42 protein-coding genes are annotated in these 43,613 nt (G+C 69.3%); 23 read left to right on the forward strand and 19 right to left on the reverse strand.

Annotated elements, in window-relative coordinates:
* The first annotated feature begins 123 nt into the window (after positions 1-123).
* The 12 genes from VFX14_23995 to VFX14_24050 all read left to right on the forward strand — a co-directional run bounded on the left by VFX14_23995 (position 124) and on the right by VFX14_24050 (position 9,939).
* On the forward strand, positions 124-720 hold the full coding sequence (locus VFX14_23995) for a methyltransferase domain-containing protein (protein HEU5192755.1): 597 nt from the start codon (positions 124-126) through the stop codon (positions 718-720).
* Positions 721-753: 33 nt separating this feature from the next.
* Entirely contained in the window at positions 754-888 is a 135-nt protein-coding gene (locus tag VFX14_24000; protein ID HEU5192756.1) for a hypothetical protein, read from the forward strand.
* Between the two features lie 96 nt (positions 889-984).
* Positions 985-1,947: an ABC transporter substrate-binding protein gene (locus tag VFX14_24005; GenBank protein ID HEU5192757.1), complete on the forward strand. Its 963-nt coding sequence runs from the start codon at positions 985-987 to the stop codon at positions 1,945-1,947.
* Between the two features lie 4 nt (positions 1,948-1,951).
* Complete coding sequence (locus VFX14_24010; GenBank protein ID HEU5192758.1) at positions 1,952-2,707, forward strand: ABC transporter permease subunit; 756 nt, start codon at positions 1,952-1,954, stop codon at positions 2,705-2,707.
* Positions 2,704-3,477, forward strand: a complete 774-nt coding sequence (locus tag VFX14_24015) for an ABC transporter ATP-binding protein (protein ID HEU5192759.1) — start codon at positions 2,704-2,706, stop codon at positions 3,475-3,477. The genes VFX14_24010 and VFX14_24015 overlap by 4 nt, the downstream gene beginning before the upstream one ends.
* On the forward strand, positions 3,474-4,235 hold the full coding sequence (locus VFX14_24020; protein HEU5192760.1) for an ABC transporter permease: 762 nt from the start codon (positions 3,474-3,476) through the stop codon (positions 4,233-4,235). Before VFX14_24015 ends, VFX14_24020 begins: the two co-directional genes overlap by 4 nt.
* 14 nt (positions 4,236-4,249) lie before the next feature.
* Positions 4,250-4,708, forward strand: a complete 459-nt coding sequence (locus VFX14_24025) for a DUF1772 domain-containing protein (GenBank protein ID HEU5192761.1) — start codon at positions 4,250-4,252, stop codon at positions 4,706-4,708.
* Positions 4,709-4,747: 39 nt separating this feature from the next.
* Positions 4,748-6,115 carry a glutamine synthetase family protein gene (locus VFX14_24030; GenBank protein ID HEU5192762.1) on the forward strand — a complete coding sequence of 456 codons (1,368 nt, stop codon included), beginning with the start codon at positions 4,748-4,750 and terminating at the stop codon, positions 6,113-6,115.
* Position 6,116: 1 nt separating this feature from the next.
* Positions 6,117-7,253 carry an amidohydrolase family protein gene (locus tag VFX14_24035; protein HEU5192763.1) on the forward strand — a complete coding sequence of 379 codons (1,137 nt, stop codon included), beginning with the start codon at positions 6,117-6,119 and terminating at the stop codon, positions 7,251-7,253.
* A 57-nt stretch (positions 7,254-7,310) separates the two neighbouring features.
* Entirely contained in the window at positions 7,311-8,378 is a 1,068-nt protein-coding gene (locus tag VFX14_24040; protein ID HEU5192764.1) for an AI-2E family transporter, read from the forward strand.
* Between the two features lie 8 nt (positions 8,379-8,386).
* On the forward strand, positions 8,387-9,562 hold the full coding sequence (locus tag VFX14_24045; protein ID HEU5192765.1) for an MFS transporter: 1,176 nt from the start codon (positions 8,387-8,389) through the stop codon (positions 9,560-9,562).
* Between the two features lie 155 nt (positions 9,563-9,717).
* The gene (locus VFX14_24050; GenBank protein ID HEU5192766.1) at positions 9,718-9,939 is read left to right on the forward strand and encodes an SDR family oxidoreductase; all 222 of its coding nucleotides are present in this window, start codon (positions 9,718-9,720) and stop codon (positions 9,937-9,939) included.
* A 28-nt stretch (positions 9,940-9,967) separates the two neighbouring features.
* On the opposite strand, the gene sthA is transcribed toward VFX14_24050, so the two are convergent.
* The 12 genes from sthA to VFX14_24110 form a co-directional block, all read right to left on the reverse strand.
* The gene (gene sthA, locus VFX14_24055; protein ID HEU5192767.1) at positions 9,968-11,446 is read right to left on the reverse strand and encodes a Si-specific NAD(P)(+) transhydrogenase; all 1,479 of its coding nucleotides are present in this window, start codon (positions 11,444-11,446) and stop codon (positions 9,968-9,970) included.
* Positions 11,443-12,450, reverse strand: coding sequence for an NAD(P)-dependent alcohol dehydrogenase (locus VFX14_24060; protein HEU5192768.1), 1,008 nt, complete (start codon positions 12,448-12,450; stop codon positions 11,443-11,445). Before VFX14_24060 ends, sthA begins: the two co-directional genes overlap by 4 nt.
* 71 nt (positions 12,451-12,521) lie before the next feature.
* On the reverse strand, positions 12,522-15,263 hold the full coding sequence (locus VFX14_24065) for an MMPL family transporter (GenBank protein ID HEU5192769.1): 2,742 nt from the start codon (positions 15,261-15,263) through the stop codon (positions 12,522-12,524).
* Between the two features lie 2 nt (positions 15,264-15,265).
* Positions 15,266-16,117, reverse strand: a complete 852-nt coding sequence (locus VFX14_24070) for a ferritin-like domain-containing protein (protein ID HEU5192770.1) — start codon at positions 16,115-16,117, stop codon at positions 15,266-15,268.
* Positions 16,114-17,358 carry a sulfotransferase gene (locus VFX14_24075; GenBank protein HEU5192771.1) on the reverse strand — a complete coding sequence of 415 codons (1,245 nt, stop codon included), beginning with the start codon at positions 17,356-17,358 and terminating at the stop codon, positions 16,114-16,116. The genes VFX14_24070 and VFX14_24075 overlap by 4 nt, the downstream gene beginning before the upstream one ends.
* 4 nt (positions 17,359-17,362) lie before the next feature.
* On the reverse strand, positions 17,363-18,826 hold the full coding sequence (hpnJ, locus tag VFX14_24080; protein ID HEU5192772.1) for a hopanoid biosynthesis associated radical SAM protein HpnJ: 1,464 nt from the start codon (positions 18,824-18,826) through the stop codon (positions 17,363-17,365).
* Positions 18,823-19,680 carry a hopanoid biosynthesis-associated protein HpnK gene (hpnK, locus tag VFX14_24085; protein HEU5192773.1) on the reverse strand — a complete coding sequence of 286 codons (858 nt, stop codon included), beginning with the start codon at positions 19,678-19,680 and terminating at the stop codon, positions 18,823-18,825. The genes hpnJ and hpnK overlap by 4 nt, the downstream gene beginning before the upstream one ends.
* Positions 19,677-20,810 (reverse strand): bacteriohopanetetrol glucosamine biosynthesis glycosyltransferase HpnI, encoded by a 1,134-nt coding sequence (hpnI, locus tag VFX14_24090; protein ID HEU5192774.1) that lies wholly within the window; start codon positions 20,808-20,810, stop codon positions 19,677-19,679. The genes hpnK and hpnI overlap by 4 nt, the downstream gene beginning before the upstream one ends.
* Positions 20,807-21,733, reverse strand: a complete 927-nt coding sequence (locus VFX14_24095) for an NAD-dependent epimerase/dehydratase family protein (protein ID HEU5192775.1) — start codon at positions 21,731-21,733, stop codon at positions 20,807-20,809. Before VFX14_24095 ends, hpnI begins: the two co-directional genes overlap by 4 nt.
* Entirely contained in the window at positions 21,718-22,860 is a 1,143-nt protein-coding gene (locus VFX14_24100; protein ID HEU5192776.1) for a DegT/DnrJ/EryC1/StrS family aminotransferase, read from the reverse strand. The genes VFX14_24095 and VFX14_24100 overlap by 16 nt, the downstream gene beginning before the upstream one ends.
* A 478-nt stretch (positions 22,861-23,338) precedes the next feature.
* Entirely contained in the window at positions 23,339-24,370 is a 1,032-nt protein-coding gene (locus VFX14_24105; protein HEU5192777.1) for a trypsin-like peptidase domain-containing protein, read from the reverse strand.
* A gap of 2 nt (positions 24,371-24,372) precedes the next feature.
* Complete coding sequence (locus VFX14_24110) at positions 24,373-26,061, reverse strand: amidohydrolase family protein (protein ID HEU5192778.1); 1,689 nt, start codon at positions 26,059-26,061, stop codon at positions 24,373-24,375.
* A gap of 122 nt (positions 26,062-26,183) precedes the next feature.
* On the opposite strand from VFX14_24110, the gene VFX14_24115 reads away from it, so the two are divergent.
* The 3 genes from VFX14_24115 (at position 26,184) to VFX14_24125 (ending at position 30,013) form a co-directional block, all read left to right on the forward strand.
* Positions 26,184-27,452, forward strand: coding sequence for an MFS transporter (locus VFX14_24115; protein ID HEU5192779.1), 1,269 nt, complete (start codon positions 26,184-26,186; stop codon positions 27,450-27,452).
* A 202-nt stretch (positions 27,453-27,654) separates the two neighbouring features.
* On the forward strand, positions 27,655-28,647 hold the full coding sequence (locus tag VFX14_24120) for a hypothetical protein (protein HEU5192780.1): 993 nt from the start codon (positions 27,655-27,657) through the stop codon (positions 28,645-28,647).
* Between the two features lie 64 nt (positions 28,648-28,711).
* Entirely contained in the window at positions 28,712-30,013 is a 1,302-nt protein-coding gene (locus VFX14_24125) for a prolyl oligopeptidase family serine peptidase (protein ID HEU5192781.1), read from the forward strand.
* A gap of 28 nt (positions 30,014-30,041) precedes the next feature.
* Here VFX14_24125 and VFX14_24130 read toward each other — a convergent pair whose 3' ends face one another.
* From VFX14_24130 to VFX14_24145, 4 genes are read right to left on the reverse strand one after another with little or no spacing between them, the layout of a single operon-like run.
* Entirely contained in the window at positions 30,042-30,452 is a 411-nt protein-coding gene (locus VFX14_24130) for an EVE domain-containing protein (protein HEU5192782.1), read from the reverse strand.
* Between the two features lie 22 nt (positions 30,453-30,474).
* On the reverse strand, positions 30,475-31,074 hold the full coding sequence (locus tag VFX14_24135) for a BamA/TamA family outer membrane protein (protein HEU5192783.1): 600 nt from the start codon (positions 31,072-31,074) through the stop codon (positions 30,475-30,477).
* The gene (locus tag VFX14_24140) at positions 30,974-31,648 is read right to left on the reverse strand and encodes a hypothetical protein (protein ID HEU5192784.1); all 675 of its coding nucleotides are present in this window, start codon (positions 31,646-31,648) and stop codon (positions 30,974-30,976) included. Before VFX14_24140 ends, VFX14_24135 begins: the two co-directional genes overlap by 101 nt.
* A gap of 58 nt (positions 31,649-31,706) precedes the next feature.
* A complete protein-coding gene (locus VFX14_24145) occupies positions 31,707-34,379 on the reverse strand; it encodes a PEP/pyruvate-binding domain-containing protein (GenBank protein HEU5192785.1) in 2,673 nt (890 codons plus the stop codon).
* A gap of 106 nt (positions 34,380-34,485) precedes the next feature.
* On the opposite strand from VFX14_24145, the gene VFX14_24150 reads away from it, so the two are divergent.
* From VFX14_24150 to VFX14_24160, 3 genes are read left to right on the forward strand one after another with little or no spacing between them, the layout of a single operon-like run.
* A complete protein-coding gene (locus VFX14_24150) occupies positions 34,486-35,112 on the forward strand; it encodes an isoprenylcysteine carboxylmethyltransferase family protein (GenBank protein HEU5192786.1) in 627 nt (208 codons plus the stop codon).
* Positions 35,113-35,150: 38 nt separating this feature from the next.
* Complete coding sequence (locus tag VFX14_24155; protein ID HEU5192787.1) at positions 35,151-35,405, forward strand: hypothetical protein; 255 nt, start codon at positions 35,151-35,153, stop codon at positions 35,403-35,405.
* Positions 35,406-35,407: 2 nt separating this feature from the next.
* Positions 35,408-35,743, forward strand: a complete 336-nt coding sequence (locus VFX14_24160) for a hypothetical protein (GenBank protein HEU5192788.1) — start codon at positions 35,408-35,410, stop codon at positions 35,741-35,743.
* 7 nt (positions 35,744-35,750) lie between these two features.
* On the opposite strand, the gene VFX14_24165 is transcribed toward VFX14_24160, so the two are convergent.
* Positions 35,751-36,275: a cyclic nucleotide-binding domain-containing protein gene (locus tag VFX14_24165; protein ID HEU5192789.1), complete on the reverse strand. Its 525-nt coding sequence runs from the start codon at positions 36,273-36,275 to the stop codon at positions 35,751-35,753.
* 92 nt (positions 36,276-36,367) lie between these two features.
* Here VFX14_24165 and VFX14_24170 point away from each other — a divergent pair, with 92 nt between their 5' ends.
* Both VFX14_24170 and VFX14_24175 read left to right on the forward strand, forming a co-directional pair.
* Entirely contained in the window at positions 36,368-36,751 is a 384-nt protein-coding gene (locus VFX14_24170) for a hypothetical protein (protein HEU5192790.1), read from the forward strand.
* Positions 36,752-36,776: 25 nt separating this feature from the next.
* Positions 36,777-37,127, forward strand: coding sequence for a hypothetical protein (locus tag VFX14_24175; GenBank protein HEU5192791.1), 351 nt, complete (start codon positions 36,777-36,779; stop codon positions 37,125-37,127).
* A 12-nt stretch (positions 37,128-37,139) separates the two neighbouring features.
* Here the strand turns inward: VFX14_24175 and VFX14_24180 are convergent, their stop codons facing one another.
* Positions 37,140-38,225 (reverse strand): LLM class flavin-dependent oxidoreductase, encoded by a 1,086-nt coding sequence (locus VFX14_24180; protein HEU5192792.1) that lies wholly within the window; start codon positions 38,223-38,225, stop codon positions 37,140-37,142.
* A 196-nt stretch (positions 38,226-38,421) separates the two neighbouring features.
* Here VFX14_24180 and VFX14_24185 point away from each other — a divergent pair, with 196 nt between their 5' ends.
* From VFX14_24185 to pgi, 3 genes are read left to right on the forward strand one after another with little or no spacing between them, the layout of a single operon-like run.
* Complete coding sequence (locus tag VFX14_24185; GenBank protein HEU5192793.1) at positions 38,422-40,824, forward strand: phosphoketolase family protein; 2,403 nt, start codon at positions 38,422-38,424, stop codon at positions 40,822-40,824.
* A gap of 3 nt (positions 40,825-40,827) precedes the next feature.
* Positions 40,828-41,418: a histidine phosphatase family protein gene (locus VFX14_24190; GenBank protein HEU5192794.1), complete on the forward strand. Its 591-nt coding sequence runs from the start codon at positions 40,828-40,830 to the stop codon at positions 41,416-41,418.
* 13 nt (positions 41,419-41,431) lie between these two features.
* Positions 41,432-43,060: a glucose-6-phosphate isomerase gene (pgi, locus tag VFX14_24195; protein ID HEU5192795.1), complete on the forward strand. Its 1,629-nt coding sequence runs from the start codon at positions 41,432-41,434 to the stop codon at positions 43,058-43,060.
* 13 nt (positions 43,061-43,073) lie between these two features.
* Here the strand turns inward: pgi and VFX14_24200 are convergent.
* Positions 43,074-43,613: amidohydrolase family protein (locus VFX14_24200; protein ID HEU5192796.1), on the reverse strand; the 540-nt coding region annotated here is incomplete at its 5' end.

Here is a 43,613-nt window from a genome sequence, read left to right on the forward strand (position 1 = left end):
GGCGAGCCGCCGCTCCCTATGTTCTCCCTGGGTTTCCCCTGAGCAGGCCACCGCCCGCCGCGCGATCATTCCACCAGCGGTCAGATCCACTCCCGACCCATGCGGGACCCACAAGGAGGCTCCATGCCGCTGGATGCACAGGCTCTACGTCTGGAGATTCGAAAGGTCTATAGCCAGGTCGCCACCGAACCGAAGAAGGGTTATCACTTCCACACCGGGCGCGACTACGCCGTCGAGCGCCTCGGTTACCGTTGGGAGGATCTGGCCGAGCTACCGGCCACGATCACCGCATCCTTTGCCGGCGTGGGAAATCCGCTCGCCATGGGGCTTCCCCTCCCGGGTGACACGGTGGTGGACATCGGCGCGGGCAGCGGCACGGACACCTTCCTCGCCGCCCGCCACGTGGGGCCCACGGGCCTCGTGCTCGCCGTGGACATGACGCCGGCCATGCTCGCGCTCGGCCACCTGCATGTCGCGCTCACGGGGGTTCGCCAGGTCGAGTACGTCGAGGGCCTCGCGGAGAGCCTTCCGCTGCCCGACGGCGTCGCCGACCTCGTGATCTCCAACGGCGTGATCAACCTCGTCCCCGACAAGGACAAGGCGCTTGCCGAAGCATTCCGGGTGCTGAAGCCCGGGGGCCGGCTGCAGATCTCCGACGTCGTGGTGCACCGTGACATCCCGCCTGCAGCGCGCGAGGACGTCGCGATCTGGACGGCCTGAATCGGAGGCGCTCTCCTGGAAGGAGAGTACCTCGTGAAGATCGCCCGGGCGGGATTCGAGGACGTCGACGTGACGTGGCGCGGCCTGCCGTTTGCGGGGGCCAGCGGCCAGCGAAGGGCCGACAAGTACGAGACGGAGGGTGTAAACATCCGGGCGCGGAAGCCCTGACCCGTCTCGCCGCCGTCTCGCGCTGACCACCTCCGGGGGGAGGGGGTGCCGCCCGTGCTACCATGGCCGCCGGCACACGAACCCCAGGAGGATTCCATGGCAACGAGGCTCATGGCTCGGCTGGCGGTGGTGCTGGCCTTCGGCGCGCTGATGTCGCTTCCGGGACGCGCCGACGCTCAAGAAACCATCCGCATCGGCTGTCCCACCAAGACCTACTTCCCCACCATCCTCGCCATCGTCGCGAAGGAGAAGGGCCTGTTCGAGAAGGAGGGTCTGCGGCCCGAGATCACGATCTATCGCGGCGGCGGGGAGACCTTCGAGGCGATCGCCGCGAACTCGGCGGACCTCGGCACGGTCGCGGTGCCCCTCGTGGCGACGTCCCGGAAGCGGGGCGTGCTCGTGAAGATCATCGGGGGAAGCGGTGATGAGTGGTCGGGCTGGATCCTCGGCGTGAAGACTGCGTCCCCGATCAAGTCGCCCAGGGAGCTGGACGGCAAGAAGGTCGGTATCACCTCCGCCGGCTCCGGTACCGACACGCTGGCCTTGTGGGCCCAGGCTGAGCACAAGGCGACGTTCCAGCGCGTGCCCGTGGGGGGCGGCGGGCTGGTGCCGAATCTGCTCAACGACAACCTGGCCGCCGCGGTGATCTACTCGCCCCTCAGCTATCAGGTCGTGTCGGAGGGCAAGGTGCGCGTCCTCGTCGACTTCGCGACCGCGATGCCGCCGAATCTCATCGGGGGCTGGGCCGCGACCGAGAAGAATCTGAACGAGCGGCGCCCCTTCATCCAGAAGGGGCTCAACGCCCTCTACGGCGCGCTCGAGTACATGCGGAACAACCCCGACTACGCCATCAAGACCATCGCGAGCAACAACGAGCTCCCGATGGAGATCGCCAAGATGGAGTACGAGAAGACCTTTCTCCGGCTCTCGCGCGACGGCAAGATCAGCCAGGCGTCCGTGGAGAAGGCCATGGAGCTGGCGGCGGCGAGTGGCGTGAAGGACATGGCGCCGGCTGCCGAGGTCTTCCTGAACATGCCGATCGCGCCGACCAAGCCGTAGGGTCATGCGGCGGCACGAGCGCCTGGTCGTTGCCGCCGTCGTCCTCGCTCTCGTCGGTCTCTGGGAGGCCATGGTGCGGCTGGGACGGCTCGATGCCGGGGTGGCTCCGGCGCCGAGCACCGTCCTGGCCGCGCTGACCCGGCTGCTCAGTCGCCCCGAGGTGCTGCAGAGCCTCGGGGTGACCGCCTGGGAAGTGCTGGCCGCGTTTCTCCTGGCCGTCCCCCTCGGCCTCCTCCTGGGATTTCTCCTCGCCGAGGTGCCCCTCCTGGGCGCGCTGTTTCGGCCGCTCGTCAACTTCCTCTTCGGTGTTCCCAAGTCCATCTTCCTGCCCGTCTTCATCCTGGTCTTCGGCGTGAGCACCCTGCAGAAGATTGCCTTCGGCGTGTTCACCACGATCTTTGTGCTGATCGTCGGTGGGATTGCGGCGGTGCAGTCGGTGCCCCGCGAGCTGATTCTGGTCAGCCGCGTCTACGGCGCCAGCCGAGGGCAGATCATCCGGGAGATCTACGTGCCCGCGATGGCTCCGATCCTGCTCGAGTCGATCCGGCTCGGCATGGTGTTCAACATCACCGCGATCCTCCTGTGCGAGATCTACGGCGCCCGCGATGGCATCGGGTACCGGATCGCCGCGTGGGGCGAGAACGTGCAGATGCCCCAGCTCTACGCCGCCCTCGTCATCGTCGCCCTGGCCGCGGTGGCCGTGAACGAGGTGCTGCGCGCGGTCGAGGGGCGTCTGGCCGCGTGGCGAGATCGCTCGTGACGCGGCCCCTCGTCGCCATCCGGGGCGTGTCACAGCACTTCGGGGCCGACGGCGCCCGGGTCCCCGCGCTCGAATCGATCGATCTCGACATCCCCGATGGACAGTTCACCGCGGTGGTGGGCCCCAGCGGCTGCGGCAAGTCCACGCTGCTCTCGCTCATCGCCGGGCTCCGGCTGCCCTCGAGCGGCACCGTGCTCTGCGACGGCGAGCGGATCACCGGCCCGATGCCGCGGAAGGTGGGCATGATCTTCCAGGAAGCCAATCTGCTCCCCTGGCTCTCCGCGATCGACAACGTGGCGTTCCCGCTCAAGCTCAGACACGTGGCGAAGGCCGAGCGCCTCGACGCGGCCCGCCGCATGCTGGATCTCACCGGCCTCCGCGGCTTCGAGGACCGCCTCCCGCACCAGCTCTCGGGCGGCATGAAGCAGCGGGTGGCGATCGCCCGCGGCCTCGTCCAGAACCCCGCGGTGCTGCTCATGGACGAGCCATTCGCCTCGCTGGACGAGCAGACGCGTATGGTGCTGGGCGACGAGCTGTTGCGCATCTGGTCCGAGACGCGCAAGACCGTGCTGTTCGTGACCCACAGTCTGAACGAAGCGGTGTACCTCGCCGACCGGGTCGTCGTGCTGAGCGCGCGGCCCGGGCGCCTTGTCGACGACATCGTCGTGGACTTGCCGCGCCCCCGCAGCTTTGCGCTGACCGCGGAGGAGCGCTTCGGGGCGCTGAAGGACCGCATCTGGCAGCACATCAAGAACGCGGAGCGACGATGACCTGGGCCGAGCGGCACGTGCGACTCTGCCAGGTCGTGCTCTACCTCGGGATCCTCGCCGCCTGGGAGATCCTGCCGCGCGCCGGGCTCGTCCCCCGCCTCTTCGTTCCGCCGCTCAGTGAGGCGCTCGGGAGGCTCGTCAGCAGCCATCGGGAATATTTGGGCAGCCTGCCCACCACGTTCGGCGAGATCCTGGCCGCCTACGCGATCGCGTGTGGCGGCGGCATCCTGCTCGGCCAGCTCGTCGGGTCTTCGGCGAGAGGTCGACGTATGGTGCTGCCCGTTCTCCGCAGCGTCTACGCGGTGCCCCTGGTGGTGCTCTACCCGGCGATGATGGTGTGGTTCGGTCTGGGCTCCGAGTCGAAGATCGCCTTCGCCGCGATCTACGCGGTGATCCCGACCATGCTGACGGCGGTCGCGGGCGTGGCGGCGCTGACGCCGGCGCTCGGCGAGACGGCGCGCGCGTTCGGGGCGACCCGCGTCCAGCAAATCCTCTACATCGCGCTGCCCGCAAGCCTGCCCTCCATCGTGGCCGCCCTCCGTCTCGGCGGCGCGCTGGTGATCGTCGGCGTGATCGTCGCGCAGATGCTGGGGGCCGCCGACGGCCTCGGCTATCTCATCACGCGGCATCGCACCCTGCTCGACAGCCCGGGCGTCTATGCGGGCATCGTGCTCGTCCTCGCGATCACCGGGCTGCACGAGCTGGTGCTTCGGCGCCTGGAGCGGAAAGTGGCGGCGTATCGTGGGGAAGGCGACTAGGCGGGAGGGATCCGGTGACGGTCGCATCCGCGCTCATCATGCTCGCGTGCCTCGTGTTCGGGTTGCTCGCGGGCGGCATGCTCGTGATCGGCGTCGCCTTCGTGAGCTTCTGGAAAAGCCTCTCGCCCGCCGAGTTCCAGGCCTGGTTCGCCGCCTATGCCCACCTCATCGGCCGGCTGATGATCCCGCTGGGGAGCGCGAGCGTCGCCGGCACGCTGGCCGCGCTCGTCGCCGCCCGGGCGGGCCCGGTGACGCGTGGTCGCTGGCTCCTCATCGCGACGCTCTCGGCGATCGGGGTGATGGTGACCTATCCGATCTTCTTCGCGACCACCAACGCCTTGTTCGAGCGCGGCGGCCTGTCGGATCCCGATGTGCGGTCGCTGCTCGCCCGGTGGGCGACGTGGCACTGGGTCCGGACCGCCCTCGGGATCGTGGGCTTCGGCGCGGCGCTGCGCGCCCTTCATCTGTCATGACGCGCTCGGCGTTCCGGACGCGTTATCCTACGCGTGGCCATGGTGACCCGTTCCCGGCGCGCCCCTGATCCGACCGAGCAGGCCCGGCGGACCGGCGTCCGCCTCGTACGCTTCCTCTACACCGACAACGGCGGCATCACCCGCGGGAAGGCCACGCATGTGGACGGACTCGCGAGCCGGCTGACCGATGGCATCGGGCTCACCGTGGCCATGCAGGCGATGAACATGCTGGACCAGCTCCAGGCCGTCGAGGGCCTCGGCCCGGTCGGCGAGATCCGACTGGTTCCCGATCCGCAGACCTTCACCGTGCTGCCGTACGCGCCGCACGCCGCGGCCATGACGAGCGACATGCGCACGCTGGAGGGTGCGCCGTGGGAGGCGTGCCCGCGGGCCTTCCTCAAGCGCCAGATCTCGGCGTGCGGCGCGGCGGGGTTCAGCGTGCGCGCGGCCTTCGAGTGCGAGTTCACGCTGGCCGCCAAGCAGGCGGACGGCGCCTTCGCCCCGCTCGACGAGAGCCTCTGCTTCTCCACCGTCGGCATGACGACGGCGGCGCCCGTCATGGACGACATCGTGGCGGCGCTCGAAGCCCAGCGCATTCCCGTCGAGCAGTACTATCCCGAGCTGGGCCATGGCCAGCAGGAGCTCTCCATCGGCCACGCCCCGGCGCTCGCGGCGGCCGACCGCCAGGTCTTCTATCGCGAGACCGTACGCGCCGTGGCGCACCGTCACGGGCTCTGGGCGTCGCTCGCGCCCAAGCCTTTCGTCGATCAGGCTGGCAATGGCGCCCACATCCACTGGAGCCTGTGGGATGCGGCAGGACGGCGGTCGCGGATGTACGACCCGCGGGGCCGCTACGGGGTGAGCGCGCTGGGCTATCACTTCATCGCGGGCGTGCTCGATCATCTGCCGGCGCTGCTTGCGCTGACCTGTCCCAGCGTCAACTCGTATCGCCGGCTCCAGCCGCATTTCTGGAGCTCGGCCTACACGGCGTGGGGACCCGACAACCGGGAGGCGGCGGTGCGAGTGCCCTCGACGTATCCCTCCGACCGCGCCGGCTCGACCAATGCCGAGCTCAAGGCGTCGGATTCATCGTCGAATCCGTACCTCGCGCTGGGCGGATTGCTCGCGGCCGGGCTCGATGGTGTCACCCGCGGGCTCGAGGCGGGGGAGCCCGTGCTCCTCGATCCCGGTACCCTCTCCGAGCGCGAGCGGCAGAAGCGCGGGATCCAGCGCTACCCGACCACGCTCGATGCGGCGCTCGGTTGCCTGGAGCGAGATGCCGTGCTCATGTCGGCCCTCGGTCCGACCCTGGCGCGCGCGTATCTCGCCGTGAAGCGCTCGGAGGCGGCGGCGTTCGGCCGTGAGGACGCCGCGTTCGAGACGAAGCACCACTTCTGGAAGTTCTGAGGTGGACCTCGGGACCGTCCCGATCCTGGATCAGCACTGCCATGCGCTGCTGCGCGATGGGAAGATCGACGGCGCCGCCGCGTACGCGCGATTCTTCACGGAGAGCGGCGACCCGACGGTGCACGCGCGCCACGCGCACGAGACGGTCTTCTACCGCTGGGCCATCCGGGAGCTTGCCGCGCTCTTCGGCTGTGCGCCGAGCACCGAGGCGGTGCTCGCCGCGCGGGGCGGCATGTCCCCCGACGCGCTGGCGCGTCGGCTGCTCGGCGAGGCCAACATCGCGCTGCTGCTCGTCGATCACGGCTACCAGACCGCGGCGACGTGGCCGCCCGCGGAGATGGCGGCGCGGGTCCCCCCTCGTGTCCTGCCCATTCTGCGGCTCGAGACGCTCGCGCAGGCCCTGATCGTCCGGCACGAGACGTTCGACGCCGTGATCGAGGCCTATTCGGCGATCGTCGAGCGAGCGCGCGCAGACGGCTTCATCGGACTCAAGAGCATCATCGCCTACCGGACGGGGCTCGCGGTGAGCGAGACGTCACGGGACGACGCCATTGCGGCGTTCGGCCCCGTCAAGGCGCGCGCCCGCCGTGACGGCCGGGTGCGCCTTGCCGTCAAGCCGCTCAACGACTACCTCCTGCTGCGCGCCCTCGAAATCGCCGCGCGCCAGGCCCTGCCCCTGCAGATCCACACCGGCTTCGGCGATGCCGATCTCGACCTCCGCGAGGCGAATCCGCTGCACCTGCGCCCGCTGCTCGAGAGCGGGCGGTACGCGAGCGTGCCGTTCGTGCTCCTGCACGCGAGCTATCCCTATGTCCGCGAGCTCGGCTACCTGGCGGCCATGTACCCCAACGTCCACGCCGACGTGGGGCTGGCCATTCCCCATCTCGCCGCCGAGGTGCCCGCCATGCTGCGTCAGCTCCTGGGCCTCGCCCCGACCACCAAGGTGGTGTACTCGAGCGACGCGTCGCAGATCCCCGAGCTCTACTGGCTGGCCGCGCGCTGGGGGCGTCGTGGGCTTGCGACGGTGCTCGATGAGCTGGTGGCGCTCGGCGCTCTCGATAGCCGCGAGGCTCTCATGGTGGCGCAGCGTGTGCTCGGGGCCAACGCGGCGAGAATCTACGGGCTGCCCTGGCCCTAGCCCCCTCGCGGCGAGCGGAGAGCCTGATCACGGCTGACCCTCCTGTAGCCTGTAGGTATGGCCTCCACCGGCGCCGGCGGTCCGCCCGTCCTGAGGGACCGCGCGTTCCTGCTCCTCCTGATCCTCGTGTCGGTGGCCTTCGCGTGGATACTCTGGCCGCTCTACGGCGCGATTCTCTGGGGGACGATCCTGGCGGTCGTATCCGCCCCGCTGAACCGGTGGCTGACGGGGCGATTCGGCGGCCGCCGGACCGCCGCCGCTCTGGTGACGCTCGTGCTGGTCGTGGTCATCGTCATCCTGCCCGTGACCGTCATCGGCGGGCTCCTCGTTGAGCAGGCGGCCGACGTCTACACGCGGGTGAAATCGGGTGAGCTGAATCCGGCGCAGCACTTCGAGCGCATCGTCCACACGCTGCCCGGATGGGCGGTACGACTGCTGGAGCGCTTCGACCTCGCCGAGCTGACCGCCGTGCAGCATCGGATCTCCGAAGGGTTGCTGGGCGGCAGCCAGTTCGTTGCCACGCAGGCCCTGAGTGTCGGGCAGCGCACATTCGACGTCGTGGTCAGCTTCTTCGTCATGCTCTATCTCCTGTTCTTCCTGCTGCGCGACGGGGACGACCTGGTGCGGCGCATCCGCGCGGCGGTGCCGCTGAGCGCCGAGCATCAGGGCGCGCTCGGCGAGAACTTCACCCTGGTGATTCGCGCCACCGTCAAGGGCACCGTCGTGGTGGCGCTCGCGCAGGGCGTGCTCGGCGGGCTCATGTTCTGGCTGCTCGGCATCCGGGGCGCGCTGCTGTGGGCCGTGGTCATGGCGTTGCTCTCGCTGCTCCCCGGCGTCGGGACCGCCCTCGTGTGGGTGCCGGTGGCGGTCTACTTCCTGGTGACCGGCGCCGTGTGGTCAGGCCTCCTGCTGATCGGCTACGGCGTCCTCGTGATCGGCCTGGTGGACAATGTGTTGCGCCCGGTGCTGGTGGGCAAGGACACCCGCATACCGGACTACGTGGTGCTGATTTCCACGCTGGGCGGCCTCGCCGTCTTCGGCGCGAACGGGATCGTCGTGGGACCCATCATCGCCGCCCTGTTTCTGGCCGCTTGGGACATCGCCTCGACCTCCCGGCCTCGGTGACCCGCCGGGTGAGGCGTCTTCTGCCCTTCGTGGCGCTCTACGCGCTCATGTACGGCGCCTTCGGGGTCTCCTCGCCGTTCATGCCCGCGTTCTTCGAGGCGCGTGGCCTGACCGCGGGAGAGCTCGGCTTCCTGTTCGGCGCCGGGACGGCGATTCGCCTCGTCTCCGGCCCGCTATGCGGCCGCCTTGCCGATCTCACGGGGGCCCTCCGCGAGGTGCTCGCGGTCTGTGCGCTCCTCGCGGCCGCAGTGGCGCTGGCACTCCTCGTGGGCGCCGGCTTTCCCGCCCTGCTCGCCATCAGCCTGCTCCACGCGGCGGCGCTGGCGCCGATCACCACCTTGGGTGACGCGTTGACCCTGCGCGCGGCGTTCGAGACTCGGGGCGGCGCCGCCTTCGAGTACGGCTGGGTGCGCGGGACGGGCTCCGGCGTCTTCATCCTGGGCACGCTGCTGAGCGGCCAGGTCGTCGGCGCCTGGGGGCTCGGTTCCATCCTCTGGTTGCACGCGCTACAGCTGGCGCTGGCCGCCGGTGTGGTCCTGCTCGTCCCGGCGCCGGCACCGCCTGCGCACCGGGAAGGCCAGCGCGCGCCCCCGCGAACGGACGACGTGCGCTTCCTGCTGCGGATCCCCGAGTTCCAGCGGGTCCTCATCGTGTCCACGCTCGTGCTGGGCAGCCATGCGATGCACGACACGTTCGCGGTCATCCGATGGTCCGGCGCGGGCGTCAGCCCGGCATTGGTCAGCGTACTCTGGTCGGAAGCGGTGGCGGCCGAGGTACTCGTGTTCTTCCTCGTCGGCCCCGCGCTGGTGACGCGGCTGGGCGCCCGGGGCGTCATGGCGCTCGCGGCAACCGCCGGCCTTGTCCGCTGGCTGGTCGTGGGATCCACCACGGCGGTGGCCGTGCTGGCCGTGGTGCAGCCGCTCCACGGCCTCACGTTCGCCGCCCTCCACCTGGCGTGCATGCGCGTGATCGGGGCCGCCGTCCCGCCCGGCCTGGCCGCCACCGCCCAGGCGACGTATGCTCTAGGCGCCGCGGGCGCGAGCGCCGCGTTGATGCTCGTCTCCGGCGCGCTCTATGCGCGCCTGGGCGCCCAGGCCTTTCTCGTCATGGCGCTGCTCTGCGCCCTCGCGATTCCGCCGGCGGCCTCACGCTGGCGGAGGGGAGGTGGACCATGTCTCGGCTGATCGCGTTGATGTGCTGGATGGTCCTCGGCGCCGGGCTCGCGCCGGTGCTTGCGCAGCCGGCCCGCGATGACAAGACACTGCAAGGGACCTGGACGGCGACATGAGCGGAGCGTGACGGCAAGGCCGCCGATGATGTGATCGGCAATCGGCTGTCCTTGACTGCCAATCGATTCCAGATCCACTCCAAGGACGGGACGCACCTCTACGCGGCCGCCGGCTTCGTAGGCAGCGACTTTCAGAAGATGGTCGAGACGCAGGCGCCGCTCGGGCAGATGGGGCAGCCGGACGACATCGTGCCGACTGCCGTGTACCTGGCGTCGTCCGACTCCAAGTACATGACGGGGGAGACGCTGCTGGTGGCCGATGGCTTGAGATAGTCGGGACGGGCACCTGCCGCAGATGCCGTCACTGGTGGCGCCGAGGGAGCCGTCGCGCCGCCGAGGGCAGGTCGCGCGCGATCTGCGCCCGGTAGGCGGCGTCCTTGTAGAGCGTCGCGAGGGTCGGCACGTTGAAGCACGCTCGGTGAAGCTCCTCGGCCCCGCCCCCGAGGAGCAGGGTCATCAGGCCGATGTGGACGAGCTCTGTCGCCTGCTCCCCGAGCATGTGGACGCCCAGCAGCTTCATGTCCTCGCGCCGAAACAGCAGCTTCAGGAGCCCGGCGCGGTCGCCGATGATGGCGCCGCGCGCGTTGTCCGCGTAGCGGGCACGTCCCACCACGTAGTCGACGCCCTGCGTGCGCAGCTCTTCTTCGGTGGCGCCGACCGTGCTTACTTCTGGGATCGTGTAGATCCCGTTGGGGAAAAGAGGGTCCACCGCCTCCTTCAGGCGGTGGCCGAAGGCGGTGGACACCGCGAGGCGCGCCTGCTCGGCGCTCACGGAGGCCAGCGCGGGGAAGCCGACCACGTCGCCGGCGGCGAGGATGTTCGGAACCCGCGTCCGGAAGTGCGCATCGACGTGGAGATGGCCCCGCTCGTCGGTGGAGAGGCCCGCGGCCTCCAGCCGGAGATCCTCGACGACCGCGCGACGTCCAGCCGCCACCAGCACGGCGTCGACGCGGAGCGACGCGCCCGAGGACAGCGTGAGCCGGATGGGTCCGCGCACGGGCGCCTGACACGCCGTCACGCGCTCGCGCCAGCGAAACCGAATGCCGAGCGCGGTCATGGCCCGCGTGAGCTCGCGCGCGATCTCGCGGTCGAGAAACGAGAGCAGGGCCGCACGCCCGTCGACGAGATCCACCTTCGCGCCGAGCGCGGCGAACATCGACGCATACTCGCTGCCGATGACGCCGGCGCCGATGACGGCAAGCCGTCGAGGCAGCCGCTCGAGCTCGAGGATCTCGTCCGAATCCCAGACTTGCGGGTGCTCGAACGGAAACTCGCGCGGCCGTGCGGGCCGGCTGCCGGTCGCGATCAGGACGAAGCGCGCGCGTAGCTGGCGCGGCCGGCCCTTCGAGGGCGATGTCGGCACGACCTCGACGCGGTCGGTCGCGAGGAAGCGCGCCAATCCCCTGATTCGCGTGATGCCCAGGCGGGCGAGCCGCTCCGCGACGTTCGCGCGCGCCGTCGCCTTGACGTGGCGCTCGTGGTAGAGGAAGTCGGCGACGCGCGCCCCCCGGCGCAGGGAGAGGTCGACCCCGTACAGATTGCGGCTGCGGTGACCCGACAGCGCCAGCGCCGTCTCCCGCAGGGTCTTGCTGGGAATGGTGCCGGTATTGATGAGGGCGCCCCCCAGGGCCGATGACCGCTCGACGAGCGCGACCTTGGCCCCGAGAACGCCGCCCGCGATGGCGCCGGCGAGCCCCGCGGGCCCGGCCCCGATGACCACGAGGTCGAATGCGTCTCGCGCCGACCCCGCGTCTCCCTCGAGCCCGCTCGGGTGGCTCAGAAGTCCATGTCCAGCACGATCCGGTATCGGGCTTTGCCCGATTCGAGCCGGGCAAAGGCCTCGTTGATCCGGCTCATGGGGAAGTGCTCGGTTTGCGGCGCGATCCGGTGGCGGGCCGCGAAGTCCAGCATGGTCGCGATGCCCACCGGCGAGCCGGTGGGCGAGCCGGACACCGCCCGCTGCTGGAGAACGAGCGAGAAGGCCGACACCGGAATGGGCTCCACCATCAACCCGACCACGTGGAGCCGACCGTTCGGCGCGACCGTCCCGATCATCGCGTTCCAGTCGATCGGCGCGCTGACGGTGCTGATCAAGAGATCGAGGCTGCCGCCGAGCTTCTTGATCGCCGCCGAGTCCTTGCTCGAGACGACGTGACGCGCGCCGAAGCTCTTCGCCTCGTCGAACTTGCTCTCGCTCGACGTGAACGCCGTCACGTCGCAGCCATACGCGGCGGCGAACTTCAGGGCCATGTGCCCGAGGCCGCCGATGCCGATGACGCCGACGCGATCCACGGGCTTGGCGTGCGCGACGAGCGGCGAGAACACGGTGATGCCGCCGCAGAGCAGCGGCCCGGCGTCGGCGAGGTCGAGGCCGTCGGGCAGCGGAATGGCCCAGGCCCAGTGGCAGCGGATGTGGGAGGCGAAGCCGCCCCGGTGGCCCACGATGGTGAGCTGCGCCTGCGGGCAGAGGTGCTGGCGACCGGAGAGGCACTGGCGGCAATGCATGCAGCTGCCCGAGAACCAGCCGACGCCGACCTGCTGGCCGACGGCGACGCCCTTGGCGCTCGAGCCGACGGTGGTGACGCGGCCCACGACCTCGTGGCCGAGCGTGGCCGGGAATTGCGAGATGCCGAATTCATCGTTGAAGATCGACAGATCGGAGTGACACAGCCCACAGTGCTCGACCGCGACCTCCACCTCCTCGGTCCCGAGAGGACCCGGCTCGACGGTGGTGAACGCCATCGGCTGCTTCGCCGCCTTCGCGACCCACGCCTTGCAGATCATCGCGAACCCTCCTGCGCGTGCCATGTGAGTGTAAGCCCCGCCAGACGGGGGCGCAACGAACGCGACGCGCGTCAACGAGTGCCGGCTCCCGGCGGCGACGCGACCGCGTCTTCTCGACGGAGTGACCCTTCAGCGAAGAGCTCGATCAGGACCGGCAACACGAGAACGGCCGCGAGAAGGCTCGCGGTGGAGCCGACGCTGAGCAGAAGCCCGAGTGTAAACATGCCGTGGTGGTGGGCCACCAGCAAGCTCCCAAAGCCGGCGATGGTCGTGAGCCAGCTCAGCACGACCCCCAGGACCACGCTTCGGGGGAACCGCGGGCCACCGCGGTCGACGGCCTCGAGGTATCGCACATAGATGTTGAGGCCGTATTCGGCGGCGGTGCCCACGATGAGCGGGAGCGCCCACACGTTGGCGAGGTTGAACTCGAGCTTGAGCAACCGCATGACGCCGAGGGTCCACAGGGCGCCCAGGCCCACCGGAGCGAGGGCGAGGGTGGTGCCCCGCACGGATCTCAGAATGGCGAACGTGATCGCGGCGACGAGCAGGAGCGCATAGGGCGTGCCCTCGAAGTATCCGCGCTCGATGAGGTGAGTCGCCTCGAAGTTCGTGACCGGGGGCCCGGTGACGTCGGGATCGACCGCGCGCAGGTCCTCGATGAAGCGGCGCGCCCCGACCTCCTGCCAGATGTCGACGCCGGGGTGGATGCGAAGCAAGAATCGGCCGCTGTGGCCGACATACCGCCCCCGAAGCTCGGGCGGCGCCTCGCCGTCATGCACCGGCTTGGGATCGAGATTCTGCTGGAAGCGCTCGATCTTGCCCTTGAAATCCGTGTAAAGCTCGCCTTGCAAGCGCCGCAGACCGTCGAGGGCATCCGGTCCCATCCCCTCCATCCGGGCAAGGGTACGATCCACCCCTTCGTACAGCCGTTGCACGGAGGTGCGCGCGGCGGGATCGGTGATGCTCTCAAGGGTCAAACCGAGGCGGCGTCGCAGCACCAGGAGCGCGGCCCGGAGCGCGTCCCCATCGAGGACGGCCGGCGGCGCCGCCACCCGGATCGCGGCCACGAGCGGAGCGAATTGGTGGATGAGGCGCACCTTCTCGGATTGCGCGTCGGGCACCAGCCGCAGCACACTCTCCACCTCGGAGACCGACGGCAGACGAGCGAAGGCCTCCTGCTTGCGGCGCAGCTCGTCCAAGCTCTGCGCGGTGGCCAGCGCGGTGAAACCCGAGTGCCCAGCGCTCGCGAGGATGCGCTGCTCCCAGATGACCGACTCCACGTCCGCCGCCTGGAGCCTCAACGTGTTGAAGTCGAAGGTCACGCCGCGAATGCCCCACGCCCCGATCGCGCTCAGCGCGCCCGCCGCGATCAGGGTCGTCCAGCGGTACGTGCGGAGACGGGCCAGCCATTCCGCCATCGAGCGACCACCTCGGAGCGGAGGCGAGAAAGACGACGCCGCGCGCGCCCTTGGCCGCTGGCGCTCGAGCGCGAGCAGGGCGGGGAAGAAGGTCAGCATCGAGACGAAGGCCATGAGAATGGCGATGGCCGAGACGATCCCGAACTCTCGAATACCCTGGAAATCGGTGAACACGAGCACGAGGAAGGTCCCCGCCGCCGTGAGGGCGCCCAGCAGCATGCCGGGGCCGGTGCGGCAGGCCGTACGCTCGAGCGCCTGCGCGATCGGGGCGCCGAGCGCACACTCCTCCTGGTAACGGTAGAGAAAGTAGATCCCGTAGTCGATGCCGATGCCGATCACGAGCGAGATGAACATGATCGAGAAGACGGTGAGGTGGCCGACGAACAGGGTGATCAAACCGAGCGCCCAGAGAAGGCTCGACGCGAGGGTGGCCAGCATGAGGAGGGGGGCGCCGGTCCGGCGGTACGCGAGGAGCAAGAAGACCAGGACGAGCGTCGCCGCCAGCGCGGTGGCGACCGTGCTATCGCGGAGAGCGGTCCCCATCTCGTCGTCCGCGATGGTGGGGCCACCGGTGACGCCCGCGCGCACCTCAGGAAACTCTGGCGTGAGGGTTCGGATCGCCCTGCGGATCGTCTCGATGCGCCCGCGGTTGTTGGTGAAGGCGCTCTCGTCCACGTGCTCCTCGACGAAGACGAAGAGCATCCGCTTGTCCGAAGAGAAGAAATAGTCTCCGTCAGGGTCGTCCAGGCTGCCGAGCGTGAAGCCCGCGCTCCAGGGTGAGGCGTACGGCGCATCCTTGTCGAGGCGTCCGCCGATCTGGCCTACCACCGCGGCGAGGAAGCGGAGGTCGGTCTTGCCGTCGTCCCCGAGTCCGAGGTCGAGGAAGCCGAGCGCCATCGCGTTGGCGAACTGCAGGTTGAGGTCTTCGACGAGTCCCACCAGCGTCGGGCGCGCGGCGTAGCTCGTGATGAGCTCGTCGTAGTCGAAGAGTCGATCGCGCAATCGGACGAGGTCATCGGACGGCAGATAGAGGAGGCCGCGCCCGTCGAAGAAGCGTGGGTCGATGCGGTAGGTGATGCGCGACGTCAGGCCCTCGCGCCGGAGAACTTCCACCAGGCGGTCGGCGTATCGCTTGGCTCGTGACGTTCGGGGCGACTCGACGGCGACGATGATGTCATCGAGCTCCTCGAAATCCTGGGTGTACTGATTGAGGAGTACCACGTAGCGAGCACGCTGAGGCAGGAGCCTGAGGGGAGAGGCGAGAAAGTCGAGCGCCCACAGTGTGTAGAGGCTGGCGCCTACCGCCAGAAGGAGCGAGGCCGCCACCGTCAACCACGGCCTCCGGACGCTCGCGCGCACGACCGCGGCGAGGAGGCGGCCCAGCCGTCCGTCCACGGTCAGCGCCGCTCCGCGAGGCGATGGCCGTTACGCCGCGGCAACCGGGTGATGATGCCGAGGGCGATCCGTGCCATGCGCGGGGCGAACCGGGGCGCGAGGAGCCGTCGATCGAACTCGGCCAGGCGTCGCGTGTTCTCCTCGAGACATGCGGCCAGCACTACTCCGGGAGTGAGATTGTCGACGAAGGCATCGGCGCCGGTGACGATGAAGTCTTTCCCTTCGTCGGTCTCCTTCGAGAACGCCAGTCCCGCCAGCTTGCGCACGGCGCGCAGGTAATGTTGGAGCGCCTTCGGCTGACGGAAGGCCCGCGAGAGCACCCCGCGGCGGGCCTGACGGTACGCGAACCAGTTCAGGAAGAACACGATGTGGCTCGCTTCCTCCTGCATGACCCGATCGAAGATCTCGAAGAGGGCCTCGGGGACGAGCAGATGCTCGCGCGCGAGCTTGAACAGGCCGAACGCCCCAAAGGAGTCGAGGCATTCCTCGAACCCGAAGTCGATGAACGCCTCCACCGCGTCGTCGGGGACCTCGACGTGAATCTCGTCGGCGTGGAGGGCGTAGCGCTCGATCATGTGCCGGATGATGCGCGCGTGGCGCGCCTCCTCGAACGCCTGGAGCTCGAGCGCCCGGCGCACCATGGGGTCGGGCTCCAGCGCCGCGCATGCGCTGATCATCGGCCCGGCGTCCTCCTCCGCCTGGAGCGCATGCGTCCAGAAGGGCAGCCCGCGCAGCAGCGCCAGCGTCTCCCCGTCCAGCGCCGGCCATCCGAGCTCCGCAGGCTCGTAAGGCCGGTGATGGTCGAAGAACGTCCCGCAGAAGAGGCGCTTGTGCGCCTCCGATCCGATCTTCACCGCTCCGCCCCCTGCAGAAACCGCTCGCGATACGGTCGATACCGCGCCCGCTCCTCCTCGGGATCGAGGCCGAACTGCGCCAGCGAGTACTCGTGCGCGCCATGCTTGTCCTTCGGGGTCTCGGCCAGGTACCGCTGCATCCGCTCCTCGGTGCTCGAGGTGAGCGACATGGCAAACCGGTCATAGATCGTCCGCACGGTGCCCAGCGGATCCTTCACGAGGTCGCGGTATCGAACGTCGAAGAGCCGTTCGGGCGGCGCGCACCCGTCGTCGCGGGCGGCGAGGCCGGCCCGGATCTCGTCCGCGGTCAGCTCGGTCACTTCGCGCCCGACCTGGGCCGGGTCCACCCCATTGCTGAACGTCCGGCGAAGGACGGTGTGGAGGCTCGCCTCGGATGCCAGCACCTCGAGCGGCTCCCGGTGCGTCATGATCACGCGGACGTCCGGATACACCGCGCACAGCTCCCTCAGCGCCGGCAGATGGGCGGGCGCCTTGAGAATCCAGCGCGTCCCGGGATAGCGCCACTGGAGCTGTTGAAGAAAGCGCCGGTGCAGCTCATAGGCCGGGCGGAGATCCTGTCCCCGAACCCACGTCTGGTACGAGGGCACGGTGTACATGGAGCAGAACTGGGAGCTGAGGAAGGAATGGCTGAGGATGACGGTGCATTCCTCGGGTAGTCGCGCGCCCACGCGATGGATCCGGCGGAATTCCGGGACGAGCCGGTGGAACCAACGGAGCTGCCTCTCGGTCTTTGCGATCCGGGCATCGTGCTCGTAGCTCGCGCGCTCCGGCGGCGGCGACGGGCTCAGCATCTCCCAGGTCTGGGGGACGCGATTCGCGGGATCCTGCGCGAGGAGACCGTGCAGGAGCGTCGAGCCGCTACGTGGCAATCCCGTGATGACGATCGGGCGGCGAATCTCCTGTGTCGCGATACCGGGACACCGACGCCGATCCGCTTCGAGCTGGAGCCGATTGGCGAGATGACCGACGATCGCCTCGCGGGCGGCGATGCGCCCCAGGAGGTTCAAATGCGCTTCCGTCGCCAGCGCGCGCACGAGCCGGTGGAGGCCCTCCGAGAACGTCATGTCTTCGAACTCGTGCCCCCCGCCGCGGCGTCTCCCGACGGCCAGCAGCTCGCGCACGTCGAGCTCGGCGAATCGACGGGCCGGCCGTTCCATCAAGCGCAGAGCCCGCTGGATGACCTGACGGGCGATCACGTCCGAGAGCTCGGCGGCGCGCATCACGTCAGCAGGCGGGGGACGCGGCGTGGCTCGCCGGACGGTTCTTCCGCTCGCGCAAGAATTCGAAGAACTCGAGGCCCTCACGGAGACGACGCCGCATCACCGTTGGGCTCTTGACCATCTCCCACATGATCTCGGCGATCTTGCTCGGCCGAAAGAAGAACGCGCGGTAGAGCTGCTCCTGCATCTCGAAGATGTCGCGATGGGAGAGATGCGGGTACTCGATCGAGGTGACCTGGAAGCCGTTCTGGCCGACGAGCTCGCCGGACGCGTCCCGCAGCCAGCCTTCTCGCCGGGCCTGATCGTAGAGATAGGTGCCGGGCAGCGCGGCGGGGAGCGACACCTGGATGGTGTGGGGATTGATCTCCTTGACGAACTGGATGGTCTCCCGGATCGTCTCCTTCGTCTCGCCGGGGAGGCCGACGATGAAGGTGCCGTGCATCTTGATTCCCAGCGCGTGACAGTTCGCGGCGAACTGGCGGGCCCACTCGACTTTCATCCCCTTCTTGATGTTGTTGAGGATCTCCTGGCTCCCGGTCTCGAAGCCCACGGTGAGCAGCCGGAGGCCGTTCTCCTTCAGCACCTTGAGGGTCTCGAGGGGCACGTTGACCTTGGCGTTGGTGCTCCAGGTCATCCCGTTCGGCACGAGGACCTCACCGAGGCCGCGCGCGAGGTCTTCCACCCAGGGACGGGCATCCGTGAGGGTGTCGTCGTCGAAGAAGACCTCGCGGATCTGCGGAAAGTATTCGGTCGCGCGCTTCACCTCGCCGACCACGTTCGGCGCGCTGCGCACCCGGTACGTGTGGCCGCCGACCGTGTAGGGCCACAGACAGAACGTGCAGCGCGAGCGGCAGCCGCGACCCGCGTAGAGCGAGACGAAGGGGTAGAGGGCTTCTCCGACCTCGTAGTCCTCGATGCGGAGGTCGCGGCGATACACGTCGACGACCCAGGGCAGCGCCTCCATGTTCGTGAGGGCGCGGTCGCGCGTGTGCGCGATGTCACCGCTCGGTGTGCGATAGCTCAGGCCGTCGATGCGATCCAGGGGGCGGCCCTCGGCCACCTCCTTGCACGTATGGTCGAACTCGAAGCGTGTCACGAAGTCGATCGCTGGCGAGGCTTTCAACGCCTGCTCCGGCTGGACGGCGACGTGCGGACCGACGAAGCCGATGGTCAAGGCCCGATTGGCGTCCTTGAGGGCCTCCGCCGTCTTGAGGTCGGCACGGAACGAGGGCGTGCTGGTGTGGATGAAGCAGAGCTCGAACTCCGTCGCCTCACGCAGAACGGAGTCGAGCGGCAGGTTAGCGGCCGGCGCATCGATGAGCTTGCTTTCCGGCACCAGCGCGGCGGGCTGGGCGAGCCAGGTCGGATACCAGAACGAACGGACTTCGCGCCGGGCCTGATACCGTGAGCCCGCGCCGCCGTCGAAGCCTTCGAAGGACGGCGGATTCAGGAACAACGCTCGCTTCATGGATGGCCTCCTTGCTGGACCACGGACTCGCCGGCCGCCGCGGCGAAGGACGTGAGGCGGATCCCGGCTCGATCGAGGGCGACCCGCACCGCCGGACTCAGGAGCGCGGCGAGCTCGTCTGCGGACGAGGGCGCGAGGGCCCCGTCCGGGGAAGTGGACGGGCGCATCGCGGGGTGACAGTAGATCTCGGTGAGGCCGGGACCGATTTTCGGCACGATGCGGAGCCAGGCCGCTTCGGTCAGTGCGCCCGTGTCGTGGAGCCCGAAGAGCGCGTCGTTCGTCACGATCCCCGCGCCGCGTAGACGACGTCGAGCTCGCAGAGCCCAGGGCGCCATGGTTGCCGCGAGCAGGGCCTGCCGGTGTGGCGGCACGGCGGCCTCCCACGGCACCCGCACCGCGACGGGACGGTACCGACGCGCCAGCTCGACGACGATGCTCAGGACCGAAGGATGAAGGTGAAAGTGATGGTGCGCGTTCACGTGGTCCAGGGGGAGGCCGGTGCTCAGAAGGGCCTCCATCTGGGCCTCGCACTCCGCCCGAGCCTGCTGTCGTGCTCGCGCCGAGACGGCGAGCCGCACCGCGAGCCGGCCCAGGCCGGGCCGGAAGGCGCCCTGCGCATCCACGAGGTCGGGAACGCGCTCCGGCGGGAGAACGGGCCGTCCGTCCACCAAGGTGAGATGCAGACCCACGGGCAGCCCATCCGCCTTGGCGATGGCCACCGCGTCGGCGGCGGCCGGCGCGCCCATCATGAGGCTCGCGCAGGTCAGGATGCCGTCGCGGTGGGCACGTCGGACCGCCTCGTTGACGGCCGGGCTCAGACCGAAATCGTCGGCCGTCACGACCAGGCGCTTCATACCTCGATCAGGCTCTTGCCGTTCAGCGCGAAGACACGGCCTCGCCAGTACACCTTCCGCCCCACGAAGCTCGCCAACCAGACCAGTAGGCCGGCGGCGTCTCGGAGCGGCAGCAGCCACAGGCGGCGAATGCCCTCTCGGTCTCCGAGCAGGGTCGAGCTCACGAGCGTGGTGCCGAGCCGGATGGCGAGCGTGCCGGCCAGCACCAGCCAGGAGCCGGGGCCGCCGCACAGCGCGTACAGGCCGGCGAACGGCACGCCGCGGACGAGGAACGTGAAGAAGAATCCGACGGGGTTGGCCACGCGCGTGTTCTGGTCCCAGTACACCTGGTGCCGCCACCAGACCGAGGGCCGAGGAGCGTCAACCCGGGTCACCGCGACATGCGGTACGAGAGCGATCGTCAATCCGGATGCCATGACGGCACGGCCCAGCTCGAGATCCTCCACGAAGCTGTACGCCATCGGCTCGAGACCTCCGACGAGCGTCAGGGTTTCACGACGGATGGCCTGGGAGGCACCGGGACAGGCGAGCGCCGCGCCGGTCTCCACCGCGAACACCATCGAGGGCACGAAGTCGGTGTTGAGCGACAGCAGCTCGAGCGACTCATAGAGGTTGTCCGCGCCCTCGGCCCGGTACACGGTGCACGCGATGCCCACGCGCGGATTCGCCAGGGGCGCGACGATCGTTCTGAGGTAGTTGGGCTCCAGACGCATGTCGCTGTCTGAATACACCAGCACGCGGCCCGTCGCGTGGCCGGTGGCGTTGAGAAGGTTGGACACTTTGCCGTTGGGCCCCGCGCTCGCCCGGTCGACGACGATCTGGATAGGCACGGTAGGATTCTCGCCACGAATCCGGGCAAGGAGCGGCAGGGCGGGGTCCGCCGAATCCTGGACGGAGAAGATGACCTCGTACCGTGGGTAGTTCTGACGACAGGCCGTCGAGAGATTTTCGTGGATACTCTTCTCGAGTCCGCACACCGGCTTGATCAGGGACACCATCGGGAGCCAGCTCGAATCCGCCGGCGCGTGACGCCGGAAGAAGCGCGCCATCATGACGCTGGTCACGATCCAGTACACGCACGAGATGACGACCGGAACCAGGAGGAGAGCGCTCCAGGCGAGGGAGGTCATCGCCGTGTCCGCGCCCAGGGCAGCGCGCTCTGCTCCACCCATTTGATGTAGCGCTCGGCCCCCTCCTCGAACGTGATCTCTGGTTTCCAGCCGAGTTCGGCGAGCGCCTTTCGGCTGGAGACGACCTTCGGCCGGAGGTCGCCTGGACGCTTCTCCGTGTGCTGTATCTGCACGTCCGGGAAGAACTGACGGACTTTCTCGGCGACGCGCCGCACCTCAATCCGCTCGGGACCGTCCAGGTTGTAGGTCTGGTTCCTCGCCGCCTCCTGTAGCGCGGCGACGTTTCCCAGCGCCAGGTCCTCGACGGCCACGAGACTCCGCCACTGGGTGCCGTCGCCCTGAATCACGATGGGCCGGCCTTGCATGGCGAGGGCCACGAAGCTGGCCAGCACCGTGCCCAGACGCGCCCGCGGGCCATACGGAATCCCGTAGCGCAGGATGGTCGTGTCGACGCCGTAGAGCGTGTGGTACGAGTGGCACAACATCTCGGCCGACAGCTTGGACGCGGTGTAGACGTGGTTGACGCGATTCAGACGTAGGGGTGTGTCCTCGTCGACCTCTTCGGGGTCGGCGAGGGCGTACACCCAGGTGGTGCTCGCCAGGATGACCCGTCCCGCGCCGGTCCGGCGCGCCGCCTCCAGGACGTGCCCCACCGCCATGATGTTGACCTGCGCGCTTTCGACGGGAATGTGGAAGACGTCGTTGACGTCGGAGATGGCGGCCAGCAGATAGAGGGCATCGTAGCGGCCCGCGAGCGCGACGGTGGTGCGGCTGGCGTCCAGGATGTCCGCGACGACGTGACGCACGTCGGGACGATGGGGGCGCATGATGTCGAACACGGTGACGTCGTGGCCCGCGTCCAGGAGCTTGTCGACGACGTGAGAGCCGATGAATCCCGCCCCGCCGATCACGCCGACGCGCATGACGCGATCCTCGACGACAACGTCTCCTGGAGGGCGAACACGACCCGGTCGATCTCCGCTTCGGTCATCCCCGGGTAGATCGGGAGGCAGACGTGACGACGGCACATGTCCTCCGCGACGGGAAGATTCCCCCTCGCCCAGCTCCCGAAGACCGGCTGGCGATGGCAAGGGGTCTCGTACACCTCGCCGCTCAGGCTGACCTTGAACCGCTCCTTCAGCGTTCGCTTGAGGACGAGCCGGTCGACGTCGGAATCGAGCAGCGCGACGTACTTGTAGAAATTCGATCCCGAGCGGTCGTCGGGCAAGAGGGGCTCGATGCCGTCCACGTCGGCAAGCCGCCCGATGTATGCGTCGGCGACGCGCCGTCGCTCGGCGACGAACTGCTCGAGGCGGCCGAGCTGGGAGAGGCCCACCGCCGCGTGCAGCTCGCTGAGCCGCCAGTTGTATCCCATGCGGACGTGAAAGTTGGTAAGGAAGCCCTCCTTGCCCTGATCCCGGTACTGCAGCGCCTGCTCGCGGATCCCGGCATCGTCCGTGACGATCATCCCGCCTTCGCCCGCGGTGATCACCTTCGTCGGGTAGAAGGAGAACGCGGCCGCCCTCCCGAAGGTCCCCGCCATACGGCCGCCCAGGCCGCTCCCGTGCGCGTGGGCGGCGTCCTCCAGGAGAAAGAGTCCACGCTCGCGGCACCAGGCGGCGATCTTCGGCGTGTCCGGGCTCACGAGCCCTCCGATGTGGACGAGCACGACGCCGACGGTCGCCGGGGTGACCGCGGCGGCCACGGTCCCGACGCTGAGAGCCATGGTGGCGCGATCGATGTCGGCGAAGCGCGGCCGACCGCCGGCGTGGATGATCGCGGCGGGCGTGGCGAAGAATGTATTGGTGGGGACCACGACTTCGTGGCCCTCCACGCCCAGCGAGCGAAGAATGATCTCGAGGGCGCTCGTCCCGCTCTGCACCGCGACCGCGTAGCGCGTGCCGACGAGCTGGGCGAAGGCGGCTTCAAAGGCCTGGCCATGTTTGCCGAGCGTCAGGGCACCCGTCCGGAGCGCCTCATCGATCCACTCCAGAATCTGTCTGCGGTCCTCCTCGGGAATGACGATCCTGGCCGCTGGAATTGAGTCCATTGCGTCCCTCCTCGTGTCCCCGCGATGACAGCTGGCGAGGCGCGGTGCCCAGCACGTAGACTCCTGCCCTACAAAGGTGCTAAGGCGGGGTGCTGCGGCTCAGGCGGCGGGTGGGCCCCGGGGGGCGTGCGGCGAGGGGGAAGCTGGAGAAAACAGCGCGTCCTCTCCGCCCGGGACCGGGGCGATGAGGACGAGAAGGGGCGTCAGATCCGTCTGGGCATATGAATCGGTGGTGCCCTTCGACGACGTGGCGAGGGTGATGACGTTGTCATAGTCGTCGTCGTCCCAGAGTCCCGAGATATAGGTTGGATCGAGGGGAGTGGCATAGGCGAGCGCAGCGAGAGCCCCCAGAACCAACACGAGCAGCCAAACGAGCGGTGCTCTCTCTCGCCCCATACGTGGGTCCTAGTTACCGCGACCGCCCCCGACTGTCAAGCGATCGTACGACCCGAAGGTGAGCACGTGCGTGACGGCGACGTTACGGGGCCTTGCCCGTGAGCTCGATCACCTGGCCGGCGCGGAGCACCGACGCCTTGAAGATCTCTCCGGTCTTCATGGCGCCGAGGCGCTCCCGGATCCGGGGAATGTCCGCATCGCTCGTGATCTGGATGCCGGCCATGCTGAGGACGACGTCTCCACGGATCACGATCTCCTGTCCCCCGATCACGGCGATCCGGTCGCCGCCCTGGAGTCCCATCTCCCAGGCGGGCGAGTCCATGGGGACGATGCTAAGGAGCAGGCCGCTGCCGCCTGGGATGTTGAAGGCCTCCGCGAGCTCTCCGGTCAGCACGGTGCCGTGCAACCCGATCCACGCCCATTCCCGCTCCATCAGGAAGTAGCGCGCGCTCTTCATCGTCACCGCGAAGCCGAGCCCTTCGCTGCCGCCACCCTTCGAGATGTTGTGACTGACGATGCCGATGACCTCGCCGGCCAGGTTGAACATGGGCCCGCCGGAGTTTCCGGTGTTGATGGTCGCGGTCGTCTGGAAGAACTCCGCCAGCGGCATCGAGCGGTACGCGGTGTTGGGCAGCCACTTCGCACTGATCCAGCCGGCGCTGAACGAATGCACGAGCCCATAGGGAGCGCCGATGACCAGCACCTGCTGACCCACCCGGACGCCGTCGGAGTCGCCGAGCCGCGCGGGCTGGATGCCCTGCGGCGTCCGCGCGAGCTGGAGCATGGAGAGATCGGCGGCGGGCTCCGAGGCGATCACGCGGGCAGGGATCGCCTCGCCGCCGGAGAACTCCACGGTGACCTCGTCCACGGCATGCACGACGTGGGCCGCGGTGACGACCTTCCCGTCAGCCGAGACCAGGACGCCGGAGCCGATCTCGTTGAAGTACACGAGACCCCGAGAGGCCGTGACCTCGCGCCCCTTCGCCCTGATCATCGCCACCGCAGGACTCACCTTCCGGTAGACGTCCTCGATGTCTTGCGCGTGAGCGCGGCCGGGAACGCCGCCCATGACGGCCGCAACGGCGATGAGCCCCGCGAGAAGCGCAACGGGCATGGCTACGTGGCCCGGATGACGCGGCCGGCTCCCAACACCGCCTCCGGCTCCGGCAGCTTCCCATCGCGGATGACCGGCCGGCCGTTCACGAACGACCACTGGATGCCGCTCGAGCGCGCGACGTAGCGCGGCCCGCCGTCCGGCATGTCGTGGACGATCTCCTCTTCGTGGCAGGCGATCGTGCGCGGGTCGAACACGGTGATGTCCGCGGCGAGGTCGGGGGCGAGACGCCCGCGGTCGGGGATGCCGAAGATCTCCGCCGGGGCGGCGGTGATGAGGCGCACCGCGGCCTCGAGCGACAGGGCCTGACGCTCGCGCACCCAGTGGCCGAGGAGCTGGCTCGTCTGACCCGCCTCCGAGAACTGGGTGATGTGAGCCCCGGCGTCGGAGAGGCCGAGCACCGCGGTGGGATGCAGGAAGATCTCCGCCACCGCGGCCGCGTCGGTATTCATCGTCGCCGACATGAACTCGGTGCGGAAGTCGTCGGCGAGGGCCAGGTCGAGGAAGGAGTCCACCACGTCCTTGCCGGTGTCACGGGCCAGCTCCACCACGCTCTTGCCCGCCAGGCCCTGGAGCTCCGGCTTGACCGCCTTCTTGACCCGCAAGGGCACGATGTCGCCGTTGAAGAGGGCCGAGCGGCGGACGTTCTCGCGGAACTCGGCGCGGAAGTCCCCGTCGGCGAGGATGGCGCGCCACTCCGAGGGCTTGGCTTCCAGCACGCGGCGCCACGCCTTGTAGCGCCCGAACACGAAGCCGTTGGTGATGGTGAAGGTCGAGGTGAGGGGCGAGCACGTGCCCTGGGGATGCAGGCGCAGGCCTTCGCGCCATGCCGCCTCCACCTTCTCGAGGATCTGGCGATGCTCGTCGGGACGCACCGGATTGTGGCGCACCGAGACCATGGTGACCGGCCGGCGCGACGCGCGCGCCAGCTCCGCGTAGCGGTCGACTTCCGCCACGCGGTTCGGGCGACTCCCCCCGATGGTGAGCTCGACGATGCCGCGCCCCGTGGCGCCCATGGCCGCCGCCAGGTGCTCGAGCTCGCGGTCGCTGCCGAGCCGGCTCGGCACGGGCCGGCCGCGATCGCCCACATGGTTCTGGTTGGTCGTCGAGGAGAAGCCGACGGCGCCGTCGGCCATCGCGCGCCGCACCTCCGCGGCCATGCCCTCGAGCTCCTCGGCGGTGGCCTCGCGCTCCCACGCCGCCTCGCCCATGACGAACTGGCGCACCGCGGAATGGCCGATGAGGGGCGCCACGTTGACCCAGAGGGGCAGACGGTCCAGCGCATCCAGATACTCCCGAAACGTCTCGAACTCCCACCGGATGCCCTTCTGCATCGCCTCGAGGGACATGCCCTCGACGTACTCGAGCATCTTCATGAGCGTGAGGCGATCCCCGGGGCGGCAGGGCGCGATGGTGAAGCCGCAATTGCCGGTGACGATGGTCGTCACGCCGTGCCAGGACGTGCAGGAGGCGCTGGGATCCCAGGTGAGCTGGGCGTCGTAGTGCGTGTGGGGGTCGATGAAGCCGGGCGCGACCACGAGCCCGCCCGCGTCGATCTCGCGCGCGCCCCGGTCGGAGACGGCGCCGACCTCGGCGATGCGACCGCCGGACACCGCAAGGTCGCCGGGGCGACCCGGCGCGCCGGTCCCGTCCACGATCAAGCCACCCCGGATCACGAGGTCGTGGGCCATGAGGCTCTCCTCTCGAAGGCGTTCGTGGGTCCGAATCAGCCCGTGGTCGTGAGGGCCCAACTATCCCACTGGACCTCGTGTCCGATCAAGGTAGGGGCGGGAGAGTCTGCTATGGTAGGGCAATGGCCGATCGCGTCCTGGAGAGCTCACCGAGCGTCGCGTCGCGCGCCGGCCTCCAGACCGGCGCCGCCGCGGCCGTCACCAACTTCTCGGTCATTCTGTCGCTGAGCTTCTGTCACCTGCTCAACGACACCATGCAGTCGCTGGTGCCGGCGCTCTACCCCATCCTCAAGGTGTCCTACGGTCTCACCTTCGGCCAGATCGGCCTGATCACGCTGGCCTTCCAGTTCACCGCCTCGATGTTGCAGCCGGTGGTGGGCCTCTACACCGACCGGCGCCCCCAGCCCTACTCGCTCACCGTGGGGATCGGCACCACGATGATCGGGCTGCTCCTCATGTCGCGGGCGGGCTCGTATCCCATGATCCTGCTGGCCGCCATGATGATCGGCATGGGGTCGTCGATCTTCCACCCCGAGGCCTCACGCGTGGCGCGCATGGCGGCGGGCGGCCGCTACGGTCTGGCTCAGTCACTGTTCCAGGTGGGTGGCAACATCGGCTCCGCATCGGGTCCGCTCCTGGCCGCCTTCATCGTGGTGCCGCACGGGCAGGGGAGCATCGGCTGGTTCTCGCTGCTGGCCCTGATCGCGATCGTCGTGCTGATCCAGGTGGGTGGCTGGTACGCGCGTCACCGGACGGCCGCGCGGCCCGCGCGCAGCGCCGCCGGCCGCACCGCGCCCGTGGCCGATCCGACGCGCGCCGCCGCGCTGCCGCGGCGCAAGGTGATCTTCACGGTGGCGATCCTGGTGGCGCTGCTCTTCTCGAAGAACGTCTACAGCGCGAGCCTCGGCTCGTACTTCACGCTCTACTTGATCGACAAGTTCCACCTCCCGGTGCAGACGGCGCAGTTCTACCTCTTCGCCTTCCTGGTCGGTATCGTGTTGGGCACCATCGCCGGCGGGGCGGTGGGCGACCGCGTCGGGCGCATCCCCGTGATGTGGTTCTCCATCCTCGGCGCCTTCCCGTTCGCGCTGATGCTGCCGCACGCGAATCTCTTCTGGACCGGTGTCCTCGCGGTGGTGGTGGCCTTCATCATGGCCTCGGCGTTCTCCGCGATCCTCGTGTACGCCCAGGAGCTGATCCCCGGCCGCGTCGGCCTCGCCGCGGGGATGTTCTACGGATTCTCGTTCGGGCTCGGCGGGCTCGGCGCCGCCGCCCTCGGCCGGCTCGCCGACTACACGAGCATCGCCACCGTGTATCGGCTGACCCCGTTCCTCCTGCTGCTTGGCCTGCTGGTGGCCTTGCTCCCGCGTCAACCCGGCGTGGCGCGATGACGCCGCCACGGCGGGGCGGCCTCCGCTGAGGCAGCGCGCGCGGGCGGGTCGCCCGACCCTCCGGCGCGCTTCCCGATCGAGCCTGGAAAATCTCCGATGTGGACGCGCCAAAGCCGCTCAATTCCACGGATCTTCCCGTTGGCATCCAAGATGCTCTGCTCTGCGCCGGGTCCGAGCGAGAGGCCCCAGGGAGCGCATGTCCATGAACGACCGCAGCATCGCGGAAGGGCTGGCGCTGAATGCGCCACGCCCGCTGCCGTACTGTTCCTATCCGACCGCGGCCGATATCGCGCAGCACGGCGTGCAGCCATTGCCGGAGACGCTGCCGGTGGTGAATTTCCAGCGGGCGCGGCGGCATCGAAGCCGCTGGTATGCCGCGGTGCCCGCCGCGCGGTTGACGCCCGAGCAGGTCCTGCAGCTGGCCGAGGTGGTCGGCACGTCGTTCGCCCGCCGCGAGCCGCAGTGCCGCCATCTGCAGCCGTCGCGGTTTCCGCCCATCGGGCTGCATGAGGCGCGTCACCGCGATCCGTTCGGCACCGCCTCGTTCGGATCCTGGAGCAAGGAGCGGTTGCTCTACTGGTTCATTCGCCTCCTCATCCTGACGGACCCGGCGAGCCCTCGCGACGCCGTCACGGTCAATCCCGGGACGCTCATGCAATCGCTCGCCATCCTCGACGGGGACGGGCAGGTGATCGGCGGCGCGCTCAACGAGACGATGCCGACGCTCGACGCTGCGGCAACCGTCCGGGAGGGGGATCCGTTTTTGGACGCGGTCCTCGCCTACGTGGAGCCGGTGTTCGCGCTGCTCGGCGCCCAGGCCGCGGAGGCGGTGAAGGCCCTGTCCGTCGCCTACCCGCAGTTCCGAGACGCTCTCGTCGCCGGCAAGGTCGGCCATCACTTCATGGTCGCTCGGTCCGATGCGCTCCCGAAAGTCGACACCTTCGAGCTGGTCGCCGAGACCGCGTCGCGCTACCGGGGACTCGGGTTCGTCTTCATGCTCATCGAGGCGACCAACCAGTGGAGGGGCGCCGCGTGCGAGATGCTTGGCGGCGCGCCCGTCCACTTCGCGCCATTCCGCGCGCGGCGTACCGTGCGTCGGAGCACGACGGCTCTGGACGGCGTCGTGACCAGCTCCGACGGGTACCTCGCGAGCAAGGATAGCGGGAGCATGCTCTACGTGATTCGCCTCGCCTAGCTGCTCGGCCGCGCCCCCTTGACGACGGCCGGCGCGCCGTGCGAAGAAGCGCCCGGAGGCCGGGATGCGGCGAGGGGCGAGCGACGCTGGTCGTGACGGATGGGGGCGGGGCCCGCGGTGGGTCACGGCCCCCGTCGCGGTGCTCGTGCTGGGGCTGGCTCTGGCCGGGGCGCGCGGGCCCTGGCTGGAGGCGCCGCGCGCGGAGGCGCAGGGCGCGGCGATCGATCGCGCGGGCCGGTTCGGCGACGCCGACTACATCATCCAGGTGCCCGCGAACTGGCGCGGCGGGCTCGTCGTGTTCGCGCACGGCATTCAGCGCGGGCCCGGGCGGGGCGATGTCTACATGATGCCGATCGCCAGCCACGTCCTCGGACAGGGGCATGCCTGGATCGCGTCCGGCTATCGGGCGCGCGAGTACCAGCCCCATCTCTTCATCGAGGACCTGATCGCGCTCCGCGAGCTCTTCGTGAGAGAGATCGGCCGCCCGCGCTGGTCGGTCATCTACGGGCAGTCCATGGGCGGGCACATCGTCACCGCGTCGCTCGAGCAGCACCCGGAGCTCTACCAGGGCGGCCTCGCCGAATGCGGGCTCGTCGACGGCATCGGCATCGCCGACTATCTGACCGCGTACACCGCCGCGGCCGAGTTGATCTCGGGCGTACCGATCTTCGATGTCCCGGACCGGCTGGCGTTCGGCTCGCTGACCGAGGCCCTCGTACGCACGCTCGGGCTGCCCGGCATGTACACCGCGCAGGGGCGCCAGTTCGACAGCGTGGTGAAGTACTTGATGGGCGCCGACCGCGCGGGGAACGACCTGCCGCTCCGTCTCCAGGGCCTGCGGCCGCGTTACCTGCTCAACGTCATCTATCGTCCCAAGGACCTCGAGAGCCAGACGAACCCCGGGCTCCTGGCGGCCAGCACCGTCCACGTGAGATACCGGATCGATTCCGGCCTGGGCCTCACCGAGGACGAGCTCAATGCGCGGGTCCGGCGCGTTCAGCCCTTCAAGGACGCCCGCACGGCCAACCCGGTGTACGCGGAGCCGACGGGACGCCTGAAGGCGCCGCTCCTCACGCTGCACGAGACGGGCGATGCCTGGGTACCGCTGAGCCTGGAGCAGTCGTACAAGCGGCGCACGATCGCCGCGGGGATGGACCAGCTGCTCGTGCAGCGCGTGGTGCGCGGGCCGGGCCACTGTGCCGTGGAGGGCGCCACCCGTCGTCAGGCGTTCGACGATCTCGTGCGGTGGATCGAGCACGGCGCTCGACCCGAGGGCGAAGACGTGCTCGCCGCCGACCTCTCACGCATCGGGCTCAAGTGGACCCCCTACCTCGATCCGGAGGACCCGCTGGCTCCTCGACGCTGACGACCCCCGCGCCTCCTCCGGGAGCGGCTCAGTCCAGCCCGCCCAACTTGCAGAGGGCGCGCCACTCGGCGTCGGACACCGGCTGCACCGACAGGCGCGAGATCCTGACCAGCGCCATGCCCGCGAAGCGCTTGTCCGCCTTGATCTGATCGAGGGTCACCGGCTTCGGGAGCTTCTTCACCGCCGCGACGTCGATCGCGCTCCACGCCGCGTCGGTCGAGTCGGGATGGGCCTCGGCGATCACCTTGACGATGCCGACGATCGCGCGCTCCTTGCCCGTGTGATAGAAAAACGCCTGGTCGCCCTTCTTCATCGCGCGCAGGTGGTTCTGAGCGGAGAAGTTTCGGATTCCGGTCCACTCGGCGCCCTTGCTCCCCTTCGCGACCTGCTCCTCCCAGGACCAGTCGTCGGGCTCGGACTTCACCAGCCAGTAGGCCATCGCATGCCCTCCTTGCGCGGGCTCAGGGGCGCGCCCAGGCGCTCCCGACCTGAAGGTACACGGCGGTGTTGTCGGGCGCGACCGCGAAATCCAGGCCCGCGTGGATCCCGTACTTGCGCGCCAGCTCGTAGCGGAAGCCCACGCCCCCGGTGGGCACGACCCGCCGATTGTTCACCCGCTCGAAGTCGTTCCACGCCGCGCCCACCCCGGCGAATCCCACCAGGCTGAAGCGCTTCCAGAACTGCCAGCGGACCTCGGCCTCGGCCTGCACGACCTCCTCGCCCTGATAGCGCATGATCGGCGCCCCGCGAAGGCTGATGAACGGCCGCAGGTAGAAGGGCGCGTCGCCGAACGTTGCAGAGGCGTCGCCGCGCAGTCCCAGGTAGAGCGTGGACAGCAGCGGCAGGTAGTGGATCGCGGTGAGCTGCACGCGCTGCAGCTCGTCGTCGCCGCCCAGCGCGGGACTGAAGACCCCCACGACGGCCTCCGCGAATGTGCCGCGCGTCGGCGTGAACAGGTTGTCACGCGAGTCGTAGGTGAGCGAGGGGGTGAGGCTGGCCTCGTTCGAGATGCGCTCGAAGTCCGGCCGCCCGGGCGTCCCCCGGGGCTTGTCGAACGTGATGCGTGTCGAGGAAGGCGTAGCCGATTCCCGCCCAGAGCGGCGTCTCGCCAAGACGGTATTTGACCCGGATGACCCCGCCCGTGGGCTCAAGATTGTAACGGAGTGGGTGGTCGTCCAGCAGCCGATCCGTGCCGATGCCGTGGAAGTCGAGATTGGCCGAGAGGTGCGTGAGACCCACCTGGGTCTGCAGCCGATCGTTGAACCAGTGGCGCACGTCGGCGAGCATGACGCCCGACGTGCCGTTCTCGGTGCCGAGCGCGCCCAGGAGCGTGATGTCGGGGCGCCCGAACCCCGCTTGCTGAGCCTGGCCCAGCGGCTCGCTGATGAACATGACACCCACCGCGGCGCCGTAACCGACCGCGGGCTCGGTGATCGGGATGGCGACGGGCAGGAATCCATACTTTTCGTCGAGGAAGGCGCTCACGTCGAACCACCCGTCGTCCGGGGAGCGGAACTTCGATGGCTTCGACGTTGCATCCATCGTCGCCGCGGTGGGAGTCTGGGCCGAGACCGTGGAGTCGCATAAAAACACCGCCACGGCTATCAGCAAGACGCGGCCGAGGACGCTGGCCATGGGACAGGGCGATCATCGCACGTCCGCACGCTGAGACCTAGCGTGGCGCCGCGCTGACTCAGGCGATGCTGATCGTGCCGCGCCCGCCGTCGATCGTGATGCGCTGCCCGGTGACGATGCGCGACGTGGCCCGAGCGACGCCAACCACCGCGGGGATACCGTACTCCCGCGCGACCACGGCGCCGTGCGAGTTGGCGCCGCCCATCTCCATGACCAGCCCGCCGGCAGTGAGGAACAGCGGCGTCCAGCCGGGATCCGTCGACGGCGCCACGAGGATCTCGCCCGGCTCGAGATGGGCCCCGACGGGATCGAGGATCACGCGCGCCGGCGCGGTCACGGTGCCGGCCGAGGCGGGCGCGCCGGTCAGCGCGCCGTCGGTCGCCGCGCCGGTGTCGCCCTCGGCCTCGGGCTCCGTGCCGTCGGAGAGGAGCACCCGCGGCACGTGGCGCCGGCGCAGCTCGAGGTCGTAGCGCGCGCGCCGCTCCGCCACCAGCTCGCGCAGATCGCGTCCGGCGACGCCGGCGCGCGCCTCGCGGAGATCGACGAAGAACACGTCGTCCGCGGCATCGAGGCGTCGGGAGGCGGCGAGCTCGGCGCCCACGAGGGCGAGCTGGCGGCGCACCGCCGCGAAGGCGACGATCAGGTAGAACTTGGGCAGCTCGCGCGTGCCGGCGAGCGCGCGGGCCCGCGCGAGCGCGAAACCGGCGAGGTTCGCCCGCACGCGGCCTCGGCGGCGCACCCGCGCGACCAGCGTGGCGATCATGGCGTCCGCTTCCGCGGCGCCGCGGGCGAAGAGCCGGTCCGGCGCCAGCGCCTCGTCCTCCAGACGGAGATAGTTGGCGAGGACACCGAGGATGTGGCGCGGGTCGTCCGACCAGCGCGGCATGCCGATGTCCACCTCGGCGACGGCACGGTGTCCGTATCGGGCGAGGAAGTCCGTCAGGCCCCGCTGAGCGACGGCGGGCAGGGCGCCCCTCTGGAAGCGTTCGGCCAGCTCATCGGTCGACGGGCCACCTAGCGCGGCCGCGGCGTCGCCGTCGGCGCGGATGCGCGCCGCGAGATCCCAGAGCGCGAGATCCATGTCCGTGGTGACGTTGTGGGGGAGGCCCCGCAGCACCGTCTGGAGATCGCCGTCCCGGGCGTCTTCGCCGAGCAGCTTGGCGGCGAGGCCCAGCATCGCGAATCCCACGGCAGGCCCGGCCATGATCCACGGCACCATCGAGATGCAGTCGCGGAAGAGGATGTGCTCGACGCGGCTCAGCCGCTCGACGGCCGACGCGGTGTCGGGGACAGCGACGCGGCTCGCCAGATCGGCTCCGATGCGCCGCGCGTGCTCGTGAAACGCCTCGGGGTCGGTGAGCGCGCGGATCGCGGTGAGGGGGATCCTGAACCGCCAGGCGATTCGCAGCACGCGGCGGACGAAGGACAGCCAGGTCCGGTTGAGCGCCAGGCGCGGGTCGGAGGTCAGGCGCCGCAGGATCACCGCCGAGCGCGCCTCCATCACGTCGAGCACGCGCGGCATGAGGCGCCGGCCGGCCGGGCTCCGCAGCACGCCGGTGAGATCGGCGAACACCCGCTCCCCCGCCTCGGCGTACCGCGTGGGGCCGGTCAGCGGATCGGCGACGGGAAAGCCCAGCACCTCGGAGGCCGCGGACGCGAGGATACGGAAGCCGGCCAGCCCCATCGGGGTGATCGGGCGGTAGAGGCCCTGGGCCACGCTGAAGCAGAAGTACGCGCGGAGATCGTCGCCCGGCGGCGGAGCGCCGTTGGGTAGGGGATAGAGGGTCGTGATGGGGCGGGCCTGCGTGAGCCAGAGGCGGCCGCCGGCGTCGATCGCCCACTCGGTGTCCTGGGGCGCGCCGTAGTGCGTCTCGACGCGGACGCCGAGCGCGGTGAGCGCGCGCACCTGCTCGTCGGTGATGCAGGCCTCGCCCGGCTGTTCCGGCCGCGCGACGCGCTCGGTCCCGCCGCCGGCCTGAGCACGAATCACGAGCTTCTTGTCGCCGAGGCGTCGCTCGAGTATCGCGGCGCTCGCCGCATCGACCACGAAGTGGTCGGGGTTCACCGCGCCCGACACCACGGCCTCCCCGAGACCCGGGCTGGCATCGATGACGGTGTGTCCGCGGCGGCCGGTCACCGGATTGGCCGTGAACATCACGCCCGCGACCGTCGCGGCGACCATCTCCTGTATCACCACGGCCAGTGTCACCGCTCGCGGGTCGATGCCGTTGGTGGCGCGGTACGTCACCGCGCGGTCCGTCCACAGCGACGCCCAGCAGCGCCGGGTCGCCTCGAGTATCGCCTCGCGGCCGATCACGTTGAGGTAGGTGTCCTGCTGTCCCGCGAAGCTCGCGAAGGGAAGATCCTCGGCCGTCGCCGACGACCGGACGGCGACCGGGACATCGCGGCCGAGCCGCTCGTAGCCCGCGACCACCGCGTGCGCGATCGCGTCGGGCACGGGGGTGGCGAGCATTGCGGCGCGCGCGTCGCCCGCCAGGCTCGCGAGCCGGGCGGTGTCGGTCGGGAGCGTCGCGGCGATCTGCTCGAGCAGCGCGTCGAAGCCGCGCGCGGCCGCGGCCACCTGCCGATACGCGTCGGTGGTGACACACACGCCCGGCGGCACGGGCAGGCCGGCGCGCGTCAGCGCGCCGAGATTCACCGCCTTGCCGCCGGCGCGATGCAGATCGTCGGCGGCGATCGCGGCGAACTCGAGGACGAGCGCGTTCGACACGTCAGTGGGACCAGCGCCGGGCCATCGGAGAGGGAGTGTAGCGCGCGCCGCTCGGTAGGGGCAAGGCGGCGCCGGCGCCGCGCGCTTCAGATATGATCGGCCCATCGTGAGGCTGCACCTGCTCCGGCCGTCCGCGCGAACGCCCGCCGACCTGCTCCTCTTCGGCGTGACCGTGGTGGAACTGGGCATTCTCCTCTGGACGACGCCGGCCTTCGGGATCGCCGACTGGATCTACGTGTCCCAGCATCTGCTCGTCCTCGGGTTCGCGCTGACGCGGGCGGCGCCGCGTGCGCAGGACCGCTCGGCGCTGTCCGCCGCCGCGGTGGTCATGTCCTATGCCTACCCCTACGCCCAGGTCATCTACATCAAGTGGGTGCCCGACGAGCCGGTGTGGATCACGGGTGGCCTCGTCCTCGTAACGCTCGCCGCGTGCCTGAGCTGCGCGAGCCTGGTCACGCTGGGCCGGCGGTTCGGCATCCGCCCCGCCCTGCGGAATCTGGTGACCCGCGGCCCCTACCGGATCGTGCGCCACCCGATTTATCTCTCGTACGTGCTCGCCGACATCGGATACAACCTCCAGGGCTGGAATGCCGGGACGGTGCTGATGGTGCTGGCGGGATGGGCGTCGCTGATCTACCGCATCCGGGCCGAGGAGCGGGTGCTCGCCCAGGACGCGGGATGGTCGCGCTACGCAGGCACGGTGCGGTCCCGCCTGCTCCCGGGCCTGTGGTAGCCGTGTATGCTGAGGCGGTGTCGGCGAGGGGGATCATCATGCGAACGAAGGCTCTCTGGCTGGCCGCGCTCGCGGTCCTGACGCTCACCGGACTCAGCGCCGATGCAGAGTCCACGGGGGCCGATCGCCTCTATGTCATGGATTGCGGGCACAGTGCCGCCGCCGATCAGTCGCATCGGGCGTCGCTCACGCGCGTCGCCGATCTCCTGGAGGAGAAGAAGGCCCAGCTCTGGATCAATCACGACAAACCCCAGAGCCTGAGCCTGAAGCACTCGCCGGAGTACTACGAATAGCCGTGGAGCGTTCGTACTCGGGCGCGTGGCGCCGCTACCGCGGGTGGAGCTGGGCGTTCTGGCTCGCCTTCCTGGGCTACCTCCCGGGAATGGCCCTCCCGAGCCAGGCGCTGGGGTGGACGCGCGACGGAGGCAACGCGATCCTCCCGGGGGCACTCCTCTGGATGGTGCTGGTCACGGCGATCGGTTACCGGGAGTTCAATTTCACGTGCCCGCGCTGTGGGGAGCTCTTCTTTCGCGCGTTCGACGCGCGTCCCTGGCGCCAGGACTGGCGGCACAACCTCTTCGCCCGCCGCTGCCTGCACTGCGGCCTTCCGAAGTGGGCGGCGGCAGGATGAGCGGCGATCAGGCGGGGTTCGCGCCCCGGAGAATGGCGTGAACCGTCTGCTCCAGCCGACGGACGCGGCGCGACAGGATCGTGAGGATGCGCCGGATCAGATCGGGTGTCTCGTCCAGCAGATGCCAGAAATGGGTCCGATCGACCACGAGCAGGCGCACGTCCGTGACGGCCACGATCGTGGCGGAGCGGGGCTCGCCATCGAGCAGGCTCATCTCGCCGAAGAAGTCGCCGGGTTTGAGCTCGCTGCCGGCCCCGATCGGGGTGCGCGCGGCGACGGTGCCGTCGATGATGACGAAGAACGAATCGCCGGGCTCCCCCATCTCGGTGACCACCGTGCCCGCGGCCATCTCGACGATCCGGGAGTGGTCCACGATGCGCCGGAGCTCGTCCTCGCTGAACCCGCTGAAGAGCGGGACCCGCTGCAGGTGGCGGATCCTCACGTCGGACGAGGTGGCGTCGGCCGGCGCCGGCGTGATCTCGTCCTCGTCGTGGAAGGGCAAGCGATCGGCGGACCGCGCGTCGAAGTCCATACCCTCCTCCTGGGTGCCAGGTGGGCGATCTGCGGCTGGGGCCGACGCCACCTTAGGCGATCCGGCGTCCCCCGGCAAGTGGGCCGCCCGGTATGAGGCGGTGGCGCGGAGCGGTGCGACTGGTGTGCCTGGCGCCCATCCTGTGCGCGCTGGCTGGCTTCGCCTCGATCCCGCTCGACTCCCGGATCCAGTTTTCACGGGGGACCCCAGTGCCCCGCCCGGTACAGGCCTTCGCCTGGACCGTGATCACCCAGCGCTGTGCCTACCAGTCGTACGAGCTGTCCCAGCGCTCCTTCTGGGCCTCCGATGCGCGGGCCCGCGCCGCCGCAGGGGAGACCATCTACTCGATCCGCGTCCTGTCCGAGGTCGGTTGGATGAAAACCGACCCGGTGGACGTGATCGAGATGACCATCGTGGACGACGGGCGGCTGCGGCTCGCGGCCCTCAGGTCGTCGTTCATCACCTGTTCACCGTAGCGGCGCCCCAAAAGGAGGCTGGGCCATGACGATGCGCGTCGGGCTGGTCATGCTGGTGGTCGGTCTCTCGAGCGCGGCGCTGACGAGCTGCGTGGTCTACGAGCCCGTCGCCGTGGCGCCGAGCCCGTCGACCTACGACCGCGCCTACAGCGCGGCGCTGGGCGGCCTGCAGGACGCCGGCGTGCAGGTGACCTCCGCGGACCCCGCGACCGGGTTGATCCGGGGCGTCAGGGACGGGATCAACGCCTCGGTGGCGGTCACGCGCCAGGTCGACGGGAGCGTGCGGGTCCAGATGGACACGTCCGGCCAGACCGAGCGCGATCCCGATCTGCACGCCCGCTTTACCCAGGCCTACAACCGGCGCATGGGACGCTGAGGTCCGGCCCCGCTACTTCGGCACCAGGGTCTTGAAGCGTGGCATGACCTCCTTGGCGAGCAGCTCCATCGAATGCCGCCACGCCTTGGGCTCGTCGGTGTAGTCGAAGCAGAAGAGGAGGAGGTGGCCGAAGCCGCCCACCTGCTCGTAGATGTCATGGAGCCGGTTGGCCACCGTGTCGGGCGAGCCCACCAGCCAGTTGTGGCGCGCGCAGTACTCCGGCGTGACGTCGGAGTCGGGGACGCTGGGATCGTGCTTCAGGAATTCGGTGAACCCGAACGACGCGAGGAGGGGCAGGAAATACTCCTCCATCATCCGGCCCATCATGCCGCCCGCGGAAAGCCGCATGGCCTCCGCGTCGGTGTCGGCGACGAAGATCTCGCGAACGAGCCGCCAGTCCGCCCGCTTGGGCGTCCGCCCGCTCTTCGCCGCGCCGATCTCCACCGACTCCCAGTGGCTCGCCACATAGGCGGGATTGAGATTGAGGCTCATCGGCCAGAAGCCGCGCTCGCCCGCGAGCTTCAGGGTGTCGGAGCCCTTGCTCACCCCGGCCACGCCGATCGGGGGATGCGGCTTCTGAAAAGGCATGATGTGCGGCTTGAGCGTACCGAGCAACGTTCCCGTCTTGGTGACGTGCCAGTACTTGCCCTGATGGTCGAACTCGGGCTCGTCGCCCCAGAGGCGCAGCACGATCTCCAGCGCCTCGCGGGTCATCTCGCGGTGCTGCCCGGACATGCCGTCCACGTTGAACATTGCCCAGTCGCTGGGCAGGCCGCTCGCCGCCACGCCGAAGTTCAAGCGCCCTTGAGCGAGGTGGTCGAGCATGGCCACGCGGTTGGCCAGCTCGGCGGGGTGGTGATACGGCATGAGGAAGCCGCCGGGACCGATGCGCATGCGCCGGGTCTCCATGAGTGCCTGCGCCACCAGCAGGTCGGGCGCGGGATGGGGCTCCCACGGAGCGGTGTGGTGCTCGCCGATCCAGGCCTCGCTGAAGCCTAGCTCGTCGGCCCAGCGCAGTGTCTGGAGGTCCCATTGGTGGCCGTCATACAGCCGCCGCTCGGGTGGGTGCGAAGGCATCGTGAACAGGCCGTATTGCATGGGGACCTCCGCGAAGCGACCGGGCGCTTCTCGACGAGCGCACTATGTCCTCCATCGTCTCCGGGGTCTGATAGTACAACTTCGGCCGACCGCGCGTCCGGGCCGGATGTACGCTGAGACGGATCGCCCGCGTCAACCGAGAAGGAGTCTCGCCATGGCGAAGGCCACGTCCCCCTCCGATGCCCCGCAGCGTCCGATGCCGCTCTCCGCGACCGATCTCGAGGCGATCGATGCCTACTGGCGCGCGTCCAACTATCTGGCGGTGGGGCAGATCTACCTCTACGACAATCCGCTCCTGAAGAAGCCGCTGACCAAGGAGCACATCAAGCCGCGTCTGCTCGGGCACTGGGGGACCACGCCCGGCCTCAACTTCATCTACGTGCACCTCAATCGCGTCATCAAGAAGAACGACCTCGACATGATCTACATCACGGGGCCGGGCCACGGGGGCCCCGCGCTGGTGGCGCAGTGCTACCTCGAGGGGACGTACACCGAGTACTACCCGAGCATCTCGCAGGACGAGGAGGGCATGAAGCGCCTCTTCACGCAGTTCTCGTTCCCCGGCGGCATCCCGAGCCACGTCGCGCCCGAGACGCCCGGCTCGATCCACGAGGGCGGCGAGCTCGGCTACGCGATCTCCCATGCGTACGGCGCGGCCTTCGACAATCCCGACCTGGTCGTCGCCTGCGTGGTGGGCGATGGCGAGGCGGAGACCGGGCCGCTGGCCACTAGCTGGCACTCCAACAAGTTCCTGGATCCTGTCACCGACGGGGCGGTGTTGCCCATCCTCCACCTGAACGGCCACAAGATCGCCAGCCCGTGCATCCTGGCCCGGATCCCTCACGAGGAGCTCGACCAGCTCCTGCGCGGCTACGGCTACACGCCCCACTATGTCGAGGGCGACGATCCCGCGACGATGCATCAGCTGATGGCGTCGACTCTCGACACGGTGGTGGAGGAGATCCGCGCCATCCAGGACGTGGCCCGCCGCCGAGGCCGCCCCGACCGGCCACGATGGCCCATGATCGTGCTCCGCTCGCCGAAGGGATGGACCGGCCCCAAAGAGGTCGACGGCAAGAAGACGGAGGGGTTCTGGCGCTCGCACCAGGTGCCGATGGGCGAGATGCACGAGAATCCCGCGCACGTGAAGATCCTCGAAGACTGGATGAAGAGCTACCGGCCCCAGGAGCTCTTCGAGCCGAACGGACGCTTCAAACCCGCGCTGGCCGCCCTCGCGCCCGAGGGGACGCGGCGGATGGGCGCCAATCCGCATGCCAACGGCGGGCTCCTCCTGAAGGATCTCCGGCTGCCGGACTTCCGCCGCTACGCGGTGGACGTCACCCGACCGGGCGCCTCCACCGCGGAATCGACGCGCGTGATGGGGCGATTCCTCCGGGACGTGATGAAGGACAACCTCGCGAGCCGCAACTTCCGCATCTTCAGCCCGGACGAGAACAACTCGAACCGCTGGCAGGACGTGCTCGAGGTGACCAACCGCGCGTGGAACGCGGAGATCCGGCCCTACGACGACCACCTGGCGCCGGACGGGCGCGTGATGGAGATGCTGTCCGAGCACCAGTGCCAGGGCTGGCTCGAAGGCTATCTTCTGACCGGGCGCCATGGGTTCTTCTCCTGCTATGAGGCGTTCATCCACATCGTCGACTCGATGTTCAACCAGCACGCCAAGTGGCTCAAGGTCGCCAACCACATCCCCTGGCGCCGGCCCATCGCGTCGCTGAACTATCTGCTCTCGAGCCACGTCTGGCGGCAGGATCACAACGGCTTCAGCCATCAGGACCCGGGTTTCATCGACCACGTGGTCAACAAGAAGGCGGAGGTCATCCGCGTCTACCTCCCGCCCGACGCCAACTGCCTGCTCAGCGTCACCGATCACTGTCTGCGCAGCCGGGGCTACGTCAACGTGATCGTCGCGGGCAAGCAGCCGGGCCCGCAGTGGCTGACGATGGACCAGGCCATCAAACACTGCACCGCCGGCCTCGGCATCTGGGAGTGGGCCAGCAACGATCAGGGCGGGGAGCCGGACGTGGTCATGGCCTGCTGCGGGGATGTGCCGACGCTGGAGACTCTCGCGGCCGTCCAGCTCCTTCGGCAGCACGTGCCCGCGCTCAAGGTGCGGGTCATCAACATCGTGAACCTCATGAAGCTCCAGCCGCGGGAAGAGCATCCGCACGGCCTGTCGGACCGGGAGTTCGACGTGCTCTTCACCAAGGACAAGCCCGTCATCTTCGCGTTCCATGGCTATCCGTGGCTGATCCATCGGTTGATCTACCGGCGGACGAACCACGGGAACGTGCATGTGCGTGGCTACAAGGAGGAGGGGACCACCACCACCCCCTTCGACATGGTCGTGCTCAACGACATGGATCGCTTCCATCTCTTCGGGGACGTGATCGACCGCGTCCCCGAGCTGGGGGCGCGCGCCGCCTACGCCAAGCAGGCGGTCCGCGACAAGCTCTTCGAGCACAAGCAATACATCGCCAGGTACGGTGAGGACATGCCCGAGATCCTGGAGTGGCGCTGGGCGGGTAACGGCAAGGACACCAAGCGGTCACGGCGCGATACCGCCGCCGACGACTGAGGCATGGGCGGGGTCGGGCAGGAGGTCTACGCGATCCGCCACGGCGAGACCGCGTGGAGCCTGAGCGGGCGGCATACCAGCTCGACGGATATTCCGCTGACCGACAACGGACGGGTGGTGGCCCGACGCCTTCGTCCCATCCTGGCGGAGGAATCGTTCGCGTTAGTCCTCACAAGCCCGCGCCAGCGAGCGCGCGAGACGGTTGAGCTCTCGGGGCTTGGAGATCGGGCGACGGTCGAGCCGGACCTGCGCGAGTGGGACTACGGAGCGTACGAAGGCCTCACCCTGACCGAGATCCGTGCGCGGCGGCCGGGATGGATGCTCTTCCGGGACGGCTGCCCCGGCGGCGAGGGCCCGGAAGAGGTCGGGGCGCGGGCCGATCGCGTCATCGCGCGGGTCCGCGCCCCCGCGCCCGGCCACGTCGCGCTCTTTGCGCACGGTCACATTCTCCGGGTGCTGGTGGCGCGGTGGATCGGTCTGCCCGCAGCCGCCGGCGAGCACTTCGTGCTGGACACCGCCAGACTGAGCATTCTCGGCTACTACCACGAGTCTCCCGCCGTGAAGGTCTGGAACGCCGGCCTCGCGGGCGCATGAGAGGATGATGGCCATGAGCATGCACACGCCCCTGACCGCGCGCCCCGCCTGGAAGGATCTCAACGCGCACTACGAGCGCATCCGGCCCCAGCATCTTCGCGCCCTCTTCGCCGCCGACCCCACGCGCGGCGAGCGTCTCACCGCGGAGGCCGCCGGCCTCTATCTCGACTACTCGAAGAACCGGGTCACCGACGAGACACTCGCGCTGCTCGTCCGGCTCGCCGAGGAATCCGGGCTGCCCGAGCGCATCGAGGCCATGTTCCGGGGCGATCGGATCAACGTGACCGAGCACCGCGCGGTGCTGCACGTGGCCCTGCGCGCGCTGCGGGACGCGTCGATCGTGGTGAATGGCGAGAACGTGATGCCGCGGGTGCACGCGGTGCTCAACAGGATGGCCGGGTTCGCCGAGTCCGTCCGGATCGGCTCGTGGCGGGGCTACACCGGCAAGCGGATCCGGAACGTGATCAACATCGGCATCGGGGGCTCTGACCTCGGACCGGTCATGGCCTACGAGGCGCTCCGCCACTGGAGCGCGCGCGCCATGACGTTCCGGTTCGTCTCGAACGTGGATGGCACCGACCTCGTCGAGGCGACCCGCGACCTCGACCCGGCGGAGACCCTGTTCATCGTCGCCTCCAAGACGTTCACCACGCTCGAGACCATGACCAACGCGGCGAGCGCGCGCGCCTGGCTGCTCCAGGGCCTCGGCGACGCCCGGGCGGTCGCCAAGCACTTCGTCGCCCTGTCCACCAACACGGGGAAGGTCACCGAGTTCGGCATCGATCCCACGAACATGTTCGAGTTCTGGGACTGGGTCGGCGGACGGTACTCGATGGACTCGGCCATCGGGCTTTCCACCATGATCGCCATCGGGCCCGAGCATTTCCGCGCCATGCTCGCGGGGTTCCATCGGATGGACGAGCACTTCCGGACCGCGCCGCTCGCGCGCAACCTGCCGGTCCTCCTGGGCCTGCTCACCGTCTGGTACACCGATTTCTTCGGGGCGGAGACCGTCGCAGTGCTGCCCTACGAGCAATATCTCAAGCGCTTCCCAGCGTATCTGCAGCAGCTCACGATGGAGAGCAACGGCAAGCGGGTCACGCTCGACGGGAGCGTGGTGACGTATCCCACCGGCCCAGTGTACTGGGGCGAACCGGGCACCAACGGCCAGCACTCGTTCTACCAGCTCATCCACCAGGGGACGCGGCTCATCCCCTGCGACTTCATCGCCTTCGCGCGCTCCCAGAACCCACTGGGCCCACACCACGATCAGCTCGTGGCCAACGTATTCGCCCAGGCCGAGGCGCTGGCCTTCGGCAAGACGGCGGACGAGGTGCGGGCCGAGGGCACGCCGCCCGCCCTCGTCCCCCATCGGGTATTCGAGGGGAACCGGCCGTCCAACGTGATCCTCGGCCGGGAGCTGACCCCCGAGGCGCTCGGCACGCTCGTGGCACTCTACGAGCACAGCGTCTTCACGCAGGGCACGATCTGGGGCGTGAACTCGTTCGATCAGTGGGGCGTCGAGCTGGGCAAGGTCCTGGCCCAGCGCATCGTGCCCGAGCTGGAGAGCGCGGCCGAGCCCCGGCTCGCCCACGACAGCTCCACCAATGCCCTGATCCGCCGCTACCGGAAGGAGCGGTAGCCGTCGGGCGTCGTCAGCCGGCGAGCTGGTAGAAGCGCTGGGCGTTCAGTCCGAGCACCTTGCGGCGCGCGTCCTCTGCGAGCGGCGCCAGCCGCTCCTTGAGCTCGCAAACGACGCCGAACGACGCATCGATGTGCGGATAGTCCGACGCCCAGATGAAGTAGTCGGCGCCGAGATGCTCGACCATCTGCGCGGTGACGGACTCGTCCGGGTCGGCGGAGATCAGGCACTGCCGGCGGAAGTAGTCGCTCGGCTCCATCCGGATCGGCGTGTGGCGCTTCATCACGCGGTACTTGTGATCGAGCCGGTCGAGCCACGCCGCGATCCAGTTCGAGCCGGCCTCCAGCACCGCGCACTTGAGACGCGGGTAGCGCTCGAACATCCCCGATGCCAGCATCTGGGTGAAGGCGGCCATCACGTCGATGGCGAGGAACGCGATGCTGAAGAGGGCGTCGGAGGGATCCTTCCGCTGCCACTGACGGAACCACTGCCGATCTCGGACGATCACGTGGAAGGCGATCGGCATCTCGAGCTCCTGCGCCGTCTCCCAGAA

The sequence above is a fragment of the Candidatus Methylomirabilota bacterium genome, assembly GCA_035764725.1.
In the GTDB taxonomy this organism is placed as follows: domain Bacteria; phylum Methylomirabilota; class Methylomirabilia; order Rokubacteriales; family CSP1-6; genus DASRWT01.

Excerpts from the sequence above, each read along its gene's own strand:
- VFX14_24040 (HEU5192764.1), top strand. The coding sequence starts at position 7,311 with ATGGCCTCCACCGGCGCCGGCGGTCCGCCCGTCCTGAGGGACCGCGCG.
- VFX14_23995 (HEU5192755.1), top strand. The coding sequence starts at position 124 with ATGCCGCTGGATGCACAGGCTCTACGTCTGGAGATTCGAAAGGTCTAT.
- VFX14_24060 (HEU5192768.1), bottom strand. The coding sequence starts at position 12,450 with ATGATCTGCAAGGCGTGGGTCGCGAAGGCGGCGAAGCAGCCGATGGCG.
- VFX14_24170 (HEU5192790.1), top strand. The coding sequence starts at position 36,368 with ATGAGGCGGTGGCGCGGAGCGGTGCGACTGGTGTGCCTGGCGCCCATC.
- VFX14_24010 (HEU5192758.1), top strand. The coding sequence starts at position 1,952 with ATGCGGCGGCACGAGCGCCTGGTCGTTGCCGCCGTCGTCCTCGCTCTC.
- pgi (HEU5192795.1), top strand. The coding sequence starts at position 41,432 with ATGAGCATGCACACGCCCCTGACCGCGCGCCCCGCCTGGAAGGATCTC.
- VFX14_24125 (HEU5192781.1), top strand. The coding sequence starts at position 28,712 with ATGCGGCGAGGGGCGAGCGACGCTGGTCGTGACGGATGGGGGCGGGGC.
- VFX14_24105 (HEU5192777.1), bottom strand. The coding sequence starts at position 24,370 with ATGCCCGTTGCGCTTCTCGCGGGGCTCATCGCCGTTGCGGCCGTCATG.
- hpnJ (HEU5192772.1), bottom strand. The coding sequence starts at position 18,826 with ATGAAGCGAGCGTTGTTCCTGAATCCGCCGTCCTTCGAAGGCTTCGAC.
- VFX14_24115 (HEU5192779.1), top strand. The coding sequence starts at position 26,184 with ATGGCCGATCGCGTCCTGGAGAGCTCACCGAGCGTCGCGTCGCGCGCC.
- hpnI (HEU5192774.1), bottom strand. The coding sequence starts at position 20,810 with ATGACCTCCCTCGCCTGGAGCGCTCTCCTCCTGGTTCCGGTCGTCATC.
- VFX14_24165 (HEU5192789.1), bottom strand. The coding sequence starts at position 36,275 with ATGGACTTCGACGCGCGGTCCGCCGATCGCTTGCCCTTCCACGACGAG.
- VFX14_24190 (HEU5192794.1), top strand. The coding sequence starts at position 40,828 with ATGGGCGGGGTCGGGCAGGAGGTCTACGCGATCCGCCACGGCGAGACC.
- VFX14_24100 (HEU5192776.1), bottom strand. The coding sequence starts at position 22,860 with ATGGACTCAATTCCAGCGGCCAGGATCGTCATTCCCGAGGAGGACCGC.
- VFX14_24175 (HEU5192791.1), top strand. The coding sequence starts at position 36,777 with ATGACGATGCGCGTCGGGCTGGTCATGCTGGTGGTCGGTCTCTCGAGC.
- VFX14_24110 (HEU5192778.1), bottom strand. The coding sequence starts at position 26,061 with ATGGCCCACGACCTCGTGATCCGGGGTGGCTTGATCGTGGACGGGACC.
- VFX14_24185 (HEU5192793.1), top strand. The coding sequence starts at position 38,422 with ATGCCGCTCTCCGCGACCGATCTCGAGGCGATCGATGCCTACTGGCGC.
- hpnK (HEU5192773.1), bottom strand. The coding sequence starts at position 19,680 with ATGAAGCGCCTGGTCGTGACGGCCGACGATTTCGGTCTGAGCCCGGCC.
- VFX14_24075 (HEU5192771.1), bottom strand. The coding sequence starts at position 17,358 with ATGCGCGCCGCCGAGCTCTCGGACGTGATCGCCCGTCAGGTCATCCAG.
- VFX14_24130 (HEU5192782.1), bottom strand. The coding sequence starts at position 30,452 with ATGGCCTACTGGCTGGTGAAGTCCGAGCCCGACGACTGGTCCTGGGAG.
- VFX14_24140 (HEU5192784.1), bottom strand. The coding sequence starts at position 31,648 with ATGGCCAGCGTCCTCGGCCGCGTCTTGCTGATAGCCGTGGCGGTGTTT.
- VFX14_24030 (HEU5192762.1), top strand. The coding sequence starts at position 4,748 with ATGGTGACCCGTTCCCGGCGCGCCCCTGATCCGACCGAGCAGGCCCGG.
- VFX14_24020 (HEU5192760.1), top strand. The coding sequence starts at position 3,474 with ATGACCTGGGCCGAGCGGCACGTGCGACTCTGCCAGGTCGTGCTCTAC.
- VFX14_24005 (HEU5192757.1), top strand. The coding sequence starts at position 985 with ATGGCAACGAGGCTCATGGCTCGGCTGGCGGTGGTGCTGGCCTTCGGC.
- VFX14_24180 (HEU5192792.1), bottom strand. The coding sequence starts at position 38,225 with ATGCAATACGGCCTGTTCACGATGCCTTCGCACCCACCCGAGCGGCGG.
- VFX14_24120 (HEU5192780.1), top strand. The coding sequence starts at position 27,655 with ATGAACGACCGCAGCATCGCGGAAGGGCTGGCGCTGAATGCGCCACGC.
- VFX14_24155 (HEU5192787.1), top strand. The coding sequence starts at position 35,151 with ATGCGAACGAAGGCTCTCTGGCTGGCCGCGCTCGCGGTCCTGACGCTC.
- VFX14_24095 (HEU5192775.1), bottom strand. The coding sequence starts at position 21,733 with ATGCGCGTCGGCGTGATCGGCGGGGCGGGATTCATCGGCTCTCACGTC.